This is a genomic window from Corynebacterium sp. HMSC062A03, from assembly GCF_001811145.1.
GTDB classification, from domain to species: Bacteria; Actinomycetota; Actinomycetes; order Mycobacteriales; family Mycobacteriaceae; genus Corynebacterium; species Corynebacterium aurimucosum.
Genome location: NZ_KV803651.1, coordinates 1 through 55986 on the forward strand (window position 1 = coordinate 1; position 55986 = coordinate 55986).

At 61.2% G+C, this 55986-nt stretch carries 54 protein-coding genes and 1 tRNA gene; 17 read left to right on the forward strand and 38 right to left on the reverse strand.

All coding sequences use genetic code 11. The features are described from left to right. A partial coding sequence (locus tag HMPREF2781_RS02330; RefSeq protein WP_141750564.1) for an IS1249 family transposase occupies window positions 1–744 on the forward strand: 744 nt, incomplete at its 5' end. 152 nt (window positions 745–896) lie between these two features. Here the strand turns inward: HMPREF2781_RS02330 and HMPREF2781_RS02335 are convergent. Together HMPREF2781_RS02335 and HMPREF2781_RS02340 are read right to left on the reverse strand one after the other, a co-directional pair. Then, window positions 897–973 (reverse strand) — tRNA-Met (locus HMPREF2781_RS02335). Window positions 974–1128: 155 nt separating this feature from the next. Beyond that, on the reverse strand, window positions 1129–4107 hold the full coding sequence (locus HMPREF2781_RS02340; RefSeq protein WP_070644453.1) for a UPF0182 family protein: 2979 nt from the start codon (window positions 4105–4107) through the stop codon (window positions 1129–1131). A 123-nt stretch (window positions 4108–4230) separates the two neighbouring features. On the opposite strand from HMPREF2781_RS02340, the gene HMPREF2781_RS02345 reads away from it, so the two are divergent. After that, window positions 4231–4821, forward strand: a complete 591-nt coding sequence (locus tag HMPREF2781_RS02345; RefSeq protein ID WP_070644067.1) for a PPA1309 family protein — start codon at window positions 4231–4233, stop codon at window positions 4819–4821. Window positions 4822–4898: 77 nt separating this feature from the next. Then, complete coding sequence (locus HMPREF2781_RS02350) at window positions 4899–5579, forward strand: beta-N-acetylglucosaminidase (protein ID WP_070644070.1); 681 nt, start codon at window positions 4899–4901, stop codon at window positions 5577–5579. 4 nt (window positions 5580–5583) lie between these two features. Here the strand turns inward: HMPREF2781_RS02350 and HMPREF2781_RS02355 are convergent, their stop codons facing one another. After that, a complete protein-coding gene (locus HMPREF2781_RS02355) occupies window positions 5584–6660 on the reverse strand; it encodes a YlbL family protein (RefSeq protein ID WP_070644071.1) in 1077 nt (358 codons plus the stop codon). A gap of 93 nt (window positions 6661–6753) precedes the next feature. Here HMPREF2781_RS02355 and HMPREF2781_RS02360 point away from each other — a divergent pair, with 93 nt between their 5' ends. Further along, on the forward strand, window positions 6754–8160 hold the full coding sequence (locus tag HMPREF2781_RS02360; RefSeq protein ID WP_070644074.1) for a zinc-dependent metalloprotease: 1407 nt from the start codon (window positions 6754–6756) through the stop codon (window positions 8158–8160). On the opposite strand, the gene HMPREF2781_RS02365 is transcribed toward HMPREF2781_RS02360, so the two are convergent. Continuing rightward, a complete protein-coding gene (locus HMPREF2781_RS02365; RefSeq protein WP_070644078.1) occupies window positions 8157–8654 on the reverse strand; it encodes a M48 metallopeptidase family protein in 498 nt (165 codons plus the stop codon). The two genes, HMPREF2781_RS02360 and HMPREF2781_RS02365, sit on opposite strands and share 4 nt — an antisense overlap. Window positions 8655–8726: 72 nt before the next feature. On the opposite strand from HMPREF2781_RS02365, the gene HMPREF2781_RS02370 reads away from it, so the two are divergent. Further along, window positions 8727–9557 carry a hypothetical protein gene (locus HMPREF2781_RS02370; RefSeq protein WP_070644080.1) on the forward strand — a complete coding sequence of 277 codons (831 nt, stop codon included), beginning with the start codon at window positions 8727–8729 and terminating at the stop codon, window positions 9555–9557. 6 nt (window positions 9558–9563) lie between these two features. On the opposite strand, the gene HMPREF2781_RS02375 is transcribed toward HMPREF2781_RS02370, so the two are convergent. From HMPREF2781_RS02375 to HMPREF2781_RS02410, 8 genes are read right to left on the reverse strand one after another with little or no spacing between them, the layout of a single operon-like run. Then, the gene (locus tag HMPREF2781_RS02375; protein ID WP_210385993.1) at window positions 9564–11615 is read right to left on the reverse strand and encodes an ATP-dependent DNA helicase UvrD2; all 2052 of its coding nucleotides are present in this window, start codon (window positions 11613–11615) and stop codon (window positions 9564–9566) included. Continuing rightward, window positions 11587–12321 (reverse strand): NAD(+) diphosphatase, encoded by a 735-nt coding sequence (locus HMPREF2781_RS02380; RefSeq protein ID WP_070644086.1) that lies wholly within the window; start codon window positions 12319–12321, stop codon window positions 11587–11589. Before HMPREF2781_RS02380 ends, HMPREF2781_RS02375 begins: the two co-directional genes overlap by 29 nt. Continuing rightward, a complete protein-coding gene (locus HMPREF2781_RS02385; RefSeq protein WP_070446120.1) occupies window positions 12321–13433 on the reverse strand; it encodes a potassium channel family protein in 1113 nt (370 codons plus the stop codon). Before HMPREF2781_RS02385 ends, HMPREF2781_RS02380 begins: the two co-directional genes overlap by 1 nt. 42 nt (window positions 13434–13475) lie before the next feature. Further along, window positions 13476–16688 carry an ATP-dependent helicase gene (locus tag HMPREF2781_RS02390; RefSeq protein ID WP_070644089.1) on the reverse strand — a complete coding sequence of 1071 codons (3213 nt, stop codon included), beginning with the start codon at window positions 16686–16688 and terminating at the stop codon, window positions 13476–13478. Next, entirely contained in the window at window positions 16681–19857 is a 3177-nt protein-coding gene (locus HMPREF2781_RS02395; protein ID WP_256375083.1) for an ATP-dependent helicase, read from the reverse strand. The genes HMPREF2781_RS02390 and HMPREF2781_RS02395 overlap by 8 nt, the downstream gene beginning before the upstream one ends. Before the next feature lie 3 nt (window positions 19858–19860). Then, entirely contained in the window at window positions 19861–20634 is a 774-nt protein-coding gene (locus HMPREF2781_RS02400) for a hypothetical protein (protein WP_070644095.1), read from the reverse strand. Between the two features lie 29 nt (window positions 20635–20663). Next, window positions 20664–21605: a DUF3152 domain-containing protein gene (locus HMPREF2781_RS02405; RefSeq protein WP_070644098.1), complete on the reverse strand. Its 942-nt coding sequence runs from the start codon at window positions 21603–21605 to the stop codon at window positions 20664–20666. A gap of 32 nt (window positions 21606–21637) precedes the next feature. Beyond that, on the reverse strand, window positions 21638–21859 hold the full coding sequence (locus HMPREF2781_RS02410) for a DUF3107 domain-containing protein (protein ID WP_012714903.1): 222 nt from the start codon (window positions 21857–21859) through the stop codon (window positions 21638–21640). Window positions 21860–21961: 102 nt separating this feature from the next. Here HMPREF2781_RS02410 and HMPREF2781_RS02415 point away from each other — a divergent pair, with 102 nt between their 5' ends. Next, window positions 21962–23350, forward strand: a complete 1389-nt coding sequence (locus HMPREF2781_RS02415) for a DEAD/DEAH box helicase (protein WP_070644101.1) — start codon at window positions 21962–21964, stop codon at window positions 23348–23350. Beyond that, window positions 23347–24633, forward strand: coding sequence for an Rv3212 family protein (locus HMPREF2781_RS02420; RefSeq protein WP_070644103.1), 1287 nt, complete (start codon window positions 23347–23349; stop codon window positions 24631–24633). Before HMPREF2781_RS02415 ends, HMPREF2781_RS02420 begins: the two co-directional genes overlap by 4 nt. 28 nt (window positions 24634–24661) lie before the next feature. Here HMPREF2781_RS02420 and HMPREF2781_RS02425 read toward each other — a convergent pair whose 3' ends face one another. Beyond that, a complete protein-coding gene (locus tag HMPREF2781_RS02425; protein ID WP_070644105.1) occupies window positions 24662–25120 on the reverse strand; it encodes a hypothetical protein in 459 nt (152 codons plus the stop codon). 574 nt (window positions 25121–25694) lie between these two features. Between HMPREF2781_RS02425 and HMPREF2781_RS02430 the strand changes: the two genes are divergently transcribed. Together HMPREF2781_RS02430 and HMPREF2781_RS12790 are read left to right on the forward strand one after the other, a co-directional pair. Then, window positions 25695–25952: a WhiB family transcriptional regulator gene (locus HMPREF2781_RS02430; protein ID WP_042529827.1), complete on the forward strand. Its 258-nt coding sequence runs from the start codon at window positions 25695–25697 to the stop codon at window positions 25950–25952. A 95-nt stretch (window positions 25953–26047) separates the two neighbouring features. After that, window positions 26048–26122 (forward strand): 50S ribosomal protein bL37, encoded by a 75-nt coding sequence (locus tag HMPREF2781_RS12790; protein ID WP_371325741.1) that lies wholly within the window; start codon window positions 26048–26050, stop codon window positions 26120–26122. Window positions 26123–26217: 95 nt separating this feature from the next. Here the strand turns inward: HMPREF2781_RS12790 and rsrA are convergent, their stop codons facing one another. Beyond that, complete coding sequence (rsrA, locus tag HMPREF2781_RS02435; RefSeq protein ID WP_070446136.1) at window positions 26218–26490, reverse strand: mycothiol system anti-sigma-R factor; 273 nt, start codon at window positions 26488–26490, stop codon at window positions 26218–26220. Next, entirely contained in the window at window positions 26490–27095 is a 606-nt protein-coding gene (locus tag HMPREF2781_RS02440; RefSeq protein ID WP_049156090.1) for a sigma-70 family RNA polymerase sigma factor, read from the reverse strand. Before HMPREF2781_RS02440 ends, rsrA begins: the two co-directional genes overlap by 1 nt. Before the next feature lie 37 nt (window positions 27096–27132). Between HMPREF2781_RS02440 and ybaK the strand changes: the two genes are divergently transcribed. Beyond that, the gene (gene ybaK, locus HMPREF2781_RS02445; RefSeq protein WP_070644108.1) at window positions 27133–27636 is read left to right on the forward strand and encodes a Cys-tRNA(Pro) deacylase; all 504 of its coding nucleotides are present in this window, start codon (window positions 27133–27135) and stop codon (window positions 27634–27636) included. An 11-nt stretch (window positions 27637–27647) separates the two neighbouring features. On the opposite strand, the gene HMPREF2781_RS02450 is transcribed toward ybaK, so the two are convergent. Next, entirely contained in the window at window positions 27648–28310 is a 663-nt protein-coding gene (locus HMPREF2781_RS02450; protein WP_070644111.1) for an SOS response-associated peptidase, read from the reverse strand. Here HMPREF2781_RS02450 and aroA point away from each other — a divergent pair. Together aroA and rsgA are read left to right on the forward strand one after the other, a co-directional pair. Then, a complete protein-coding gene (gene aroA, locus HMPREF2781_RS02455; RefSeq protein ID WP_070644114.1) occupies window positions 28309–29613 on the forward strand; it encodes a 3-phosphoshikimate 1-carboxyvinyltransferase in 1305 nt (434 codons plus the stop codon). The genes HMPREF2781_RS02450 and aroA overlap by 2 nt on opposite strands. Further along, window positions 29606–30628: a ribosome small subunit-dependent GTPase A gene (gene rsgA / locus HMPREF2781_RS02460; protein WP_070644116.1), complete on the forward strand. Its 1023-nt coding sequence runs from the start codon at window positions 29606–29608 to the stop codon at window positions 30626–30628. Before aroA ends, rsgA begins: the two co-directional genes overlap by 8 nt. A gap of 60 nt (window positions 30629–30688) precedes the next feature. On the opposite strand, the gene HMPREF2781_RS02465 is transcribed toward rsgA, so the two are convergent. From HMPREF2781_RS02465 to HMPREF2781_RS02480, 4 genes are all read right to left on the reverse strand, one after another. Continuing rightward, window positions 30689–31294, reverse strand: a complete 606-nt coding sequence (locus tag HMPREF2781_RS02465) for a hypothetical protein (protein ID WP_070644119.1) — start codon at window positions 31292–31294, stop codon at window positions 30689–30691. 54 nt (window positions 31295–31348) lie between these two features. Then, on the reverse strand, window positions 31349–31660 hold the full coding sequence (locus HMPREF2781_RS02470; RefSeq protein ID WP_070446152.1) for a hypothetical protein: 312 nt from the start codon (window positions 31658–31660) through the stop codon (window positions 31349–31351). An 85-nt stretch (window positions 31661–31745) separates the two neighbouring features. Beyond that, window positions 31746–32252: a DUF6912 family protein gene (locus HMPREF2781_RS02475; protein WP_201829629.1), complete on the reverse strand. Its 507-nt coding sequence runs from the start codon at window positions 32250–32252 to the stop codon at window positions 31746–31748. A 12-nt stretch (window positions 32253–32264) separates the two neighbouring features. Beyond that, window positions 32265–32675: an HAD-IA family hydrolase gene (locus HMPREF2781_RS02480; RefSeq protein ID WP_010189184.1), complete on the reverse strand. Its 411-nt coding sequence runs from the start codon at window positions 32673–32675 to the stop codon at window positions 32265–32267. A gap of 220 nt (window positions 32676–32895) precedes the next feature. Here HMPREF2781_RS02480 and HMPREF2781_RS12125 point away from each other — a divergent pair, with 220 nt between their 5' ends. Beyond that, window positions 32896–33300: a hypothetical protein gene (locus tag HMPREF2781_RS12125; RefSeq protein ID WP_083276453.1), complete on the forward strand. Its 405-nt coding sequence runs from the start codon at window positions 32896–32898 to the stop codon at window positions 33298–33300. Window positions 33301–33381: 81 nt separating this feature from the next. On the opposite strand, the gene HMPREF2781_RS02485 is transcribed toward HMPREF2781_RS12125, so the two are convergent. The 9 genes from HMPREF2781_RS02485 to HMPREF2781_RS02525 form a co-directional block, all read right to left on the reverse strand. After that, window positions 33382–33741 (reverse strand): hypothetical protein, encoded by a 360-nt coding sequence (locus HMPREF2781_RS02485; protein WP_070446156.1) that lies wholly within the window; start codon window positions 33739–33741, stop codon window positions 33382–33384. A gap of 133 nt (window positions 33742–33874) precedes the next feature. Next, window positions 33875–36427, reverse strand: a complete 2553-nt coding sequence (secA, locus tag HMPREF2781_RS02490; RefSeq protein WP_070644121.1) for a preprotein translocase subunit SecA — start codon at window positions 36425–36427, stop codon at window positions 33875–33877. A gap of 272 nt (window positions 36428–36699) precedes the next feature. After that, window positions 36700–37344: a ribosome hibernation-promoting factor, HPF/YfiA family gene (hpf, locus tag HMPREF2781_RS02495; protein ID WP_010189188.1), complete on the reverse strand. Its 645-nt coding sequence runs from the start codon at window positions 37342–37344 to the stop codon at window positions 36700–36702. Between the two features lie 170 nt (window positions 37345–37514). Further along, on the reverse strand, window positions 37515–38195 hold the full coding sequence (locus HMPREF2781_RS02500; protein WP_070446159.1) for a ComF family protein: 681 nt from the start codon (window positions 38193–38195) through the stop codon (window positions 37515–37517). A 21-nt stretch (window positions 38196–38216) separates the two neighbouring features. Continuing rightward, window positions 38217–39926 carry an MtrAB system accessory lipoprotein LpqB gene (gene lpqB / locus HMPREF2781_RS02505; RefSeq protein WP_070446161.1) on the reverse strand — a complete coding sequence of 570 codons (1710 nt, stop codon included), beginning with the start codon at window positions 39924–39926 and terminating at the stop codon, window positions 38217–38219. Next, window positions 39923–41596, reverse strand: coding sequence for an MtrAB system histidine kinase MtrB (gene mtrB / locus HMPREF2781_RS02510; RefSeq protein WP_305764403.1), 1674 nt, complete (start codon window positions 41594–41596; stop codon window positions 39923–39925). Before mtrB ends, lpqB begins: the two co-directional genes overlap by 4 nt. A 69-nt stretch (window positions 41597–41665) precedes the next feature. Continuing rightward, entirely contained in the window at window positions 41666–42352 is a 687-nt protein-coding gene (mtrA, locus tag HMPREF2781_RS02515; protein ID WP_070446165.1) for an MtrAB system response regulator MtrA, read from the reverse strand. Window position 42353: 1 nt separating this feature from the next. Further along, complete coding sequence (locus HMPREF2781_RS02520) at window positions 42354–42974, reverse strand: dTMP kinase (protein ID WP_070644122.1); 621 nt, start codon at window positions 42972–42974, stop codon at window positions 42354–42356. 44 nt (window positions 42975–43018) lie between these two features. Then, entirely contained in the window at window positions 43019–43372 is a 354-nt protein-coding gene (locus HMPREF2781_RS02525; RefSeq protein WP_070446169.1) for a DUF4259 domain-containing protein, read from the reverse strand. Window positions 43373–43744: 372 nt separating this feature from the next. Between HMPREF2781_RS02525 and HMPREF2781_RS02535 the strand changes: the two genes are divergently transcribed. Further along, window positions 43745–44659, forward strand: coding sequence for a DNA-directed RNA polymerase II (locus HMPREF2781_RS02535; RefSeq protein WP_070644126.1), 915 nt, complete (start codon window positions 43745–43747; stop codon window positions 44657–44659). A gap of 92 nt (window positions 44660–44751) precedes the next feature. Here HMPREF2781_RS02535 and manA read toward each other — a convergent pair whose 3' ends face one another. Both manA and HMPREF2781_RS02545 read right to left on the reverse strand, forming a co-directional pair. Continuing rightward, window positions 44752–45981 carry a mannose-6-phosphate isomerase, class I gene (gene manA / locus HMPREF2781_RS02540; RefSeq protein WP_070446176.1) on the reverse strand — a complete coding sequence of 410 codons (1230 nt, stop codon included), beginning with the start codon at window positions 45979–45981 and terminating at the stop codon, window positions 44752–44754. Window positions 45982–45990: 9 nt separating this feature from the next. After that, on the reverse strand, window positions 45991–46944 hold the full coding sequence (locus HMPREF2781_RS02545; protein WP_246821757.1) for an exopolyphosphatase: 954 nt from the start codon (window positions 46942–46944) through the stop codon (window positions 45991–45993). 29 nt (window positions 46945–46973) lie between these two features. On the opposite strand from HMPREF2781_RS02545, the gene cobA reads away from it, so the two are divergent. Beyond that, window positions 46974–47702: a uroporphyrinogen-III C-methyltransferase gene (gene cobA, locus HMPREF2781_RS02550; protein ID WP_070446179.1), complete on the forward strand. Its 729-nt coding sequence runs from the start codon at window positions 46974–46976 to the stop codon at window positions 47700–47702. 9 nt (window positions 47703–47711) lie between these two features. Here the strand turns inward: cobA and HMPREF2781_RS02555 are convergent, their stop codons facing one another. From HMPREF2781_RS02555 to HMPREF2781_RS02570, 4 genes are read right to left on the reverse strand one after another with little or no spacing between them, the layout of a single operon-like run. Then, window positions 47712–48707 carry a sulfite exporter TauE/SafE family protein gene (locus HMPREF2781_RS02555; RefSeq protein WP_070644132.1) on the reverse strand — a complete coding sequence of 332 codons (996 nt, stop codon included), beginning with the start codon at window positions 48705–48707 and terminating at the stop codon, window positions 47712–47714. Beyond that, on the reverse strand, window positions 48700–49392 hold the full coding sequence (locus HMPREF2781_RS02560) for a sirohydrochlorin chelatase (protein WP_070644134.1): 693 nt from the start codon (window positions 49390–49392) through the stop codon (window positions 48700–48702). The genes HMPREF2781_RS02555 and HMPREF2781_RS02560 overlap by 8 nt, the downstream gene beginning before the upstream one ends. An 11-nt stretch (window positions 49393–49403) precedes the next feature. Continuing rightward, complete coding sequence (locus HMPREF2781_RS02565; protein ID WP_070644136.1) at window positions 49404–49658, reverse strand: hypothetical protein; 255 nt, start codon at window positions 49656–49658, stop codon at window positions 49404–49406. Beyond that, window positions 49655–51325: a nitrite/sulfite reductase gene (locus tag HMPREF2781_RS02570; protein ID WP_070644137.1), complete on the reverse strand. Its 1671-nt coding sequence runs from the start codon at window positions 51323–51325 to the stop codon at window positions 49655–49657. Before HMPREF2781_RS02570 ends, HMPREF2781_RS02565 begins: the two co-directional genes overlap by 4 nt. A gap of 229 nt (window positions 51326–51554) precedes the next feature. Between HMPREF2781_RS02570 and HMPREF2781_RS02575 the strand changes: the two genes are divergently transcribed. Beyond that, a complete protein-coding gene (locus HMPREF2781_RS02575; RefSeq protein WP_070644138.1) occupies window positions 51555–52907 on the forward strand; it encodes an FAD-dependent oxidoreductase in 1353 nt (450 codons plus the stop codon). Between the two features lie 139 nt (window positions 52908–53046). Here the strand turns inward: HMPREF2781_RS02575 and HMPREF2781_RS02580 are convergent, their stop codons facing one another. Continuing rightward, window positions 53047–54414: a phosphomannomutase/phosphoglucomutase gene (locus tag HMPREF2781_RS02580; RefSeq protein ID WP_070644141.1), complete on the reverse strand. Its 1368-nt coding sequence runs from the start codon at window positions 54412–54414 to the stop codon at window positions 53047–53049. A 67-nt stretch (window positions 54415–54481) separates the two neighbouring features. Continuing rightward, entirely contained in the window at window positions 54482–54925 is a 444-nt protein-coding gene (locus HMPREF2781_RS02585; RefSeq protein ID WP_083308507.1) for a DUF3499 domain-containing protein, read from the reverse strand. A 93-nt stretch (window positions 54926–55018) separates the two neighbouring features. Between HMPREF2781_RS02585 and HMPREF2781_RS02590 the strand changes: the two genes are divergently transcribed. Next, window positions 55019–55489 (forward strand): metallopeptidase family protein, encoded by a 471-nt coding sequence (locus tag HMPREF2781_RS02590; RefSeq protein WP_070644146.1) that lies wholly within the window; start codon window positions 55019–55021, stop codon window positions 55487–55489. Between the two features lie 83 nt (window positions 55490–55572). Here HMPREF2781_RS02590 and HMPREF2781_RS02595 read toward each other — a convergent pair whose 3' ends face one another. Further along, on the reverse strand, window positions 55573–55821 hold the full coding sequence (locus tag HMPREF2781_RS02595) for a WhiB family transcriptional regulator (RefSeq protein WP_005528147.1): 249 nt from the start codon (window positions 55819–55821) through the stop codon (window positions 55573–55575). Window positions 55822–55986 lie beyond the last annotated feature (165 nt).

Below are 55986 nucleotides of genomic sequence, written 5' to 3' on the forward strand. Positions count from 1 at the left end.
CCGACGTGTCTACTTTCCGGGGGCCAGGCCCGTGCCCAATCAGCCATCCACCACTGCTGGCCAACAACACGCATCCAACGCTGCCTCGTCCACGCCCAACGAACAGTCCGCCGCCACACCACCAGCAACCCCCGCACCGATGCCGGCAAAACCCTCTACCGCCTAGCCCTGAAACTCACTCGCATCACCGACATTGACCAAGCATCCACATGGGTCGCCCACCTGCACGAATTCGACCACACCTACCGGGAATGGATGAACGAGAAAACCACCATCAAAGACCCCGTTACCGGCGCCTACACCAAGGTCTACACCCACCAACGCGTCCGAGCGGCCTATCAATCATTGCTATCTCTGCACCGCAGAGACCTGCTGTTTACCTACCTGCAACCCCCACCAACAACCATCGACCCCGACAACCTTGCAGCAACAACAAACAGCCTCGAAGGTGGCATCAACGCCCCCATAAAAGAACTAGCCCGCAGACACCGCGGACTATCACTACCGCATCAACGCACAGTGATGGATTGGTGGCTGTATCTACATACAGAAGTCCCTGACGATCCGGTCAAGATCGCCAGGGACCAACGATGGGGTCAAGACGCACTTTCCACAGCAACAGACATGATCACCCACGACACCACAGCCACTACCAATGACATCGGTGCACCAGCAGAATACGACACCGCCATCGACACCAGCTACCAACACAACCTCGGCATCCAAAAAGGCTGGATCAAATAACCGCAACACGCCCGGAAAAGACACACTTTTCTTTACTTAACCCTACTTAACCCGATTTTGAGCCCAGTGCACCATCTAGTGCACCAAGTGGCGATTTCAGTACAAAATGAAGAAGACCCCTACCAGGATATTCCCTGGTAGGGGTCGGAAGTTGGTAGCGGGGGCAGGATTCGAACCTACGACCTCTGGGTTATGAGCCCAGCGAGCTACCGAGCTGCTCCACCCCGCGTCGAGATGTACTTCCAAACATCAAGCGCTCTGCACACTGTCCCGTGTGCTGGCGACGGATGTAACTATACAGACACCTTGGCGCCTACCCAAATCCCCTGGGCAGGCGCCATTTCATAGGTGAGGCGCCGAGTTTTCGCCGGCACCTATCCGGACTTACTGAGACTGCAGGGAGCGGTAGTCCTCCACTGCCTTATCGAGCTCGTCCAGGGCCTTGCCGTACTCCTCAAAGGAGCCGTTCTTGGCCTTGTCTACACCATCGAGAGCCTTGTTGATGGCGTCGATAGCCTCGCCCTCGTCAGATGCCTTCGGAGCGGAGGCCGGTGCGGAAGACTCAGAGTCCTTCTCTTCGTCCTTCTTATCGGCGGCATTGGCCTCCTCGTCATCCTTCTCCGTCTGCTTACCGGAGTCACCCTCAATTTCGGTGATGTCCTGGGCGGCCTTCGGGTCGATGCCGACCTGCTCTAGGGCCTCACCAATCGTCGGCGCATAGCCCACGCGCCCCTTGTAGGACACCAGCACGCGCAGCAGCTTCGGGAACGCAGACTCCTGGCCCTTGCGCTGCGAGTAGATCGGCTCCAAGTAGAGGATCTCTCCCCCACCCACTGGCAGGGCCAGCAGGTTACCGTTCTTCAGGTCATTCGAGCCCTGCCACAGTGTGCGGTCACGAGCCACCTGATCAGAAGACATCATGGCGTCCTGCGCCTGCTTAGGGCCTTGGGTCTGGGTATTCGTCGGCAGCACGCGCACGGTGATATCACCGTAGGTCTCCGGATCAGAAGACACCGCCATGTGTGCAGAGAGGAACTGACGGTTCAGACCGCGGTAGGAGGTGATGAGTTGGAAGCTCGGCTTGTTGGTCTCCGGGTCGGAAGCCAGCACGTAGTACGGCGGCTGGTTCAGCCCCTGGGATTCACCGGCAGTCGGATCCTCCGGCACGGACCAGAAGGCGTCGTTGTTGAAGAAGACGCCCGGGTCATCTACGTGGTACTTGGCCAGCAGGTTGCGCTGCACCTTGAACATGTCCTCCGGGTAGCGCATGTGCTGACGCAGCTCGTCGGAGATCTCCGACTCGGGCTTGACGACGCCCGGGAAGACACCCTCCCATGCCTTAAGCACGGGGTCTTCGGTGTCGAACTCATAGAGATCGACGGTGCCATCGTAAGCGTCGACAGTCGCCTTCACCGAGTTACGGATATAGCCCACCTGATCGTTGACCAAGCGCTGCGTCGTGCCCGTCGGGTTCTGTGCGTCCTGGGTGGTCTCCGTCAGGGAGGTGCGCTGCGAATACGGCAGGGAATCCAAGGTGGTGTAGCCATCGACAATCCACTTGATGCGGCCGTCGATGACCGCCGGGTAGGTGGAGGAATCCGTCGTCAGCCAGGGAGCAACCTTCTCCACGCGCTCGCGCGGGTCGCGGTCATAGAGCAGCTTGGACTCCGGCCCCACGCGGTCCGAGAGCAGGAAGTTGAGTTCCTGGTACTTCAGCGCAAAGGCAGTGCGGTCAACAATGTTGCCGATGTCGACGCCACCCTTGCCGTCATAGGTGTAGGTGGAGGTATCGGTGTCGTATTCGACGGACTCATCACCCGTCTTGCCCACGATGGCGTAGTCCATCCCATCCTGGGCGCTAGCGATCACCGGGCCGAAGTAGGTTCGCGGCTGGTCCACCTTGATACCGAGGGATTCTTCAGCATTCTGGGTTTCGCCCTCACCCTCGGCGTCCTTGCCCGCCTGGGTCTGCAGGTCCGCCACCGTGAAGATGGGGAAACCACCACGGGCCGAACCGGCATCACGAGCTACCTCATCGACTGTGTTGGCCTGCGCCGCAATGAAACCATTGCCGTGGGTATACACGGTGTGGCGGTTAATCCAGTTCTGCTGGTTCTCCTGCAGCTCGTTCGGGTCCAGCTCGCGGGCTGCGACCACGAAGTCACGGAGTTCGCCATCGATTTCATAGCGATCCATCGCCAGCGTCTCTGGGAAGCCGTAGAAGTTCTTCAGCTGCTGCATCTGAGTAAACGTCGGCGCCAAGATGTCCGGGTCCAGCAGGCGCAGGTTGGAGATGGTGGAGTCATCCGAGGCAACCTTGTCATCGGCGACGTCCTCCGCGCCCCAGTTCTCCTCGTAGGTCACCTTGTCGTCTGTGAGGCCATAGGCAAAGCGAGTGGACTCGATGTTGCGGGAGATCGACTCCGCCTCTTTAGCCTGGCGGTTCGGGTTCACGGAGAAGCGTTCCATGATGAGCGGCCAGCCTTGGCCAATGACCAAGGAGGACAGCACCATGAGCACCACGGCCAAGCCAGGGATGCGCAGGTCCTTAATGACCACTGCAGAAAAGATCGCCACGGCCACGAACACGCCGATGATCATGAGGATGATCTTTGCCGGCAGGTAGGCATTGATGTCCGTGTAGGAACCACCCGTAAACAGCGAGTGCTGGTTGTACAGCAACTCGTAGCGCCCCAGCCAGTAGCCAGCCACCTGGAGCAGCATCCAAATGCCACCGGTGACGGCGAGCTGCGTGCGCGCTGCTTTCGACAGCGAACCACGCACGCCGGCGGCGCGATTGCCCAAGCGAATGCCGCCAAGAATGTAGTGCCCCACAAGTGCGATGAGGAAGCACACTGCGACCAGCATGGAAGCAGCGCTGACCAGCATTGACCACACCGGCAAACGGAAGGCGTAGAAGCCAAGGTCGTGGTTGAACTGCGGGTCGGCCACCCCAAAGTCATGAGAATTGAGGAAGAGCATGACGGTCCGCCAGTTGGCTTGCCCCAACAGGCCGGAAACGACGCCGACGAGGACTGGGATGACCTTGAGGAAGACACTCATCGTGCTCTCAATGGATTTGCGGTACTGATAAACGGGGGAATTGAAGTCCGCCATGTCCATCGAGTCACCGCGTCCCCGCCACACAATCAGGCCCGCAACGTACGTCACAGCCGCTGCTACGAGGCCGAAGAGGATGAAGAGGACGATGCGCGTCACCAGGGTCTTGGTGAAGACCCCACGGTACTCAATCGCGCCGAACCACTTCCAATCCGTGTAGAAGCCCACCAACATGGGGCCAATGAACAAGAGGACCGCGATGATGGCGACAACCCACGAGAGAAATTTGGGCGGACGTTTCATCGGGGCGGCGGGTCGGTTGAGTCCGGAAGCCAACTCCAGCTCCAATCAAGTGTCGTGCGAATATAGAGGTATCAAGCTTCTAGTCTAGAGAAGCACTATGACCGTCAACGAACAAGGACGCTTATGAGTTCCCAACCTTCCTCCCAGCCCGCTGTACACCGCGCGCTCAACAAGGCGATGCGCGAAGCCGTGGATTTCATCCACGCCGAAGGCTGGGATGCGCCTCCTACCCTTTTTGCTCTCGTCCCTACTGAGCTGGTGGCCACCCAGCTTGGGGACGTCGATGACTCCTCTCCCCTCACCCTCGTGGTGCAAGAATTGCCGGAAGGCATCGAACCGGGATCGGAGCACCTCGCGGACTACGTCTCGCGGCTAGCATGGCCGCGGGAGATCGCCGGCGTCATCCTGGCCCAGGAGATCATGTTTAAGGACACCTCGGACGCCGCGCTTGGCGACGCCCGCCCCGCCCGCCTCTTCTCCGGAGTCCTGCGGGCTACCGCCCTGGACGGAAGCTCCACAGCCGATGCAGAGAGTGTCGACAACGATGGCGCGGAGCTCACCCTGCTGCAATTGCGTCCGACCGAGGAGGAACTAGCGGAGGCCGGCCCCTTCGCAGAAGACGATATCCAATTGCGTGGCGGACCGAATGTGGCACCGGGGGTCATCGCTGCGCTGCGCTACGGGTTGGAGCAAGATCCGGAGGAAATGCTCTAATCGACTAAACTCAGAATGCAGTGGCCATTAGTGCTCAGCTCTCGGGGCTGGGCACGCAATTGATAGAGGAGTCTCTCGTGCGCTTGACATCCCGCTTCACCGCCGCAGCTTCGGCCGTGCTTGCCACCGGCTGCCTGCTCTCCGCATGTGGGAAGGACGATGCCCCCTCCCCTGACCCAGCGCCTGCGAGCGAAGCAACCACCGTCGCCGCGGAGAAGACCAGCGCGCCGGCCCCAGCCACGTCCGCCGAGGAATCCGAGACGACCTCTCCTGCCGCCTCTGAGTCTGAGACCAGCTCAGACGCGAAGGATGAATCCTCAGCCCGCAGCTCCGCCGACCGCAAAGACAAAGACAAGGACGCCAGCGAGTCCGCGGAGCCCAGCGGGGCGTTTAATGCTTCCGTGGAGCAAGCTTATGAAATCTTCGGTGGGCTCGTACCGGAGGGGATCTTCGCGCAATTCGACCGCTGCGATCCCAATGGCGTGACGGATTCTTTCAACTGCTCTGGCTCGGAGGTAGGCCAGTTCCAGTTCTTCAAGTCCAAGACCAAGGCTTCCCAAACCACCCAGGTGCTCACCGAGCTGCGCAGCTCCCGCGTCATCGAGGACAGCGGCAACCGCGTCGTGGGCTGGTCCATGCTGGGCAACACGGCCATCCTCACCGTCGTTGACAACGATGAGGGCCTTATCATGCAGCAGATGATCTCCACGGACCAGGACGATCCGGAAGAGCGCCTCAAGGAGCTAGGCCTGGTTTAGCGGGCTAGCCTTCACAGGTCTCGACGGGCCTGCCCTCCGCAAAATCCTGCATGGCCTCGATGGCATCATCCAGCGTGTGGACCTTAGCCACCACCATGTCTCCGGTATCGCGGCTGACTGCCTCCGCGCAGTTGTCGGCTGGGGCGAGGAAAAGCTCAGCGCCCGCTTCCTGAGCCGCGTGAACCTTGTGGACGATACCGCCGATGGGGCCGACCTTGCCGTCCTCACCTATAGTGCCGGTGCCGGCGACAAACCGGCCGCCGGTGAGATCTTCGCTAGAGAGCTTGTCAATCACCGCCAAGGTAAACATCATGCCGGCCGAGGGGCCGCCGACGTCCTGCAGGTTGTAATCCACCGTGATGTCCTCGGTGGGAACCGAGGTCATAAGGATGCCTAGCAGGGCCACGTCCTCCTGCTCGGGGTGGGAGCCGAGGGTGACCCCGACAGTCTTTTCCTTGCCCTTGCGAACAATGCCTAGCTCCACCTCATCGCCAGGCTGAAGAGCGCGAATCTTCTCTTGCACTTGGCCAGGCTCCGTGACCTTGTCACCGTTGACGGTGGTGATAATGTCGGCGTCGTCAAGCGCGCCTGCTGCGGGGCCGTCATCGAGTACTTGTGCCACCTCGATTCTCACCGGTTTGTCCAGATAGTCCATGGCGGCGACCGTGGCCGCCGACTCGGACTGGGTAAAGGCCTGCTGATTGGCCTCCTGGACCTCCTTATCTGTCTTGCCCTGCGGGATGACATTTTCGATGGGGACGATGGTGTCATCCGTAAACAACCACCGCCCCAGGGCCTGGGCCAGCGTCATGTTGGTGCGCACGGAGACCGTCGTCATGTTGAGCTGCCCCTCCGGCTGGAACGTGTCCGGAGCTTCGACGTTGACGACGGGTTCCCCATCCACCTCGCCCAGGGTATCCACGGTAGGACCTGGCCCCTCGGCGGCATAAGGCACCGACAAGGTGATATCGGTGCCGGGAATGTGGTCGATGCTGAGCAGGGCTCCCGTCAGCACCACCGGGATGGCTCCCCACGTCAAAGTGGACAAGCGGCGGGTTCGGGGGTTCTGCGGAGTTTTCACGGAGGATCAGCCTACAGCCTTGTGGAGCTTGTTCGCTCTCAGCGTTGCCGTGGTCCTAGAATCCGCGCTAGGAAACCTAGTAGATTGGGGTCCATGAGCAACGGATTCGGTTTTTCCTTCCCCAATAACGACGATGACGATGATAACGATCGTCGCGACCAGAACCCGTTCGGCGCCTTCGGCTTCAGCGCAGGCAACGGTGGCCTAGGAGACCTGTTGAATCAGTTCGGCCAGATGCTCTCCGGCATGGGTTCCTCCATGAACTCCCCGGAGGGTTCCGGCCCGGTCAACTATGACTTGGCCAAGCGCATCGCGCACCAGCAAATCTCCCGCGACAAAGAGGTCAGCGAGCAAGACCGCACCGCCGTGCAGGAAGCCGTGAGGCTAGCGGAACTGTGGCTAGATGATGCCACGATCCTGCCCACCGCATCCGGCACCGTCACCGCGTGGAATTCCGCGCAGTGGCTGGATGAGACGCTGCCGATGTGGCAGCGCATGGTCACCCCGGTTGCGGAGCACATGAACTCCGCGCAGCTGGAATCCCTGCCGGAGGAAGCCCGCGAGATGATGGGCCCGATGACCTCGATGATGAACTCGATGTCCGGCATGAACTTCGGCATGAAGCTGGGCCACGCGCTGGGTGATCTGGCTGCGCAGGCATTGACCGGTTCTGACTTCGGCTTGCCTGTCTCCCCCGCAGGCACCACTGCACTCCTGCCGCACAATATCCAGGCCATTGCGCGCGATCTCAACGTTCCGGGCCAAGAAGTGCTGGTCTATATCGGTGCCCGTGAAGCCGCCCGCCAGCGCCTGTTCAAGCATGTGCCGTGGTTGGTCGAGCGCCTCGTCTCCTCCGTTGAGGAATACGCCATGGGCTTGGTTATCGATACCTCCCATATCGAGGAAGCTACCCGCGAGCTCAACCTGGAATCCGGTGACCCTGAGGCCATCCAGGACGCGATGAGCAAGCTACAGGGCATGGACTTATCCCCGCGGATCACCTCCCGCAACGCAGTCGCGGCTTCTCGTCTGGAGACCCTCTTAGCACTCGTCGAGGGATGGGTTGAACACGTGGTGACCGAGGCCCTGGGAGAGCGCATCCCGTCCACGAAGGCAATGACCGAGGCGTGGGCGCACCGCCGCTCCACTGGCGGCTCCGCAGAGAAGGCCTTCTCCCAGGTCGTCGGCATCGAGCTCAATGCCCCGAAGGTGGAGGCGGCCGCTGAACTCTGGCGCCGCGCCACCGTCGCGGTGGGCGCCGACAAACGTGACTCCGCCTGGGACCACCCGGATCTTCTGCCCACGGCCGAGCACCTGGAGAACCCTGCGTCCTTCATCGACGGTTTGCTCGATGACACCCCTGATGAGGGCTTTGAAGAAGAATTCTCCAAGCTGGAGGAGATGCTCCGCCAGCAGGACGCCGGTGATACTGCTGGCAAGGAGAAGGACGCCGACGAGGATAAGGAAAACAAAAAGGACAAGCCGGAAGACGAGAACTAACGGAAGCGCTGGTAGGCCTCGAGATATCCTTTCGCGCGCTCGGCTTTGGGGGCTCGATCGGCCCACTCCCAGAAGTCCGGACCATGACCCGGGATGAAGGTGTGCGTTAACTCGTGGATGATGACCGCGTCGAGGACGTAGTCGGGAACATCCTGCAGCCGGTCAGAAATCCGAATATCTCCCGTTGAGGTAGTGCAGCTACCCCAGCGGGATTTTTGGTTACTCACCCACCGGATAGAACCCACCGTGGCGCGGCCCTCCAAAAAGCGGGCATTCAGTGTGCGGGCGCGGTCGGCCAGGGAATCGTCGGAAAGCTGCGAAGAGGTGTGCTTTTTGCGCACCTTCGCCACGATGCCATCCACCGCTTCGCGCTCTTCCGCCGCTGACATCCACGCGGGAATGCGCACCTCCAGAACACCGTCGACCACGCGGGCTTGGACGGTGCGACGGCGCCGTGCCGAACGGATGACACGTACCTCGGGATTGCTCGACATGACAGGGCATTCTACCTGTGGTGCAATGGTGTCTAAACACACCTGGGGTGGGGCAAAACGGGGAGGACAGTCTTGAGTGCACAGACGTACATGCTGGCGCCGGAAACCACCATTCTTGAGCGCGAACCCGGAATGCTCCAGTGTGGGATGGATGCCACGCGAGTCGGGGTTTTCGAAGCCCACCCGCAGCTGGCGGGCTTGCTCAACAGACTGCGCACGCCGCTGACCCGACAAACCATTGAAAAATCCATTGAGAATACGGGCATGAGCCCCTCAGCTGCCCGCAGCTTAGTGGAGGATCTGATTAGCTACCGTGTTTTGTGGCCGGCGCCCCGGCCGCAACGTGTGGCTGTGCTGGGGACCTCCGCCCTGGCCAATGAGCTGCGCGACGTCCTGCTTGGTGATTCCTTCCAACCACGCTCTCCTCTCCACAGCGAAAGTCCCGCCGAGTACATCGCAAACGTAGCCGGGCACCTGCCTATCGTGGCTGTCGACATGCTGGATGGTGCCACGGAGTGGGCACAGGCACTGCGCAATTCCCCAGCCACCTGGTTACCGGTATCTATGATCGATGCCCGCGGCATCATCGGACCAGTTCGCATCGACGGGTCTGGCCCCTGCCCACTGTGCGCGCATCTGCACCGCATCGAATCAGACGAGCTATGGCACGAGGTGGCCCACCGCGCCGCGACAGTGGAAGCACCGGGCGACCCCATCGTGCGTACTGCGATAGTGATGCATGCAGTGGTGATTATTCGCCGGCTCTTGGGAAGGCCGGCCCCGCCAGGAGCGCCCGGCGGCAAGCCGCTCGCCGGCGAACTCACGGAGATAGACCTCTACGGCCTAGAGCAGCGGAGGCTTCTCATGGAACATCCTCGATGCACGTACTGCGCTGCTTCTTAGCTCCTCTTAGCCGCGGGAAGAAGCAATGATCTGCAGCACCTCCGCACCATAGCGCTCCAGCTTCGAGGGGCCCACCCCGGAGATATCCAGCAGCTCCGCCTCGTTGGCTGGAAGAGCCTCCGAAATCGCTTGCAGAGTCGCATCAGAAAAGACGACGTAGGCAGGAACCTGAGAACCCTTCGCCACAGACGCCCGCCACGCGCGCAGCGCGTTGAAGACATCCTCATCACCCTCATACTCGCACCACTCGTGGCGGCCGAGGACCTTCTCCGCCGGGCTGCTGAGCTGCCCCGAGCACACTCGGCAGCGGCGCGGGCGATAGCGACGGTTCGATGACTGGCTTTCCTCGATTCCCGGGACCACGCCGTCCAGGAAACGAGTTCGCTCACGCGAGGCCCGCGAACCCGTGGTCTTAGCCAGCGCCCACGACAAAGCTAGGTGCTCGCGGGCACGGGTAATGCCGACATAAAACAGCCGGCGCTCCTCCTCCACGTGTTCATCGCCGGCCTTGATGGCGTGGTTAATGGGCAGGAGTTTTTCGGTGAGGCCTACGAGGAACACCGCATCCCACTCCAGGCCCTTGGCAGCGTGAATGGTAGCGAGGGTCACGCCCTCCATCGTGGGGTTGTGCTTGTTTTCAGAACGACGGTGCAGCTCACCCAATACACCAGGAAGGTCTATCCCCTCGTGGTCCTCCACGATCTGCGCGATGAGGTCCACCAACGCCGTGAGCGACTGCCAGCGCTCGCGGGCCTGCGCACCCTGCGGTTCCGTGGCGGATAGTCCCAACTCTACGAAGGCCGCACGTGCCACAGCCACCGGATCATTCGGCAAATCATCGCGGCGCGTGGCAGCGATGAGCACGCGGATGGCCTCCAAAATCTCTGGGCGGCGGAAGAAGCCTTCGCCACCGCGGACTTGGTAAACCACTCCAGCGTCAGCAAGCGCCTGCTCGAACTGCTCCGACTGCGCGTTGATGCGGTAAAGAATTGCGATTTCGGAAGCCTTCACTCCCTGGTTCAGCAGGGTCAGAACCTGGCCTGCGACCTCCTTGGCCTCGATCTCCTCAGACTCATAGGCCTTAAACGAGGGCTCGGGTCCAGGCTCGCGCATGCCCTGCAACTCCAAACGGGTCCCCGCCGCGCGGCCCGTGGCCTTCGAGATGACCTCGTTAGCCAGGTCCGTCACTTGCGGGGTGGAGCGGTAGTCTCGCTGCAGCTTGACCACGGTGGCCTGCGGGTAGGTGCGGGAAAAATTCAGAAGGTAGTCCGGCGAAGCACCGTTGAAGGAATAGATGGTCTGGTTGGCATCGCCCACGACCGTCAGGTCATCGCGCTCCCCCAACCAGGCCTCCAGTACTCGCTGCTGCAGCGGTGTGACGTCTTGATACTCGTCCACCACAAAGGTTCGGTACTGCTCACGGAAGACCTCCGCCACCGCAGGCACGTTCTCGATGGCGCCGGCGATGTGCATGAGCAAGTCATCAAAATCGAGGTACATGAGATCCGGGGTGGCCTTCATGTCCTCATAGCGGCGGAAGACCTCCGCCACCTTGGCCGGATCCCCCGGCGCCTCGCGGTCCGTGGATTCGATGACACCGGGATAGCCCTCGGGGCTAATCAGTGAAGACTTTGCCCATTCGATTTCCCCCAGGAAATCACGAATGGTGTCCTTGTTGTTGTCCAGGCCAAGCGAGCGGACCGCGCGGCCGACCAGGCTGAACTTGTTGTCAATGAGCTGCCAGGGCAGATCCCCAGCAACCTGCGGCCAAAAGTACTTCAACTGGCGGCGCGCTGCGGCGTGAAAGGTTTGGGCTTGTACTCCCCCAACGCCCATCTGGTTGAGCCGCTCGCGCATTTCACTCGCGGCGCGAGAGGTGAAGGTGACGGCCAGAACGCGCTGCGGGTTGACGAAACCCTGGTCCACCATGTGAGCGATGCGATAGGTAATCGTGCGGGTCTTACCCGTTCCGGCACCCGCCAGGATGCAGACTGGGCCGCGCGGCGCCGTGGCTGCGGCTCGCTGGTCTTCATCGAGCAAGGACAGATCCGGTCTCATCACCGTGGAACCACTCCATAATCATCGTGTGTGCAATTGAACCCTTGCGGGCAATGGTCAGTTCTGGCAGCTCAGCGCGGGACACCCACCGCACTTCTGCGAGCTCTTCGTCAGTATCGCACACGGGCTGGACATCCTCCGTGACCGCGGAAAAGCCCACCATCAAAGAGCCACTAGGCGGCCAGGGCTGCGAGCCCCAATAGGAAACTGACTCAACGCGACGACCGGTTTCCTCCAGTGCCTCGCGGATCATCGCTTCTTCAAGGGTCTCGCCGGGATCGACATAGCCGGCGATGAGTGAAAAGAATCCTGGACGGTGACGGTTGCGAGCCAGCAGGATACGGTCCGACTCCGCGTGGTGAATGATGCCGATGACGGCGGGATCCAAGCGGGGAAAGACGAGGCGTTCGCCATCATGTCCCACGCCCCCTGGCGCAGGGTAGGACAGCTCCCGCCCAGTGCGTGGATCAAAGCGCGCTTCCCGACGGTTACGGATCAGATGCAGGGCTTTGAGAATGTCGCGCTGACCGTTAAAGAAGGTGGCATCGCGCAGTGTACCGAGCCGCTCGGCGGCCTCGGACTCCACCAGGAAAGCGTGAATATCCCCGGCCGCAACCACGATCTCCCCCGTCGGCTTAGCCAGAAAGACCGGCTGGCCTTGTGGCGATACCGGGACAAGGCCAGTCTCGGTGACGGGCAGGAACATTAGTTGCCTTCATCCTCGTCTTCATCGGTATCTTCCGCAGCCTGCTGCATCTCATGCTTGATATAGAGCAGGCGGTCACCAGGCTTGAGTGCATACGCGTCTGCCGTATCGACACGGTGTAGCTCGTTGTTGCGCAGAACCGCCAGAACAATGTCGGCGAGGTGACGTGGATTGGAGCCCACTTCGAATTCGCGCACCGCACGCTCGGCCACGGAAAAGCCCTCGTTCGGCGAGAGGAGGTCCTCCATCATCTCCACCACCGTCGGTGTCACGGTGGCTAGGCCCAGGAGACGTCCGGCGGTCTCTGCGGAGGTGACCACCGAATCGGCACCGGATTGGAGGAGTAGGTGGCGGTTCTCGGATTCACGCACGGAAGCGACCACCTTGGCCTTGGGGTTGAGCTCGCGCACGGACAAGGTACACAGCACCGCGGTATCGTCCGTGGACGGAGTCACCACCACCGACGAGGCGTGCTGCGCGCCGGCGATGCGCAGCACGTCTTGCTTGGTTCCGGAGCCGTAAATGGTGACGAGGCCGTGGTGCTCGGCGCTGGCTAGGGCCGCGCGGTTGTTGTCAACAACCACGATTTGGGAGGCGGGAACGTCATCGGCGATGAGGGCGGCGACCGCACCAGCGCCCTTAGTGCCATAGCCGATGACAACGGTGTGGTTACGCAATTGCTTTCTCCAATTCTGGATTTCAAAGGTGCGGCGGGCTCGATCCGTCAGAACCGACAAGGTAGCACCGACCAACAAAACAAGGAAGAGCAGGCGGGCCGGGGTAACGATAATGAGGTTGATGAAGCGCGCGGTGGGGGTGACGGGAACGATATCGCCATAGCCCACAGTGGTCAACGACACCGCTGAATAGTAGGCGGCATCGAGGAAGGACAGGTCTTCGCTGTAGCCATCACCGTCGAAAAAGACGATGATGGTGACAAAGACCATCAGCCCCATAGCCCAGATAACTCGGCGCGCCAGTTGCTTCCACGGGCTGGTGCTCGCGGTACGCGGAATCGTGATGACGTCAAGCAGCGCATGGTCAGGCTGCGAGGTCAGCTCTACCTGCGACAAGAAACGCGACGTAATGCGTTTGCCTAAGTGCTTGGGCACGAAGCGCCAACCTCCCTAGATGATGCGGATTTCCTCGTGAGACTACCTTAGACTCAACCCTGGTGACGTGGAAACTGCAGAGCTTAAAAGCTCAGCCAACCGTGGCCCGGTGGGCAAGTCCTCCGGCTCCAAAAGATAGTTCTCATGCACGTAGTAGAAAGCCGCGCGGACAGTCTCCACGCCATGGATGCGCCGCCATGCCTCCGCATAGACGGCGAGCTGAATCTGCGCCGAGTACAGAGCAGCACCCTGGGGGCGGCGGCCAGTCTTCCAGTCCACGATGAGCCACGAGCCATCCGGCTGTTGGAATACCGCATCCATGCGGCCGCGGACGACGGAATCCCCAATGGTGATCTCGAAAGGGGCCTCTACGAAAGCCGGCGTGCGCTGTGCCCACTCCGAGGCTAGGAAGGACTCCTTGAGAGACTCCAAGTCGTGGTCCGGTTCATCATGAGAACCGGGCAGCTCATCCTCCCCCAGCAAGGCAGGCGCGCCGAAACGATCCTCCAGCCACGCGTGGAAAGCAGTGCCGCGCTTGGCGTAGGAATTAGGTTTGAAGGGGATGGGGCGGCGCTGGCGGCGTGCGAATTGGGTGGGGTCTGCCGACATGGCCACCATGTCAGAAGCCGTCAGCTCGCCGGGTAGTTCTACATCGACCACCGGGGCCTGCAGCGCTTTGTGCTCTTCAATGAGCGCGCTCGCCTCTTGTTCCCAGAGACCGAAGACTTCGCCATCGCGCAGCGGAGGGAGGTTCTCCATTGCCGCGCGTACCGCCTCTGCTGCCTGCAGCGCTTCCGACTGCGGGTTCAAAGAAGGGAAAGAGGCCTCAACTGCACCTCCTTCCTCCTCTTCCACAGGGATGTCGGGGATATCCCAATGGACAATCAGCTCCGGATGCTTATCTGCTAATAACTGCAGGTAGGAATAGGGGCCCTTCTTGCTCTTTCCCTTGAGTCTATTCGTGCCGGAACCAGTCACCGTCAGCGTGGACTCGGTGCGGGTCATGGCCACGTAGAAAAGACGTGCCGCTTCCTCTGCTTGGAACTCGCGGTTCTGTTCTTTGAAAGCCGTGCACGCCTTATCAAAGTCAGAGCGCGTCACCGCATCCTCGGGCACATCGATGACGTCCTCGTCACCTGGGGCCTTTTCGATCTTGGTCAGGAAGGTCTCCGCCTGCGCCTTATAGCTCGAGGAATCCGCATGCGCCACGCAGACGTGTTCCCATTCCAAGCCCTTGGCCTTGTGCACCGTCATGATCTGCACGCGGTTGCGCACAAGCGGGACCTCTCCCAGCTCGAGCCCGTCTTCCTTCTCCTTAGCCAACTCAAGATAGTCCAAAAGGCCAGCCAAGCCATCACCGTGGAAGCCCGCGACAAAGTCGGCGAAGGCGTCGAGGTGCGTTGCCCCGCCCGGCTTACCTGAGGCGAGGACTTCGGTGCGCAAGCCGAAGAGAAGCTCAATATCGGCCACGATGTCGTTGAGAGTCTTGCCCAAAGAATAGGTACGGAGGTAGCGCAGCTTAGAGGAGACCTCCTCCATGCGCTCCAAGCCTTCGGTGCTGTAGCGATCGCGTTCGCCGAGGTCTGCGAGGGCGTCGGCAAGCCCCAGCACCTGGTCCGGCCCCTCCGCGGTAATCTCCTCAACCTGGGCGGCTAGGTGCGCCAGGGGATCACCGCCTTCCCACCGCGTGCGGCCTTCGGTGGCGCCGGCGAGATTACGCTGACGCGAATGCAGCGCCTGGATATCGGCGATGCCCAGACCGCACATCGGTCCGGTCAGCACACGCAGCGCCGCGGCGGTGTCTTGTGGACGCACCAAAAGCGTGGCTACCGCCACAAGATCTTGGATCTCCGGCTGCCAGAGAAGTCCACCGAGGCCGAAGATCTCGTTGGGCACACCGACCTCATCCAAGGCAGCGGCGATCAACGGCGATTGCTTATTGGTGCGCACGAGTACGGCGGCATTGAAATCCTCGCCTTCCGGCGTGGACTCATAAAGCTGGCGGAGATGCTCAGCGATGAAAGCGCGCTCCTCGTCCTCAGAAGCGAAATAGCCCAGCTCTACCTTGCCGGCCGGCGCCGTGGGCTTGGGCGACAGCTCATCTACTGGGCGCTCGCCGGGGCTTGAGGAGAAGAGCTTCGACGCCACGTCATTAGCCAAGCTGAGTACCGTCGAGGGATTACGCCAGGAGGTGGTGAGTTGGTCCTTCGGGGCCGGGGTGCCGTCCGGCTGCGGAAAGTCTGTGACAAAAGCTTCCAGGTTTTCCGCCGTCGCGCCACGCCAGCCATAGATGGACTGCATGGGGTCACCCACCGCGGTAACTGATAGACCCTCACGCTCGCCACCGAAGAGCGAGCGCAGCAAGATGCGCTGCGCATGGGAGGTGTCTTGGTACTCATCCAACATGATGACGCGGTAACGCGCGCTTTGTTGCTCACCTAAGAGCGGGAAGTTCTTGGCCAGCGTGGCGGCGATGGACATCTGCTCACCGAAGGTGATGACCCCGCGCTCCGCTTGTTCCTTCTTGAGAGCTTCCACCAAGGGCAGGTACTCCAGGCGCAGGCGTTGGGTATCCAGGTATTTCTGCAAGTCCTTGCCGAACTCGCCTTTGGTCCTCTTGCTCTTTTCTAGGTCCTCAGCGGTCTTGCGGAAGATGTCCTCGTGCTCATAGAGATCCTGCGGATTCTTAAGCTCTCCGTCCATCGTTTCCGCGAGCTTGAGCAAGGTAGCGGTGACCGTGGACACCGCATTATCTGTGCTGAGCGAACCCGAGTAATTGCTGACCACCTCGTGGGCGATGGCATAGCGTTCCGCCTCGGTGATGATTCGGGCATTCGGCTCGACCGGCATGAGCAGGCCATACTCGCGGACAAGATCACCCGCATAAGAGTCATAGGTGGACACGTTTGGCGCGATATTTTCCACTGCTTCTGCCGCTGGGCTGCCCGGGGCAAGGATTCCAGAGGAACGCAGGGTTAGCAGCTGGCGGCGGATGCGCTGCTCTAGTTGCTGGGCTGCCTTGCGGGTAAAGGTTAGGCCAAGGACTTGCTCAGGCCGCACGAGCCCATTGGCCACGAGCGATACAACACGCGAGGCCATCGTCTCCGTCTTACCAGCGCCTGCGCCGGCCACGACGAGCTTCGGTCCAAGCGGGCCATCAATAACGGCGGCCTGTTCCGGGGTGGGCGGAAAGGGCTTGCCCAGCGCGGCAGCCAGCTCCTCAGGGCTGAAGTGTTGAGCGGGATTCTTAGGCATCGGTCACCAGACCTCCTTCATTCATCACAGGGCAGATAGAGCGGATCCGGCAGCGATCACAATCAGCGTTTTCACGTGCGGTCAGGTCCGGACCACGCAGCTCAGCCACGAGTGCGGGCAGCGACTGCGCAAATTCTTCGAGCTCTTCAGGAGGCTTGGTGGCTTGCTCCCGGGTGGACACGGCGGCAGTACTGGAGCGCGGATACACCAGAACACCTCCGCCACGCGGCAGGCCATCACCGGTCCGGATAGACACAGCCTGCGACTCGCCGCCAGGTTCCGCGGGTGCTGTAACAAGCGCGCCGTGTGCTAGCGCCAACTGATATGTCATGAGCTGGGTATTGTCTTGGGCGCGGGCCGCCGACGGGACTTTTGTCCCCGTCTTGAGATCCACCACGACATAGTCTTCCCCGGCCTTCGCCAACCGGTCAATGAACCCGCGAATGGTGACATCGGAGCCGATGTCCACGTTGACGGGGACCTCAACGCCAACGGGTTCAAGTGATGTAGAGCTCGAGAGCACCCAACTATGAGTGCGGTCGATAAGGCGCTCAAAGTCCACACGCTCAGCCTCGCGATGCCACGCTGGCCCCTCCACAAGCGCATCGAAGGCATCGAGCACAAGCCGCTTCGCAGGCTCGGCGGCAGCACCGCGCCCCAGCGCTTCCAAAAAAGCATGCGCCAAATTACCACGTAGCAGGTTGATGTTCGCAGAATCATCCTCCACGAGCTGCCCGAGCACCGCGTTGAGCGGACACGTGAGCAAGGCATCGACCCGGGATGGCGACACCGTGCTCGAACCACGCAGCGGCAATTCCGAAGCCACGCCGCGCGCGGCCCACCACTGATCCGGATGCGCCCCAGGGACCCCAGCCTCCGCCAAACGGGCCAACTGCCGGACCGCCTGGGAACGTTCCGCCTCATTGGTCTCCGGATCAGTTGCACAACGGCGCAGTTGCGCCACGAACGCGGGCACCGAGAGTACGGAGACATCGAGAGGATCGAGCTCTTCCTCCCCACTAGCAGCACTGGGCAGCGTCACCGGATTCGGCTCCGGCACCTCGAGGCCCAACTCACGTGGCCAGGCCTGGCGTGCGAGGCGCTTACCCGCCTCCCGGCGCGCTTGTGCGCCGGGAACATCAACGCCGCGAGCGGAAAGGAACTCGTCGATGAAACGCGAGGGTTCTTCCACGACATCGCTCTCCGGTGAGTCCACCGCCACGATGAGCAGCCGTTGCCGGTGACGGGTAGTGGCCACGTGGAAGAGACGGCGCTCCTCCGCCAAGCGCCCCGACACGTGGCTGACTGGGGTGCCGGGAGTGATGCCGCGATCCAGCACATCGATGAGATCTTCTTGCCCAAAAAGAGAGCCGGTCTCCCCTACCGAGGGCCATGTTCCTTCCTGAACGCCCGCCACGATGACGGTGTCCCACTCGCGCCCCACTGCGCCGTGCGCGGTGAGGATTTCTACTGCATTGGGCAAGGCCGAGCGGCGATCCCGCACGCCGGTGGGCAGTTCTTGCTCCGTGATGTGCAGAATGAAGGACTCCAACGACGCCGCCGGACGACGCTCGGCGTAATCGCCGGCGGCGTCGAACAAGGCCATCATCGCGTCCAAGTCACGGTCCGCCTGCGAACCCGCGGCACCGCCGCGCAGGGCTGCTGCCTGTAGGCGTGTATCCAAACCGGTGGCTTGCCACACTTCCCACAGGACTTCCTCAACAGCAGCGCCTTGCTGCAAGGCCGCGCGCCCGGCAGACAGCACCCCGCGAATACGCGCCAAAATCGCTTCCTCGCGCTCGGTGAGGAGGTTATTGAAGTCCGGCAACTCACCGTCCAGCAACTCCCGCAGTGTATTCATTCCGCGCTGCTCCGGCTTCCAACGGCGCAGGCCGCGGATGAGCCTCCGCAGAGTCACCGGATCAGCGCCGCCCACGGGACCTGTAATCAGGTCCTCGAGCTCCACGGGCTCAAGCTCATTTTCCAGAGCACGCAAAGCCAGAAGTACTGCTTTGACCAAGCGCTGCTCAGCGAGTACCACGTCCGTGGGGTTGATGTGCACCGGCACGCCAGCAGAAAGCAGCGTGCGACGGGCCGATCCAATATCCCCGGTAGAGCGCACGATCACTGCGATATCACGCCAGTCCACGCCGTCTTCTAAGTGCCGGCGGCGAACCGTATTGGCCAGGACATCACGCAAGGTGCCGCGGGAATCCACGACGCTCACGCACGCCGGGGACGGCCTGCGGTACGTAGAACTCAGGCGAAGTTCGTTCTCTGCTTTCCAGGTGGTGAGGAATTCCGAATTAGCACCACGGAAGGCGAAAACCGCTTGGTCGGGGTCACCGCCGATCACGGTGAGGCGTGCAGTTTTCGCCAGCTCCGCGATCAGCTGGCCGGAGGTCGGGTCCAGCAACTGCGCGTCATCGACCACGATGGTGTGCCACGGGTGCTCGCGCAACATCTCTGGGCGCAAAAGCACTTGGCTGACCAGCTCCGCAGCGGAATAGGAATGCGAACCCGCCAGCGCCTGAGTGCGCTCATACTCGCGCAGGAAGTCTCCGGCAGCACCCCACATGGGCCGGCCGTAGCGTTGTCCCAGCTCCTCCAAGTCCGTCGGTCCGAGCCCCCGTTCGATGGCACGCAGCAACAAATCACGCAATTGGCGCGCAAAGCCCACATACTCTAGGGCCGGGCGCATCTCCTCTGGCCACGCGCCCCGGCGATCGGCCGCATGGCCCTGCAACAGCTCACGGATCACTGCATCCTGTTCCGCACCAGTGATGAGACGCAGCTCCTCCTCGCTGCTGTGGCGCAGAAGCGCAAAAGCCAATGAGTGCACCGAGCGCACCATCGAAGTCTGTGCGGCGTAGTCATCGAGGTTTTCTGCTAACTCCCGGCGCAGCAACGAGCCGGATTCCTTGGAGGGGGCGACGACGAGGATGCCGGAGGCATCGGCTCCAGCATTGAGTTGGGCCAAGACAACGTCGATCAGCAGGCTCGACACCCCTGATCCCGCCGCACCAAGCACCCGCCAGGTACCTTGCTGTGGCAAAGGAACATCCCACTCGCGCGACGTGGCGCGGCGGCTTCGGGGAATGAGGCGGACTTCCGGCGAGGGAGGAAGCGTGACGCCGGTACGTATGGGGGATTCGCTGCTGTACTTCACGCCCTATAGTGTGTCAGATGCTGCGGACACGAGGGCCTCTTCGACCCTTTCAATATTCGAACGCACGGTTGCTTTGGAGCGCGGGTGCAGGGTATTGACGTAACGGCGATACGCCACTGCGCGCAAGAGCAGCTGCTGTATGCCGGGAACCGACGCAAAGCGGGCAGAAATATCATCATCCACTGCGCCTGCGATGAGGCCATCCACCATGACCAGCGCGGCGGACCAGCCAACCGGGCGCGGTGCCGCGGAAGGTACGATATCGGTCAGCGCTGGCGGGTTCGCCCCAGAGAAAACCGTGGTACCCAGCACGTCCATGTGGGCGGTGACAAGTGGGAGCTGCGCAAGCTCAGCATCGGAATAGGCCTCGCCGCTCTCCTCCCACGCTGCCCGTTCTGCCCGTGCGAACACATCATCGCGCCGGTCCACCGTCGGCAACGGCGCCAACTCGAGCGCTTCATCAAGGCGCAGTGCCATCTGCGCAGTCTCATCGATGCGCCCCCGCAACTGCCCCTCCACGAACTGCGTGGCTTTCCACCCGGCAGCAGTGTAGCGCCCATCCGCCGTCAGCACCGGCCGGGCAATACGTGCTCCCGGCAGGCTGAGCTTCTCGCGGACCTTGGCGGACCAGCCAGTCCACGGCCGAGCCTCGGCGAAGACAATATCGCCCACGCGGATCCCGTTATCCCACGCAGGGCCCACAAGCTCACCCTGTGTTCGGCGCGGGTGAAACTCGGCGTTGAAAGCGGCAAGAACGGGCTCAGGTGGCAATGGCATGGGAAAACAATCCTTAGGTTTGGGGCGACCTACTCGGGCTTAGCGTGATCAGAATTAGCCGGGTTCGGGTAGGGCCACGGGTTCGGCTCGCACGTGACATTCTCGTCCGGATAAACCTCGTTGGGTTCCTTCTCAAAAAGCTTGGCGTTGTTCAAGCTCAGCGTTTGCTGCATCATGACCGGCGCGAGTTTACCGTCCCCGCCGCAGGGTTGATGGGCCGCAAAACCGATAGCGTGGCCAAACTCATGGTTGATCAGGTACTGGCGGTAGTTGCCCAAGTCTCCTTCAAAGGGCGTCGCGCCACGCACCCACCGAGACTCGTTGAGGTTGACCGCGGATTCCCCCGTAATGGTCGTGTGACAGGAGGTTTCTGATTCCAACTGCGCGCCGCACAACTTCGCCGTGGTTCCCAATGACGTCAGACGGATGTGCGTATCAGGGTTGTCATCGGCTTTGACGTGGATGAATTCAAAGTCACCGTTGGCCGTCCACCCGCGAGGGTCGGCCAGAGTGGCGTCAACAAGCGCAACGACAGCACCGTCCCCACCATATGCGGAGGTGTCGATGCCGTTTTCAATCTCAACGGAAAAGCGGATGGTTTGCTTGCCGCCCTGGCCCGCGTGCATGGTAGACGGCCCTGCATCGCGGTAGGTTTCCTCACCTTGCTCGGTGAAGTCACCGCCGGCGGGCAAACCATCCTTGGCGGCGGCCACCGCGCTGGCATTGGCGGGATCCGGCCCCTTACGCGAGGAGGCGGATGCGGCAGTGCTGCTTGCCGACGTCTCCCCTGCCGCCGTCACCTCCGCTTCCTGGGACGGGGAGCGGAAAACATCAACCAGCACCCACACAGTGATGACGACCATGACGGGGATCGCCACCACGCGCCACCAGCCGTACTCGCGCGCGAAGCGCTCCACCGCCGAAAGGCGCTGCGGGTGCTGCTTAAAATCCGCGGGATTCTCCATGGCCATTTAGGCTACCCGCTGAGCCAGCGCGCGCGTACTTAGCCCGCAAATCCGACGGTATGTGCGCGCGCAGTGCCGATTTCTACGTAAACAACTCGCTCAGTGCGCACGATGTAGGAGCGGCCCTTGGTGTCCTTCAATTCGAGGGTGGAGTTGTCTGCCAAGGCGTTGTTGATGGTCTGGGTCAGTTCTTCGCGCTCACCTTCCGCGTGAATAACCAGCTCACGGGCGGTATCGGCAAAACCAAACTTGATATCCATGTGGTGTGTCTCCCTTAAATCGTGTTCTTTAATCGGTGCCGTGAGAACTGCGCCCCGGCGCTCTAATGGCCCCACTATAGCCACGTCCTCTACTATCAAGGTGTGCTTGCCCCGAAATCATCCCGCGAATCCCACGAATCCCCTACCTTTGCCGAACTCGGCGTCGCTGTAGAGATCTGCGATGCCCTCGCTGACAACGGGATTACGCACACCTTTGCCATCCAGGAGCTCACCCTGCCCATCGCTTTGAATGGCCAGGACCTCATCGGCCAAGCGCGCACCGGCATGGGTAAGACCTATGGCTTCGGTGTCCCGCTGCTGGATCGCGTGTTCGATGACGCCGACATCCCGGAACTCGACGGCACTCCCCGCGCACTGGTCATTGCACCGACGCGCGAGCTGGCCATCCAGGTCAGCGGGGACCTGGAGCTCGCCGCCGCAAACCTTCCGCTCAGAGTGGTCACTCTGTGTGGCGGGCGCCCCTATGAAGAACAGATCAAGGAGATTGAGTCTGGTGCGGACGTCGTCGTCGGCACCCCAGGCCGTCTGCTCGATCTCTGCCAGAAGAAGCATCTCTCTTTCGACCACGTCAGCGTTTTAGTTCTGGATGAAGCCGACGAGATGCTGGACTTGGGCTTCTTGCCGGATATCGAGAAGATCCTCTCGCTCCTGCACGGCAACCCACACCAGACCATGCTCTTTTCCGCCACCATGCCTGGGCCCATCGTGACCTTGGCACGTACCTTCCTGGAAAAGCCGGTCCATATCCGCGCCGAGTCTGGTGACGCCCGGCAGACGCATGCCTCCACGCGCAAGGTCACCTTCCAGGCACACCGTATGGATAAGATCGCGGTCTTGGGAAAGGTCCTGCAGGCAGAAGGCCGCGGACGCACCATCATCTTCACGCGTACGAAACGCTCGGCCGCCGCCGTCGCGGACGAGCTGGCACAGCGCGGCTTTCGCGTGGGCGCGGTCCACGGCGATTTGGATCAAAAAGCACGCGAACGCTCGCTCGATGCCTTCCGGAAAGGCACCGTGGAGATTCTCGTGGCCACAGACGTCGCCGCTCGCGGCATCGACATTGACGATGTCACCCACGTCATCAACTACCAGGTGCCCGATGACCCGATGACATTTGTCCACCGCATCGGACGCACTGGTCGCGCGGGGCACACGGGCACGGCCATCACTCTCGTCGGCTACGACGAGCTGGGCAAATGGCAAGTCATCAACGATGAGCTCGATTTGGGCCAGCCAGAGCCACCGCAGTGGTTCAGCACCTCCCCGGAGCTTGCGGAAGCCCTCGATATCCCAAAGACGGTTGCTGACACCGTCGGCCCACCCACGAAAGTGCTGGGTGCACCGCGGCGCTCTCACTCACGTGGGGAGTCGCCGCGTGGAGGCTCACCACGTTCCTCCACAGCATCTGCCCGTGCCTCCCGCCGCACCCGTTCCCGCACGCGCAAGCCCCGCCAAGGAGGACGCCGATGAGCACCGAGCAGGGCCCGGAGTCCGCGAAGAAGCCAAGCTCTGCGAAGAAGGCTCCCATCTTGCGTTCCACCAAGGCAGACTGGCTTGCAGTGGGCGCGATCAGCGCGGTCTGTGCCATTGCTATTGGCGGCGCGGTGATTACGGCACCGATCCACAAGTCGGAGCTCACTCCCGCTGTCGATGCCGCGTCTGATGCCAAGACTCAGACTCTCGATACCGTCCCCAACTCCCTCACTGAAACCTTCAGCCTCCCCAACACTGTGGTGCCGGGACAGTCCCGCGCGATATCCACGAAGGAGATGCTGATAACCCATGACGGCGATACCCTCCGCGCTTCGGATACCTCCGGCGATACGGTCTGGACTTACCAGCGCCGCGATGCCGACCTCTGTTCGCTCGGCACGGCGTGGAACAAAGTCGTTGCCACCTATGACGCGGGAAATGGCTGCGGCGATGTGGTAGCCATCGATGCGGTGTCCGGCCAGTACTCAGATACCCGCAGCGCCCGTAATTCCGAGCAGGTGGTCCCCATTATGTCGAATGACCGCGTGGGGACCGTTTCCGCCGAGCGCGTAGAACTATGGCGCTCTGACCTGGTGCGCACTGTTGAATATGGCGATGTCGAAGCCAAGCAAGAACCGAACCTCCAGCCCCACGAAGACTGCGCCATCTCCTCAGCACTGACCCGCACCGAAACGATGGCCGTCACCGAATCCTGTCCGGATTCTCCAGACTCCACGTGGCTGCGCATCCAAAACGCCACACCAGAGGATGCGCGTTCGCCTGAAATCTCCAAGGATATCGAGATTGATAACCCAGGCGCGCGTCTCATTGCCTATGGTCAGGAGGCCGCTGCGGTCTTTCTGCCGGGCGATGCGCCACGTATCGTCTCCTATAACTTTGAGGGCGAAACGCTCTCCTCCACGGACGTGGAGCCATCGAAGGCCATCACGAATTCCGCTTCCCCCTTCGCCCCTGCGGTCGCTGATCTGCCCCACCACATGACGTGGTTCGACGGCGAACGTCTTTATCTCTTTACCCCAACCGAGCTCAAAGTGGACCATGTTCTGGAGCAGGCAGTTGGCACCGGCATCGCCGTCGGCGAGCGGTTACTGGTGCCCACGGAGGAAGGGATCGACGTGGTGGACTGGGCTACCGGAAAGACCGAGCACAGCATTCCCGTCGACCGTGACGGCTATAACGGTCCAATTTCGCTGACTCTTGCGGGCACTGTCATCATCGAGCAGCGTGGAAACACCGCCGTGGCGCTCACTGCCTCTTAACTTCTTAGTTGTTTAAGAAACAGCTTGCCTAGAAGTGGCTTTCAGCCCATTGCGCTGCCTCAGGGCGCACCATGAGCAGGTAGAGCACCAACGCTGCGCTGGCCAGCGTCACGGCGCCGAGCGCTGCTGAGCCTCCGCTGAACATCTGGAAGGCGATGGCACCCAAAATAAACTCCACGAGCACGATAGCTCCGCGGCCCCAGCGCTTGCCCTTAACAAAGGCCCACGAGGCGACGATGACAAAGCCGAAGACGATAAAAATGAAGATGGCCGTCCCTAGGCCGACGAAGCCCGTCGCCCCAGAATCGGACACCATGGAGTCGTTCTCAGCACCGGTTAGCTCACGGACGATGAGGAAGATTCCGAAGATAATTACCGCGATGGACTGGAGCACGGCGATGCCGGCAGCCGCTACCACCGTTCCCGGGGGACGGCCTCCCTCAGTTTGGGCAGGCGTGGTCGAGGACTGTTTCTGCTTCTTATTCACGGAGATTTAGTTTACTTCTCAGCCCTGTACTTAGGACGACTCCACGCCATTACCCCGCGCGCACCCACATGCTTCAGCCTAATCCTCCTCCGCCGCGGTGTTCCTCGGCTTCCTCCATCCGTAATTTCGGGGGCAGAGGGATGAACCCGGATTTGACGCGATCCAGGTCACCACACTCACCACCTTACCCTCATCACCGCAGGTGGAAGCATTTCTGACAGGGTTCTTACAGGGGCCAACCCATAACAATCATATGAATTGACGGAATTTATTTAGTGACTTTGGACACTTTTCGGCCTCTACCCCTAGCGGGGAATGAGTAAACGTGTCATTATTCTCAGGTAGCAAAAACAACGAGCTGTTAAATCAGTTCTTAACTCGGAGAAAACTCCAAGTTAACCAAAAGTGAACCATGGCGGCGGCGACGCTGGCCCCAACTCAAGACAGGGCCCCACTGACCGCAGACCAGTTCACTTAAACCCCGTAGCACTCGGAACAGTTCACTGCCGTGAACTGCCCTTGGTGCGCCTGCTTTCATCTACTGCTGTCAAAAATTTGTTAGGAGATTTCAATCATGGATTGGCGCCACGAAGCTGTTTGCCGCGACGAAGACCCGGAGCTCTTCTTCCCTGTCGGTAATTCCGGCCCTGCACTCACCCAGATCGCTAAGGCCAAGCTGGTCTGCAACCGCTGCCCGGTCGCTTCCTCTTGCCTCAAGTGGGCCCTCGAGTCCGGCCAGGATGCCGGCGTGTGGGGCGGCCTCTCTGAGGAGGAGCGCCGCGCTATCAAGCGCCGTAACCGCAGCCGCGCTCGCGCCCGCGTTTCCGCTTAAGAAACCCACAGTAGGCGCACCCCCGATTAACACCTCGGCATACCCTGCCGCTACAGTTGAATGAGTTCATTTCCCTTTAACAGAAGGAGCATACGATGAGCAAGCGTGGCCGCAAGCGCAAGGATCGCCGTAAGAAGCCCGCTAACCACGGCAAGCGTCCTGGCGCATAACGTCAGTAATTTAGGGCTCGTTTCTTCCCCTCACGAATCGAGGGAGGGAACGAGCCCTTTTGCATATCCTGAGCCGGTTTTAGGCGCTCGAGGCCCTATCCCCAGGTAATCTCAGTCCGCGTAATCTGCACGCTAATGCGCTGGCGCAGTGACTGAGGTGCGACCTGTCCCCCACAGCATTTGCGCACGAGTGCGCGGACTACTTCTTCGCTCTCGACGCGCTGCTGACAGGTATCGCACTGCGCGAGGTGCTCGCGGATTTCCAGTGCTCGCGCATAGCTCGTTGATTCATCGAATAGCTCCCGAAAGAGCGCTTCAACCTCCGGAGAGTTACACGCACCGCAATTGCGTCCTGTTGCGCGTTCCATTACTTCTCCTCCATCTCTGGGTGGTTGCGACCAATGCCTTTTTCTCGTGCTACGTCCTTCAACGCCGCACGAAGCAATTTTCTTCCGCGGTGGAGGCGGCTCATGACCGTCCCCAACGGAGTGCCCATCACTTCTGCGATTTCCTTATAGGCCAAACCCACCACATCCGAGTAGTACACCACCATGCGGTAATCCTCCGGCAGGTCATTCATGGCCTCGGAAATCTCCGAATCCGGCATCTGCTTGAGCGCTTCGACCTCCGCTGATTCCAAACCCGTGGAGTCATGTCCGGACGTGGTATACAGCTGAAAGTCACTAAGCTCATCCGCTGAGGATTCCACTGGGCGGCGCTTGGCCTTCCGGTAGGAGTTGATGTAGGTATTCGTCATGATGCGGTACAGCCACGCCTTCAAGTTCGTCCCCTGTTTGAAGGAATCGAAGTTGCTAAAGGCCTTGAGGTAGGTCTCTTGGATCAAATCCTCCGCGTCTTGCGGGTTGCGCGTCAGACGCATCGCTCCGCCGTAAAGCTGGTCCAGCAAGGGCAAGGCTTGCTCCTCAAACAACCGCTGTTTCTGAAGCGTCTCGCTCGTCGTTTCTGTGGCCATACCGACCATCCTAGCGCTCAGGACTAGGGTGGTTTATATGTCCAAGAAGACCCCGCGTGCCGCTACCCCCGCTCTCAAACTCCTCGAAGAGGCAGGTATTGACCACCACGTCTCCGCCTTTGATGGCGGTCGCGAAAACTTCGGCGAGGCAGCCGCTGCGGCCCTCGACGTTACTCCTGAGCGTATCTTCAAAACCCTCGTCATTGATCTGAGCGCCGGCAAAGGCCCCAAACGCCAACTCGCCGTCTGCGTCCTTCCGGTCACACACCAGCTCAGTCTCAAGAAGGCCGCCGCAGCTTTCGGTGCGTCCAAGGCCACAATGGCCGCGCCTGCCGACGCCTCCAAGTCCTCCGGCTACATCCCCGGCGGCATCTCCCCGTTAGGGCACAAACACGTCCTGCCCACTGTCGTTGACGCGACCGCGCTGCTCTTCGATACCATCTTCTTCTCCGGCGGCAAGCGTGGCCTCGACATTGAGATGAATCCGAAAGATCTCCCCCGCGTGCTGGAGCTCTCCTTCGCCGACGTGCTCGCCGACTAGCCTCTCGTGCACTAGAACAAGGCAGTGGCCGGTGGTTCGTCGATAAGCTCTGCGTAGTCGTTGCGCACGTTGCCCACCGCGGGGTCGGCCGGGCGTGCCTGAAAGCCGCGCACAGAGCTCGGCTCCAGCAGCGCCTCCCCCGCCAGCCAGGGCGCGATTTCATCTGCAGTTAGAAACTTGGGCAAGCGGTGGTGCAGCCACGCCATCTCTTCCGTGGCATCCGTGGTCACCATCGTGGCCGAGAGCCTCTCCAACCCCGTGGCCCACAAACCAGCCGCCCACAGCAGGCCATCGGGCCCGGTCACATAAAAGGGCTGCTTCTTGGCCTTCTTATCCCCACCGGCTTTCCACTCGTAGTAACCATCCAGCGGGATAACGCAGCGCTGTGCTTTGAAGGCATCCCGGAAGGAAGGTTTCTGCGCCACAGTCTCCGCGCGGGCATTAAACAGCGGTGGGCCGTCGAGGTCCTTCTTCCAGTGCGGGATAAGCCCCCAGCGCGCTGGCTCCACGCGAACGGTCTCCTCCGCAACCCGCACGATGGCGATGGGCTGGGTCGGAGCAATGTTATAGCGTGCCGGCGGCAGGCCTTCCGGCGCATGAACTTCCGTAATGGATTCCCACGCTCCGACTTCCTCCAGTAGGGACTCGGTGAACAGAACAAATCTTCCGCACATGCCCTTTATTATGGACTACATGTCTGCTTTCTGGTGTGCTCCCCAACCCGCCGGCCCGTTGTCCTGGACTCAGGAAGTTCCCGGGTCAAAGTCGATGACCAACCGCGCCCTCATCCTCGCTGCGTTGGCCGACTCACCTTCTATCATCTACAACCCGCTGGTCTCCCGCGATACTGACCTGATGAAAGAAGCTTTGAAGGCCATGGGCGTAGGTATCTCCGAGTGGGGACCGCACCTGCGCGTGACGCCGGGCCAGCTCCACGGCGCGACCGTCGATTGTGGCCTGGCTGGCACGATCATGCGCTTCTTGCCTCCGGTGGCAGCGCTGGCCGATGGGCCCGTTGTCATCGACGGTGACCCTTATGCCCGCAAGCGCCCCATGTCCACGATGACCATGGCCTTGCGTGAGTTGGGCGTCGACATCGAAGGCGATAGCCTGCCACTTAGCATCACGCCCCATGGCATTCCGGAGGGCGCCGAAGTCACCATTGATGCCTCCGCTTCTTCCCAGTTCGTCTCCGGCTTGCTCCTGGCCGGGGCGCGCTACCGCAACGGCATCAGCGTGCGCCACGAAGGCGGCACGGTCCCTTCCCAGCCCCACATCCTGATGACCATCGGCATGTTGCGTGATGCCGGCGTGCATGTGGTCGCGGGCGAGGATAATTGGGTCGTGCGTCCTGGAAAGATTGACGGCCGCGAGTGGTACATCGAACCGGACCTGTCCAACGCCACACCGTTTTTGGCTGCCGCGGCCGTCGCCGGCGGCAGCGTGAACATTCTGAATTGGCCGGAGGAAACGACCCAACCAGGTGATGCTTTCCGCGGCATCCTGGAGCACATGGGGGCACAGGTTGAGTACGTCCCGCAGGCACCTCACCGAGATCCCTACCTGCAGGTCACTGGCCCGCAGGAGGGTCTAGCAGGCCTGCGCGGCATCGATCTCGATATGGGAGATATCGGCGAGCTCACCCCGACCGTAGCCGCGCTGTGCGCGCTGGCCTCAACGCCGTCAACCCTGACCGGCATCGCGCACCTGCGCGGCCATGAGACGGACCGTCTGGCGGCCCTCGCTACAGAGATTAACGGCTTGGGCGGCAACGTCACTGAGCTTGACGACGGCCTCCGCATCACCCCTGCCCCACTCCACGGCGGCCAGTGGCACTCCTACGCCGACCACCGCATGGCCACCGCTGGCGCCATCATTGGCCTGGCAGTCGACGGTGTCGAGGTCGAAGACATCGACACCACCTCCAAGACTCTGCCCGGCTTCGCCAAGATGTGGGAGGCCATGATCCATGGCTAGGCGCGCGAGCAGCTACGACGAATCTGATGTCCGTATCCGGCCGGGCAAAGGGTCGCGCCCCCGCACGAAGGACCGTCCGAAGCACAAGGATGCCAAGTTCGGCATGGTCATCACCAAGGACCGCGGGCGCTGGGGAGTTGCCCTTGATAATGATGGCCCAGTCGTCACCGCTATGCGCGCCCGCGAGATGGGCCGCACACCCGTCGAGGTCGGTGATCGGGTCGGCGTCGTGGGCGATACTTCTGGTAAGAAGGACACCCTCGCGCGCATCGTGAAGCTAGAGGAGCGCACTTCCGTCCTTCGGCGCACCGCGGATGACACAGACCCTTATGAGCGCATCGTGGTGGCGAATGCAGACCGCCTGCTGATCGTGAGTGCTGTGGCGGATCCACCGCCGCGCTCCGGATTCGTGGAGCGTGCTCTCATCGCGGCCTTCGCCGGCAATATCCAGCCGGTCCTGTGCCTGACGAAGACCGACCTCACCGACCCCACTCCGTTCGCCCAAGAGTTTGCGGACTTGGATGTCACCGTGGTGGAAGCTGGCGTGGACGATGGACTGGAGCAGGTCTGTGCCGCAATTGATGGACATGTCACGGCCCTCATCGGCCACTCCGGTGTGGGTAAATCAACCTTGGTCAACCGGCTCGTCCCGGATGCCAACCGCGAAACCGGCGAAGTCTCCGCCGTGGGCAAAGGCCGCCATACATCGACGCAGTCGGTGGCGCTGCGACTGCCGGCGGAAGGAAGCACCCCGCATGGCGGGTGGATCATTGATACCCCAGGCATCCGCTCCTTCGGCCTAGCCCACATTGATGCGGAAAACGTCATTGAGGTCTTCGATGATCTTGCCGAAGCGATTGAGGATTGCCCGCGTGGCTGCACGCATTCCGGGCCACCCGCGGACCCCGAATGCGGGTTGGACCTCAGCATAGAGGAAGGGACAGCTTCTGCACGCCGCCGTGATGCGGTTCGCAACCTGCTGGCTTCCCTGCGCACCAACGTCGATTGGGCCTAAGGCCTAAGGGCCTTACTCCTAGCGCAGGAAAGGCCTTAGGCGCCCTAACGGGGCCTAGTTTTAAAGCGGAAGCATTGCTGCCAGCTGCGGCGGCAGGACGGTCTTAAGGAAGGGGCCAGCCGCGCGGAGGACCATCAGGATCACGGCTAAGCCGCCGGTAACACCGAGGATAACGGCTCCGCCGGTATCGATATTGGAGGAAGTGTTGGCACCGCTCGCCTCCCTCTTATTGAACTCTTCCTTCTTCGCACAGGCGTTGAGCGCCTTGATGTACTCCGGTGCGATGACACGGAAGGTGTCTACCACTGCAATGTTGTTCTTGGCGCGCTTGACGGCGTTCTCATCACCGAACTCGACCTCCGCCTCGTAACCTGCCAGTGCACGGAAGAGCTCTTCCGACTGGTCCTCTACGGCGCGAGCACGCTTCTCCGCGTCCTTGGGCGAAATCTTAAGGCCATTCTTTAGCAAGCTGCTGTCGACATCATTGGCCTTCGACTCCGCATTCTTCAGGTCGCTGGCTTCCTCCTCGCTCAAGGTGATGGTGCACTTCTCATCCTTGATGGTGGTGCTTACCGCGCCCGCCGTGGGGGCTGCGACACCACCGGCAAGAACCGCAACCGACAAGCTGGAAGCAGCAACTACGCGGCGAAGGCGAGAGGAAGACATACTGAGGAAACCTTTCGATCGAGCTAAAGTTTTACCCCCGCAGATTATCAATAATTAGCCCAACTTGGGCAGGTAATCACCAAACTCCTTGTAGGCGGCGAAGCCAATGCTGATGATGCCGAAGAGGACGGAGATAATGACGGCCGCTGGACCCTGGGATGAACCTTCCAGGATGCGCAGCCACGGGGTCGTGGGCTTCACGGCCATATCAGGGTCTGGGTTCCCAGGTTCCGGCTTGCTGCGATCCGCGTGCACCTGCGCGATCGGTGCTGCAGGCTCCTCTGCGCCGGCAACTGGTGCGGCGACAAGCGCAGCGGTGCTCAGGGCAGCGGCGGTGACAAGGCTAGCAAGACGGGATCTCTTCATGGTGGTGCTCCTTCTAAAGCGATGGCGTTAGAGGCTTAGACTAGCACCACGCGTGAGGCACCGGTGATTATTTCCCAGTAGATCCTTAGAGAAGCTCCACGAGGATGGGTAGTTCGGTGGGGTCATAAAATGCCATGAAATTGTCCAAAGCATCACCCACTGCGAGCTCAGCGTCCTCATCTCCGAGGTCAGCGTTGTCGATAGCGTCTATAGCCTTGGCCGTAGCGGCTTCGGATTCCTCGATATCCACGTGGATAGCCTGCAGGTTAGCCTTCGTGATCGTGGCAGGGTTGAGGGCCACGACGGGCTCACCCATGTCTGGCTTCGGAGTCACCACGGACTCATCCACGTCGACGGAGATGACCACGCGTCGGTGGGGAAACTTTTCTTCGTCCCCGATAGCCAGCAGGCGCAATGAAGCCATGGAAGCTTCAAGGAAGGCAGAGTACTCAATTTCTTCCTCGTCGCCTTCGGTATAGAACTCACGCAACGCGGGTGTTAGCGCAAAACCCCAACCACTGCGTGCGGCGAGCTGGCCGGTCTCCTCAAGCTCAGCCAGCATGCCGAAGGTAGCCGGCAGGAAGACGCGCACATCCTTCGACACTTAGAACTCACCTTCAATGTCGAAGACTGCCTGAACCTCAACGCTCGTGCGGTCGAAGACCGTGTAGAGCATGCCCACCATGCCGTTCTCCACAGCAGCGCGCACGTTAACGATGGAATCATCCACCATGACGCAATCATTAATCGGCAGGTCAATAGCATCTGCCGCGGCTTGGAAGGCAGCACGGTCCGGCTTCTCAGCGCCAACCTCGCCAGAAAGCACCACGGCATCCACGATGCCGCGGTATTCCCACTCTCGAATGTGCTCCGCACCTGGGCCGCCCGGATCGTTGGAAAGGATAGCGGTGGCAACTCCGTTGGATTTCGCGGCGGCGAATAGTTCCCGCCAGCGCTTGACGTCCTCTTCGGTGCCGTCAAGCACGCCTACAAAATCGACGATGAGTCCACGCATATTATCTACCCTTCGCATTGAACTGTGTTTATCGTCCGAAAGTATAGCGAACATACCGCCCGCCTGCTCTCACCGGCCAATGCGCTGCAAAGCTCTAGCCGCAGACGGGGCTGCCATGGCACAATGAACGTACATCCAGCTTCCTTCTCTGTGCCATCCCCCGATCCTTGCTTCAGCGCTTTCCTCCGTACCGCGCACTGCGGAAGAGGACGCTATTCACATGTACACCCCCATCCCCGGCATGAGCCACCTACAACTGTATGTTGCCCCGCAACGTATCCGCTATGAGCGCGAGCCCACAGCTCGCGACCTGGCCACGCGGGAAGAGATCCGTGGTCTCGTTGTCATAGTTCTCGAAGTCGCCGCCGCCTTGCGGCCTTTGAGTCATCTCAATAACCCACGCTTCGCCCCAGAAATCACTAAGCATGTGCGCGCCTGGAGGAAAGCCCAGGCAGCTGCAGAATCGCACGGAGGAATGACGCTGCGCAGCTTGCACGCGCGCTCAAATGGTGAGTTCTTCGGTTCGGTGCTCTTAGGCTCAACACGGCGCGCTTTTACCGGCGCTGCAACCGGCCGACACCTGCGGTCTTTCCGCTTACTTTCGGGCGGCCTGCAAACCCACTGACACAAGAGACAGAGGTTCTGAAAAGATGAGTTTGCGGCCTTGAGGAGCCCTAGAAATCACGCCTATGACTTAGCGCTGGTCTTAAAACATCGATCCCAGCTTGATCAGGATGGGTGTCCAATCGATTCCGGCGAAGGCTGCAGAAGCGCTCACCAAAGCTAGGCTGATGCCGCCAAACATGGTGGCCCCCACCACGGGAAGCTTCGCAGTAGCTTCATCAAGACTTTCCGGTTCAGACACCGCGCCACACTGAGTGGAGACAACATCCTGCGAGCTGAGTGCAGCGCCCTTCAGGGAGTCATCGCTTTGAGAGCCCAATACGGAGGCCAGCTGGCACTGCTCTTCTGGGGCTAGTTCCACAGCCGAAGCAGCTGCGCCGCCACCCAGCAGGGTGGCAGATGCGAACACGGATAGACCTACTCGCAGAGACAAGCGGCGCATACTGACTCAACCTCCGAAGAACAATAATTAATGTTCTGACAGTATATACCTAACTACTTCCAATAAAAAGACGCCGTGGGGAATGATTCCCACGGCGTCCTGCGTTGACTAGCGCTGGCGCATCAAGGTTGCCCTAGGCTTCCGCTTCATCCACTGCGTTTGCCTCTTCCTGCGCCTTGAACTGCTTGCGCAGCATAAACAGCTGGCGCACGGTTTCTTCCTTGACCGCGTCGTTCATGGCATTGAACATGTCGCCGCCTTCCTTCTGGTACTCCACCAGAGGATCTCGCTGCGCCATGGCACGCAGACCGATGCCTTCCTTGAGGTAATCCATCTCATAGAGGTGCTCGCGCCACTTCTGGTCAATAACCGGCAGGATGATCATGCGCTCGGTATTGCGCATCTGGCTCTCACCACCGATAGCGCTCACAGCTTCTTCGAGTTGGTCATACTCGGAATTCGCATCAGCCAACAGTGCATCGCGCAGCTGCTCCGCAGAAATCTCGCCGGCGGAGCCGTACTCGGTACCGGCGACAAGCTCCTCGTGCGTCATGGTCGGCCCGTAGAGGGATTCCAGCGCATTCCACAGCTCGTCTAGGTTCCAGTCCTCCACGTAGCCGGTAGCCGTCGCACCCGCCACGTAGGCAGACACGGTGTCGTTGATCATCTCGCGGATGTTGTCCTTGATGTCACTGGCCTCGAGGATGTCGTGGCGGGTGGCGTATACCACCTTGCGCTGCTCATTGAGTACCTCATCGTACTTGAGCACGTTCTTACGCATCTCAAAGTTCTGGTTTTCCACCTGTGCCTGTGCACCCTTGATGGAGTTAGAGACCATCTTGGCCTCGATCGGCACATCATCTGGCACGTTGAGGCGGTTCATCATATTCTCCATGGACTGGCCCACGAAGCGCACCATGAGCTCATCACGCATGGACAGGTAGAAACGGGTCTCACCCGGGTCACCCTGACGGCCGGAACGGCCGCGCAGCTGGTTGTCAATACGGCGCGACTCGTGGCGCTCGGTGCCCAATACGTACAGGCCGCCGGCCTCGCGGACCTCGTCGCCCAGGCGCTTGGAGCGTTCCCTCTCCTGATCGATTTCGGCGTCCCAGGCCTCCTGGTACTTCTCTTCATCCTCAAAGGGATCGAGGCCGCGCTCGCGCAGCTTCTCATCCAGGATGACCTCGGGGTTACCGCCGAGCACGATATCGGTACCGCGGCCGGCCATGTTGGTGGCGACGGTTACGGCGCCCGGGCGGCCGGCACGGGCGACGATCTGTCCCTCTTCCTCATGGTGCTTCGCATTGAGTACCGAGTGCTTGATTCCGCGCTTGCTCAACAGTTGCGAGAGGTACTCGGAGCGCTCCACGGAGGTGGTACCCACCAACACCGGCTGGCGGTCGGCAACGTGTTCCTCGATGTCATCCACCACCGCAGCGAACTTGGCTTCCTGGGTCTTGTAGATGCGGTCGGAGTGATCGGTACGCTGGTTCGGCTTATTCGTCGGAATCGGCACCACATCTAGCCCATAGATGGAGTGCAACTCAGCAGCCTCGGTTTCTGCGGTACCGGTCATGCCGGAAATCTTGTCGTAGAGGCGGAAATAGTTCTGGAGCGTAACGGTGGCGAGAGTCTGGTTCTCGTTCTTGATCTCCACCTCTTCCTTTGCCTCAATAGCCTGGTGCATACCTTCGTTGTAGCGGCGGCCAGCCAGAACACGGCCGGTGAAGCTATCCACGATCAGCACTTCGCCATTGCGGACAATGTAGTCCTTATCGCGGGTGAAGAGCTCCTTCGCCTTCAAGGCATTGTTGAGGTAGGACACCAACTGGGAGTGCTCTGGGGCGTAGAGGTTTTCAATGCCCAGCTGATCCTCGACGAATTCGACGCCCTCCTCCAGCACACCAATGGTGCGCTTCTTGTGGTCCACCTCGTAGTGGATGCCCTCGCGCATCTTCGGCGCTAGCTTGGAGAAAACGCCGTAGAACTGGGAGGAGCCGTCGACCGGTCCGGAAATAATGAGCGGGGTACGGGCCTCGTCGATCAGGATGGAGTCAACCTCATCCACGATGCAGTAATTGTGGCCACGCTGGACCGTGTCATTGAGCGAGCGGACCATGTTGTCGCGCAGGTAGTCAAAGCCCAGCTCATTGTTGGTGCCGTACGTGATGTCGCAAGCATACGCTTCCTTGCGCTCCGCAGGGCGCATTTCGGAGAGGATGACGCCAACGGTGAGGCCCAGCCAGCGGTGGACACGGCCCATCATCTCGGCGTCACGCTTGGCCAAGTAATCGTTGACCGTCACGATGTGTACGCCCTTGCCCTCCAGCGCATTGAGGTAGGCCGGCAGCAGCGAGGTCAGGGTCTTGCCCTCACCGGTGCGCATCTCAGCGACGTTGCCGAAGTGCAGGGCGGCACCGCCCATAACCTGCACCTTGTAGTGCTTCTGGTCAAGCACGCGCCAGGCAGCCTCACGCACGGTGGCGAAGGCTTCGAGAAGGATGTCATTCATCTTTTCGCCATCCGCCAGACGCTTCTTAAACTCGTCAGTCTTAGCCTTGAGCTCGTCGTCCGACAGCGCCGCGAATTTATCTTCTAAGGCAATAACATCATCTGCAATTTTGGCCAGGCGCTTGACGGTGCGCCCCTCACCGGCACGGAGCAGCTTGGAAAGTCCAAACACGTCTAGATAGTCCTTCTTGTCGCGACAAATAAGTTAACTCGTCGCCATTGTACTCACTAGCTTTTCTCTCACGATTCGCCACCCAACCCAAAGCGCAATTCTGTCCCCACCCCGACGTTTGCAGGACGCTCCCCTCGGCCGTCACGAAAAAAGATGATCGAAGATTAACAATGCCTAATAGGGACATAAGAAGGCTCCCTGTCTCGCTGCGCGTGTGCGCTGCGGGGCAGGGAGCCTGTGTGTTAGGCCCTACGGCCTTTAAGGCTCAGGCCTTAAGCATCAGCATCCGTCAGGGAAATAAGACCGTAGTCGAATGCGTGGCGGCGGTAAACCACAGAAGGCTTGTTGTTCTCCTCGTTGATAAAGAGGTAGAAGTCGTGGCCGACCAGCTCCATCTCGCTGAGCGCATCATCAACAGACATCGGGGTTGCTGGGTGCTCCTTGAAGCGGACAACCTGGCCCGGGCGAACATCCTCGACAGTCTCGGCGTAGGGATCGATGTAGCGCTCTTCCTTAGCGGGCTTAGCTGCCTCAGCTTCAGCGACCAGCTCAGCGGCGATCTGACCAGTACCCTTCTGGGCGCGGTGGCCGGACTTCACGTTCTCACGGCGCACCTTAACCTTGCGCAGGGAGCGTTCCATCTTGCCCAGGGCGGTCTCGAGTGCCGCATAGAAAGAATCTTCCTTCGCCTCGGCGCGAGCGATGTGCCCCTTACCGGTAGCGGTGATCTGCAGACGCTCTGCCTCGGACTCGCGGCGCGGGTTCGGCTCGTGCTGCAGCTCCACGTGGAAGAAGGTCAGGGTCGGATCAAGGCGCTCGATCTTGGCTAGTTTTTCAGTGACACGTTCCTGGAAGTGCTCCGGAACCTCCACGTTACGGCCGGTGATGGTGACCTGAGCGTTGGTCTGCTGGGACATGAAATGCCTCCCTATACTCGTGGGGACTGAATGACTGCACATTCTGCGGACTTCTACAAGCCTGTGATAAGGAGCCGGAAGCCCGCTTCCCTGTGACACCCCTCATGTTACCACTGGTCATAACCTACACGATGACTGGCCCCTACACTCATGCATGATGATGGCCCGCCCTACGCATCTGCCAGCACAATTGCGCCCGCGACGTCACCCCCGATAGCCCATACACGCGCGGCGCTAGCACGCAGAGTTGCGCCGGTGGTGATGACGTCGTCGACAAGCATCACGTTCTTCCCCACTAGTTCGCGGGCGGCGGGACGCAACAGCACGGCTGTCCGCATGTTATCGGCGCGCTCCACGGCGCTGAGCTCTGATTGATCCGCACTGCTTTCAGCCGTGCTCAGGGCATTAACCACAGCCCAGCCTGGAAGCCTGGCAGCCGCTGCCTGGCACAGCGCGGCAACAGGATCGCCACCGCGGCGACGAGCCGAGGACACGCGCGTCGGCGCCGGCACGAGCAACCCAGTCTCCGGGATATCACCGCGGGCGCGCAAGTAATCGATGCCGGCAGCGAACACCGCCCCGAGGTGAGCACGCACTGCGTGGTGCCCGTGTTCCTTCATGGCGATGATGACACCACGGCGAGTATCGGAATAGGGACCAAGAGCCCATGCCGGAAACCCCAGGGGCCGCGGCCGTTCCACCCGGCGTGGAACCTGCCGCAAGTGTTCCTGGCAGGAAGCGCACAACACCCCGCCCGCAGCTGTTTCTCCCCCGCACCCAGCGCAGGGGCGTGGCAAGAAAAGCTCCACGAGAGCGGCCGTGACCTCCCCTATCCCCCGATTCTTCGGCATGCGCCCCACTTTAGCGCGACTCTAGCGCGCGATGATGGGTGAGGATCGCACTCCCTGCAGGCCTTCGACTTCACGCCAATACGAGCGTTCAGATCCGCCTGCGGGAAGCTGCAGTAGAGCATGCGCATCGGTGACGTAGTGCGTCGACGGTGAGGAAGCCACCGCCACCACCGGCGCGGTGATATTTCCGGTAGGTAAGGTGGTAGCAGAGGAACCGTCTTGCTCAATACGCCACACGGGCGAATTCGACGCCGAGGTACCCACGAGCAAAGAACCATCCGTCTGCCACTCCACGGACAAGGCCGAGCCGGTCAGCTCAGGACCAACTTGGTGGATGTTGACGATACGCCGCTCGCCCGAGGTCGCGCGGGCCACCACGCCGGTGTAAATGCTGCCGTCGATGATCATGGCGATACGGGCTCCCGTGAGGGACAGTCGAATGACCGAGATCTCTCCCTCCATGTTCTCCAGTGCAGAGGTGTCCACCTCTGCGGTGCTCAGTTCGCCAGTCGCCGGCGAACGCGTCACACGGACTACATGTTTGCCGTCAACAACGGTCCACGCCACCTGGCCGCCCACCTCAAAGGTGGGGCGGGCTAGGGTTTCGCCCTTGACCGAGCCCTTGAGTCCGTGGCCGAGCTCGCCCATCGCCAGCTGCGATTCCTTCTCAGAACGCTTACGCACCGCGGCCACCATCCCCTCATCCGAGATATCGGCGGACTGGATGTCATGGATCTGGCCAGCCATGCCCTGTACCTCGGTGCTACCTTCGCCCTTGACTTCCAGCAGGGAGCCGTCGTTGACGGCGTAGAGCTTGGGCACGGATTGGGCAGCTACCTCTGGGTTAAACTCGGCGAAATCATCGATGGTCATCTCCTCCATGTTGTCAACCAAGGGGCTGCCATCGATGGTGGCGCGAACTGAATTAGTGATCTCCGCATTGTTGAGAGTCCAGACCAACTGGGAGGCAAATTTAAGGCGCTCCTCCTGGCTCATTGCTGACATCCCACTGAATTCATACACACCATCGTTGATGCCTAAGAAAGTGGCATCCTTCGGGATCAAGGTGGAGGTCGCCGGAGCGATATCGGAAGACGGCCCTTGTAGCAGGAGGGTGACCAACTCTGAAGCGATCGAGTCCTTTCCCGAGTAGAGCCACCGACGGTCCGCCACCAGTAGGCGCTGGGTTGTACCGAAGAAGTACAGCGACTGCGGGCGGTAGCGGTTGCGCAGTTCCGTGCGCTCGATCACCGCGCCAGTAGGCAGGTCGGTAATGCGCCATTGCCCATTGAACTGGCGCAGGCGGACAGTCGCCTCAAGACGCGAGTTATCCGGGACATAGGCCCCACCATTCGCCAGACGGCCGATGATGTTGCCGCGCACCGAATACTCGAGGGCACCGTCTTCCATGTTTGAGGTCACAAGGTCGATGGAATCCACGACGAGCACGGTATCCGTGGGATCCCAGGAATTAGCGATTTCGGAGGCAAGGAAGGTGCGGGCAGCAGCGTAGTTGCCAGTGGGAATCGCCACGGCCGAATAGAAGTCACGGACTAAGAGGTCCGGTTCGCTATCGGTGCGGGGCTCCACGACGGCATCGTCTGCCCGCTCATGAGGTTCAAAGGTGCCGATCACCTGGGGATCAGTGTTATGCGGCAAAGTCGAGCACCCGACGAGGGTAGTAAGCGCGACGCAGCTGAGCACTGCGAGTGAGCGGCGGGCCGGAATCATCGCTGGGCCTCCTCGTCGAAATCGGGGACGATGTCTTGATTGAACGGCGCTTCCGCGCCACGCGCTTCGCGCTCCGAGGGCCACACTATCCCGTTATCCGGCTCTGCCTTTACTGCAGGGGCTCCTAGTTCAGTGCTCACGTCGAGCGCGGACTGTTCCTCCGCTTCGACGGGCTTCGGAGCGCCCGGGACCTCGAGGGCAATGGGCTCAGATTCCACCGCTTCCCCCGGGGTGCGTGGCAGGACTAGACGGAAGCGCGAGCCGATGCCGAAGTAGCCGATGGCATCCAGAGTGCCTCCATGGAGCACGGCATCCTCGCGAGCGATGGCCAAGCCTAAGCCGGTTCCGCCTGAGTGGCGCTTGCGCGAGGAATCCGCGCGCCAGAAGCGGTTGAACACCAGCTCCTCCTGACCTTCCTTGAGTCCCACGCCAGAATCGGTGACGGCGATGCCAACGGCATCCTCAGTCGCGCCGATATCCACGGTAACGGGGTTGCCTTCAGAGTGATCAATGGCGTTCGCGAGCAGGTTACGCAAGATGCGCTCGACGCGGCGCGAATCGCATTCCACAGCCACGGGTTCCTCTGGGGCATGAACGATAACCTCCACCCCCAACTCGTCGGCGAGGTGTTCCACCTGGCTCAGTGCGGAGTCCAAACAGGAGCGAATATCAAGGGAGGCCGTGGACAAATCAGCCACGCCTGCATCGTGGCGAGAGATCTCCAAAAGGTCCGCGAGCAAGTCCTCGAAACGGTCCAGCTCCTTGATGAGCAACTCCGCCGAACGTTTGGTGTAGGGGTTGAACTCTTCTGCGTCTTCCGCGATGACATCCGCCGCCATGCGCACCGTCGTCAGCGGCGTGCGCAACTCGTGAGAGACATCGGAAGTGAACTGCCGCTGGAGGTCGCCATATTCCTCCAGCTGGGTAATCTGCTTTGACAGCTTGTCTGCCATGTCATTGAAAGAGGAAGCAAGGCGGCCCATCTCATCATCCGAGTTGACCACCATGCGCTCGCGCAGGTGGCCGGCGGCAAATCGTTGTGCAATGCGGGATGCGGAGCGAATCGGGACGATCACCTGCTGGGTGGCCAGCCAGGCAATACCTACGAGGAGGACCACGACCACCACTCCGGCGGCCGAGAGCAGACCACGCATAAGCGCCATCGTGGATTCCTCGGACTCCATGGACAATACGAGGTAGACCTGGGTATTCGGGATATCACTTTCAATGGGTGTGCCCACCATCAACGCGTTATAGGTCGCCCCCGACTGCTGGTCCACCGTGGCATATTGCTGGACAACCTGACCGCGGCTGACGAGCTCGCGCATCCCATCGGGAATACGGTAGCCCTCCGGCGAGGTCGTGGCCGTGCCGTCTGAGTTTTCCACGACGATGACCGGCTCATACACGGCCTGGGCATCGGGCTGTTGCGCCGACATTTGGCCCAAGGCGGCGCGCGCAGAGTTGATGCGCACCTGCGTTGAATTTGCTGTGCCGGTGGCATCGATCTGCTGCTCCACGGCCACACGAGCGCGGTCGAGCTCCTGCAGTGCGGTGTCTTCCTTCTGGCTCACGAGCTGTTGTGTCAACACCGACACCAGTGCATACGCCAGGATGATCATGACCACCGTGGAGGCGACCAGCATCATGCCCAAGACACGTGTCTGCAGGGACGTGCGCCAGCGCTCGACGACGCCATCCCGGGCTCGCCTTAACCAACCAAAAATAGCGGTAGTCCTTTACTCGGCGATTTTTCCAGTCTTGTATCCCACACCGCGCACCGTGAGCACGATGTGTGGATCTTCTGGGTCGTGCTCGATCTTTGCGCGCAGGCGCTGAACATGCACGTTGACCAAGCGAGTATCGGAAGCGTGGCGGTAACCCCAGACGGATTCGAGCAACGCCTCGCGGGTGTGCACCTGTCCGGGCTTTCGAGCCATCTCCAGCAGGAGGTCGAACTCTAGCGGGGTCAGCGAGATCTCCTCGCCGCCCTTACGGGTGACGGTGTGCTCGGGGACGTCGATAAGCAGGTCCCCTACCTCAATTATTTCGCTCGTACCCCCGTCAATCCGGCGCAGGCGCGCACGGATACGGGCGATGAGCTCTTTCGGCTTGAAGGGTTTGGTGATGTAGTCATCCGCCCCCGATTCGAGGCCAAGGACCACATCGACGGTATCGGTCTTTGCGGTGAGCATCACGATAGGCACCGAGGACTCGGTACGGATGGCACGGCAGATATCAACGCCGTTCATACCCGGAAGCATGAGATCCAACAGGATCAGATCGGGGTCATGCTCGCGGAAGGCCGGGATGGCCTCATTACCATCGTTGACGGCAATAGGTTCCAGCCCTTCCGCCTCGAGCACGATGGTAAGCATTTCGGCAATCGCCGGATCATCATCCACGACCAAGATTTTCGGTGCCACGTTATTGTTCTCCTACAAGCTCCTTGACAGCTTGGATAATCATATCGGCATCCGCGGTGGCGATCCACCGCCCTGCCCACTGCTGCTCCGCCAACCGACGGTAGGCAGCCGCCGTGCGTGACTGCAGCGCGGCATCGCGTTCATAGCGGTCGCGGTTGCGTCCCTCATCCTCTGCTGCACGGGCCACGGCACGCTGGCCGGCAAGGGCTACGTCGGTATCCAAAAAGACCTGCAGTTGCGGCACCGGCAGGCCGAAGCGCTCGAATTCGAGCTCATAAATCCAATCAACAATGAGCTCCCCTCCCACCCGCGCGGAAGAGTACGCGGCGTTGGAGGCCACATAGCGGTCCAGAATGAGCAGAGAGTCCGAGGACGCAGCGGCGGTGAGGAGCTGTTCCTTGGCGCCCCGCCGATCCAGCGCAAAGAGCGTGGCCATCCCGTAGATCGAATCGGTGAGGTCACCCATACGCCCGTAGAGCGCCTCCTGCGCGAGCTGGGCATGGATGGAGTCTTCGTAGCGCGGGAAGCTTAAGACTTCGACATCGCAGGCTAGTTCTTCCCGCAAGCGCTGGGTGATGGTGTTCTTACCCGCGCCGTCAATTCCTTCAATACTGATCAGCATGCTTGGTGTATCTGGTGCTCGAGCTGTTTCTAGGAAAGCTGGCTCTACGACAGAGCCTCAATGAAGGGCTCAAGGTCATAGTCCTCTTCCACACCTTCGATCAGCTCGAGCGCGTTTTCGTTCAGGTTCTCGCTGCCGGAGCCGGCGAGATCCCGGATGAAGGGGTAGTCCTCAACGACCTCCCCGGCACTGAACGGAGCACCTGCCCAGATGGCAGCAATCGTGGCCGCCGCTAGGGCGTTGCGCTGCTCCTCTTCAGTCTGCGCCTCACCTGAAGCCGCAAGCGCGCAGGCATCATCGACCGCAGCAACGATCTCTTCATCCTCTAGATCAGCCAGTTCATCCAAGAAGTCGACGTTGGCCTCGTCAGCGAAGATGTCTTCATCCCATGAGCTCATTGTTTTCTCCTTTATGCTCTGGTGAATTAGGGGTCTGTGTTCTTATATCCACGGTGGGCCGGTGCGGATTCGCAGGCGGGGCACGCCGCGCAGCCGCTATCTAATCCAAGTTCTACCATTCTTTAGGCGCACGTATGCAAGGCTTGCTCCCGCGGGCCCGTTTTATTACGGCACTAGCTATCTACCTTTCCTTCCTCTTTCACATTTCTCTCTCCTTCTACAGCGCACCGAAGACCGGCTCACATAAGAAGCGCGTGGGGATTATTGCCCAGCCCATTTACTATCCTCAGTTTCGTGTTATCGTTGTTACCGTCTTGTGACATTTGAGCAGGCTTTTGCGCAGCAATTTAAGTAGGAAGGAGAGCGCCCCGCATGACGAGCACCCCTCGCCGCATTGTGGCTTTCGTCGTGGCAGGCCTCCTATGCGCCGTCGCCGTTGGCATCGCAGTTTGGCGCATGAGCGCGCCGGATTCCGTGGTATCCAAGCCCTCCGCCGCCACCGCTGCCTCAAGCGCTCCGGCCACGTCATCTTCGGCAACGCACTCCTACACCACCACGGCCTCCCCGACCTCGACGCGCTCCAAGCAGTCCCAGACTCAGGTTGCCGCACCCGCGGAGGATCCGTACTTGGCACCGAATGCCGTAGTGAACCGCACGGAACCGGCTGCGCCCACGGCTGTCTACCGCCCTGATAATGTCTCCTCGCTGCAGAACCAGCAGCCGCAGGTAACGCCGAACACGCAGTACCCGCAGGCGCCGCTCAGCACGGCGCCCACTGCGCCGCCATCTGAAGGTTCCGCTACGACGGCCCCTGGGTCGCCAGTACCGGGCTCTCCTCAGCCGAGCTCAGAACCGACGCAGCCGCCGACCACACCGGAGTCACCGACGATCGTTCCACAAGAGAGCCCAACGGAGGACCACCACGCTGGCCCGCAGTCCTCCGGGCAGCCACAGCCTGAAGAACCTTCTGACTCCCCTGAGTCCTTCAATCCGCGGCCAGCTGGGTTCACCCACGAAGCTCCCGCACCTGATGCTGAGACCCCCGCAGAACCCCGCGAAGCAGGCAAGAAACCGTGGGAAGGAACCGCCCCACTAGTCGGCGATGGCGCGAAAACTCCGGGGCGCGACGCCGAGACTCATCGAAGCAACGAGGCTCCCACCCCAGCGGCACCGACGGATGATACCCCCGTCGCCGAGGAACCTTCTGCAGCAACCCCCACCGCCACTGCTCCAGCTGAAAGCTCCCCCGAGCCAACTCCCGGACCGGCGATCACAGAGTCGGCTTAAATTCTCTCACACTTAAATCCCCTCACAGCTGCCCAGGCGCACACAAAGCCTGGGCAGCTGCGCAGTTTTAAGGCTGGCCGCACGCCATGGGCTTAGACGCGGGCGATGAATACCTCAGCACCCTCGGCGCCGGCAGCGCGGACGGTAGCAACAGGGTCGTTGGCAGGGAGCCACGCAGCGTGGCCCGCGCTTAAGTTGAGGCTCTCTGCCTCCGCGTTGCTCAACGCAGCTGCGCCGGAGGTACACAGCAGAATCATCGGGCCATCGCTGTCGACATCGACGCTCTCCTCGCCGGAAAGCTCTACACGGTCCAGCAGGAATTCCTCAATCGGTACCGGATAGGACCATGCCTTCGCGCCCTTCACGTTTCCGGTTTCGGAGGCATCCACTAACTCCACTCGCGGGTCTTCAGCCGCCTCGTAGGTGAGGACCTTGACCAGTTCAGGAACGTCAACGAACTTCGGGGTCAATCCGCCGCGTAGCACGTTATCGGAGTTGGCCATGATCTCTACGCCTAAGCCGGAGACATAGGCATGCAACTGCCCGGCGTCGAGGTAAATCGCCTCCCCCGGCTGCAGGACAATGTGGTTGAGCAGAAGCGCTCCCAGAACGCCGATATCACCTGGGTACTGTTCATTGAGCTTGGCCACGGTACCCATCACGGTGGTCATCCACGGCTCACTTGCCTGGGTGCTGCGCAGTCGCTCACCAGCAGCCACCACCGCATTGATCAGTTCCTTGCGCTTGGGGCCAGGGATCGTAATCCAGGTGGTAAACAGCGCGCGGAGACTATCGCCTTCGGCGGCTGGATCCGCATCAAGCATGCCTTCATAGTGCGCTAGTTCTTCGCATTCCAAAGCCGCGAAGAGGCTGCGGGTCTGCGCAAGGGGGCGGAATCCCGCCATGGCGTAAAACTCGGTGAGCGCCACGATGAGTTCCGGCTTGTGGTTGTCATCCTTGTAGTTGCGATTAGCTGCCGTGAGATCGATTCCCGCCGCGTTCTCGCGGGCAAAGCCTTCTTCGGCCTGCTGTTTCGAAGGATGCGCCTGCAGCGATAGCGGTTCGGCGGCTGCCAGAATTTTCAGCAAGAAGGGCAGGCCGGCACCATACTTGTCAGCCACCCGCTGTCCCAGCTGTCCTTGGGGGTCGGCCGCGATGATCTCATCCAGCTTCTCCTCCCCAATCGTTGAAGGGTCAGCCGGATGCGCACCGAACCACAGCTCTGCTACCGGGCTGTGGGCTTCCGGCTCGCCGAGCAGCGTCGGGATAAGCGTGCGCGAACCCCACGAATAATTGCGGGCAGCGCTGGTGAGCAACTTCATTGAAATCCTTTATTTCACGTCGTAGGCGGTCGCGGCATAACTGCGCGTAATCAACTGCAGCGAGCGGGCCAATTCCCCACAGGAGGTGTCGGCGCTCGCTGCTGCAAAAGAGTGGGGAAGGTTCGCCTCTTCCTGTCCCCATAAAACAATTTTCAAGGGTACCAAAGGCTCTTCCGCTTCAAACGGGTCGTAGAAGATGTCAGTCGGGTCTGTCTGCAGAATCGGCCCTAAGCCTTCCGCATCAACAACGGTCCCTCCCAGCCCGTGGGCTGCCCACAGCGCACCAGCCATACGGGCAACAAGCGCGTCAAGGTGCACGCGCGTGCGCTCCTCCGACAGCGCATAAAGATCGGGCCCACAGCTGTGGATGACTCGCCCGCCCTCTACGAATTCACGCAACGCGCGCCCAGGGTTCGTCGTGGAGTCACGTTGCGGGGATAGTGCTTCCAGCTCACGGTCCACTGCATCGGCGACGTCCTCCACACGGCGGGAAACGAGAACTGGGTCTTCGCTCAGCACCGCGTACACCGCATGCACAGCTGTAATCACGCGCACCGGGGAGATCCCTTCGGCGGTGGGTAGGTTGTCGATGACGATGGTGTCTTCGGGGGCGTCCTCGATCTCATTGAGAAGGACTGTCGTGGCACCCCGGCGCGCAGCAGTATGCAGCGCGCGCTCCGCCCACGGGCTATCCCCCGCCACCACCACGACATCGAGGGCACCAGTAAAGCGCGGTAGTGACTCGCTGACCATGATGGGGACTTCAGCGGGCTCAGCTAGGCCCACAGCAACGTGAGCGGCAGCGCGAGAAACTTGGTCGGCGGCAAGGATGACGACGCTGCGCGGGCGGAGTCCGCCCAGCACGCGAGCAAGCTCCGGCACGGATGCAGCCACCACGCGCGCCTGGGCGCCTTCGTGGGCAATGTCAAAGAAGCCCACGGTTTCGGGGTCATAGGAAGTCATAGGCCCGAGCATAGCTAGGATTAGTGGCCATGAGCATTCATCCGGTAGTCCTTGTCGGCGGCGGCCCTGGCGCGTGGGATCTCATCACCGTGCGTGGCATGCGGGCGCTGCAGGAGGCCGAGGTCATCGTGGCAGATCACCTCGGTCCTACCGCCCAGCTGGATAAGCTGTGCGATATAGGCACCAAGGAACTTATCGACGTCTCCAAGATCCCCTACCGCGCCCAGGTGGCCCAGGAGCGCATCAACGAGATTCTGGTTGACAACGCCCGCCAGGGGCGCCGCGTGGTCCGCCTCAAGGGTGGGGATCCTTATGTGTTTGGGCGTGGTTTCGAAGAACTCACTGCGCTTACGGAAGCGGGCATCCCGGTGGAAGTGATCCCCGGGGTGACCTCGGCGGTCGCGGTGCCCGCACTGGCGGGAACGCCGGTGACGCACCGTGGCGTCGTTCATGCCTTCACGGTGGTCTCCGGGCACCTGCCGCCAGGCCATCCCAAGTCTTTGGTGGATTGGGCAGCACTGGCACAATCTGGGGCTACGTTGTCCGTCATCATGGGTGTCAAAAACGCGGCCGCTATCGCTGCTGCGCTGATCGACGCCTCCCTGTCGCCCCACACCCCCGTGCGCATCATTCAGGAAGGCTCCCTCGATGGCGAGCGAGCATTCCAGTGCGAGTTGGCTGAGCTAGGGGCCACGATGGAAGAGAACTCGGTGGCTCCCCCGGCGGTCATCGTCATCGGTGAGGTTGCCGGGCTCTAGCGCCAAGTTCTACTCAACTCCGACGCGCTCGTCCTCCGAATCCGCGGAGCTTCCTGCATGGGCGCCCTCGCGGCCGGTCGGCTCCGCTGTTTCAATGACGCGGCTGCCGGTGCGCTGCTGCGAAGCGCTATCCCCCTCCGCGCCCTGCGCGGAACGAGCCCGGCGTTGATTCGCCCAGACCGTGAGAGCAACTCCGAGGACCAGCGCAGCGACCTGCAAAAGAAGGATCTGCTGATGCGCCAGCGCCCACCCTAGTGCTCTAGGAATGTTGAGCGTCACGATAGCCGTGCCCACGAAGCCCCCAAGGAGCGTGGGGTTGATGCGCGAGATGAGCCAGGCTGCAATCGGTGCGGTAATCACCCCGCCGATAAGCAACGCTACAACCGCGGCAGCGTTAGCCACAATCTCCTCCCAGAGGCCAACGATGAAGCCCGCCGTGGCACCAAAAGTAACGAGGAATTCTGCGGTGTTGACCGTGCCGACGATGCGCCGCGGCTGCTCCCGGCCGACCGTCATGAGCGTCGAGGTGGAAATCGGGCCCCAGCCACCGCCGCCTGAAGCATCGACAAAGCCTCCCACCACGCCGAGCCCCGCGAGAAGAGGAGTGGAGTGCTGTCGAGTTTCCTGCGATGTGCGGCTCCGTGGGCGCGAGAAGCGCCAGACGAGGTTGATGCCTAGGACCACGAGAATCGCAGACGTTACGGGCGCGGCAGCTTCGAGAGAAAGGTTAGACAGAACCGTCGCTCCGATGAAGGCTGACAGGCCTCCCGGCACACCGAGCTTGAGCACCGTAGGCCAATGCACGTTGCCAAAACGCCAGTGGCTAATTCCGGAGACCAAGGTGGTACCCAGCTCCGAGGCGTGCACCACGGCGGAGGCTGTCGCGGGCCCCAAGCCAGCTAGCAACAGGATGGTGGTGGAGGTGACGCCGAAGCCCATGCCGATGCCACCGTCGACAAGCTGCGCGGCGGCACCCGCAACCGCGATGAGAATGAGGCTACGCATGGGCCACCTCCGCATAACGGTGGGAAACAATGCCGGCGAGTGCCTCACCCAGCGGAGGGAGAATCTGCCGAGTCTCCCCATCGCTGCGCCCTGCATCCTCGTCGAGGCGATCTAAAAGCAGGCCAGGGCTCACAAAGAGTGGCACGACGACCTCCTGTTCTCCGCCCGAGTCAACGGGATGGCGCTCACCGCGCGTGGCATAGGCAACCTTCGCTGTGCAACCGGCGAGCTCACCGACACGACGCGCTAGATCAGCAACGGCGGCGTTGGCACGCTCATCGGAGGAGCCGACAGAATAGAGCACAACGGTATCTGTTCCCTCTGGAACTCGCTCTACCAGTAGACGCGCCATGTCCTCACCGGTACCGAGTCCACGGGCTTGGTGAAGGCGCACTCCAGATGCCGCAGAAGCCTGGGCCACAGCTTCAGGAACGTCGATGCGCTGGTGGTAGCCCTCGGTAAAGAGCAATGGCACAACGACCGCCTCGCGTATTCCTTGCGCTGCTAGGCAGCGCGCCGCCTCATCGAGTGGCGGGTTATTGAATTCTAAGTGTGCGGCGGTGGCCGGCACACCGGCCAATTCGCCAGCGGCGTGGGTCAGGGCCATAACGTTCGCTGCAGCCTCAGGGTGGCGTGAGCCGTGTGACAAGGTTAGTAATGCCGTGGTAGCGGTCGGGGCGGTCATGGTGGGTTTCCTTAATTCTGAGTTTTCGCGGTGGAATGGCCGCGGCGAGCGAGAGAGCGCTGCAGCGCCTCCGCGGAGGAGACCGCCGGCGCGGGCGCTACGGGGGCATCGTCTTGGCCGTGGAAGCGTACAGAAAAGATGCGGAGGCACTCTTCGCACTTCCAGGCAAAATCATCTTCCTCATCTGGGAAAAGGTTTGTCCCAGCGCAATAAGGGCAAAAGGCTGGGTGATTGCGGTTGGGGTTAGGTTGACGGCGAAAATTCACTGCAGGTCCTCCTCGTCCGCGCGCAAGACCCAGTGGCGGAACTGTTCGCCGTCTTCGCGCTGTTCCTTGTACTTGTTGACCAAGCGAATGACATAGTCCGGAACCTCATCCGCCACCACCTTGTGCCCACGCAGCTTTCTGCCCCAGTCCGGAGATAGCCCGAGGGCGCCGCCAAGGTGGACCTGGAAACCTTCAACGCGGTTGCCATCGGCATCCGTCACGATCTGTCCCTTGAGCCCGATATCCGCTACCTGCGAACGCGCACAGGCGTTGGGGCAGCCGTTGAGGGCAACAGACAGCGGGACGTCGAGGTCACCGAGGGCATCTTCCAAGATGTCGACGAGCTCGATGGCGCGGGCCTTGGTGGTCACGTGCGCGAGCTTACAAAACTCCAGGCCGGTGCAGGAGATGACGCCGCGGCGGAACTCCGAGGGCTGGGAGTATAGGCCCGTCTCATCCAATGCACGTGACAGCGCGGGAATGTCCTCTTCTTCCACGTCGAGGAAAAGCAGCTCCTTCATCGGTGTCGTGCGAATGCGGCTGATGCCGAATTTCTCGGCCACGTCGGCGATGGCAATGAGCTGCTCGCCAGTGGCATGCCCCACGGTGGGTTTCACGCCGACGTAGAACTTGCCGTCCTGCTGGCGGTGCACGCCCACGTGATCGCGGTTGCCGGGGGCGACGGGGAGCGGGAGGCCATCGAGAAGCGGCGCGTCGAGGTATTCCTCCTCCAGTACCTTGCGGAACTTCTCAATGCCCCACTGCGCCACCAGGAACTTCAGACGCGCGCGGTTGCGGTTGCGACGGAAGCCATAGTCGCGGAAGATGCGCGCCACACCGGCCCACACCTCCGGCACGCGCTCGAGCGGAATCCACGCGCCGAGGGATTGCGAGAGCATCGGGTTCGTGGACAGTCCTCCGCCCACGAAGCAATCGAAGCCCGGGCCGTACTCCGGATGCTGCGTACCCACAAAGGCAACGTCCTGGATCTCGTGGGTCACGTCCTGACGAACGTTGCCGGAGATGGCGGACTTGAATTTACGCGGAAGGTTATGGAATTCATCGCGCAGGAGGTAGTCATTCTTAATCTCCTCGATGGCTGGGGTGGCGTCGATAATTTCGTCGGCAGCCACCCCCGCTACCGGTGAGCCAAGAATGACGCGGGGCACGTCGCCGCAGCCCAACAAGGTATCCAGCCCCACAGAGCGCAGTTTCTCCCAGATGGCGGGGACATCTTCAATCTGAATCCAATGCAGCTGGATGTTCTGGCGGTCCGTAAAGTCCGCGGTGGAGCGCGCATAATCGCGCGAAATCTCTCCCACCGCCCGCAGCTTGGCGGGATCCGCGCGGCCGCCGTCGAAGCGCACGCGCATCATGAAGTACTCGTCCTGTAGCTCGGCGTTGCTGAGCTTGGATGTCATCTCCCCGCCTAGGTTCTGGTTGCGCTGGGTATATAGACCCAACCACTTGAAACGTGGGGCAAGGTCCTCTGCGGGAATCGAGGAAAATCCTTGCTTGGAGTAGATATCGATAACGCGCTGACGCACTGCTAGGGCGTCGTCGGCCTGCTTGATTTCCTCGTCGGAGTTCAGCGGCGCGGTGCCGTCAATCTTCCACTGGCCTTCCGGTTTCTTCGCACGTGGCTTTCGCTGTGTGGCGGTGGTCATAATTTGCTGCCTTTCGTCGGATACTGAAAACCTACCGGTCTAGCCAAAACAGACAAAGCGGTCTTTTTTATTTTCTCCCGAATATGCAAAGCACGCTGGGTTTATGCCACAATGTTCTCCGAATGTAATTAGGCCCAGTTGCCCTACAGCAGACAAGCCGGTTCAATGAAACCCACGCTTGTTAAGACCTAAGCTTTCGTTAGTTACTACAACATTCCGAAAGGCCATCATGACCCAGCAGCCCCTGAAAGTAGCCGTCATCGGCGCCGGCCCAGCCGGCATCTACGCCTCCGACATCCTGGTGAAGAAAACCGGCGGCAACGTTCAGATCGATCTCATCGAGCAGATGCCCGCCCCCTTCGGGCTCATCCGCTACGGCGTGGCTCCGGACCACCCGCGCATTAAGGGAATCGTTAACTCCCTGCACCGAGTGCTCGACACCGAACAGATCCGCCTACTGTCCAACATCAACGTGGGCCGCGATGTCACCGTCTCCGAACTCGAGGAGTACTACGACGCCATCGTCTTCGCCACCGGCGCCGTCGGCGACTTGGGCATGCAGATCCCCGGCTCCGATCTCGAGGGCGTCCACGGCGCCGGCGAATTCGTTGGCTTCTACGACGGCAACCCACGCTTCGAGCGCTCCTGGGATCTCTCCGCTACCGACGTCGCCGTGATCGGCGTAGGCAACGTGGGCCTCGACGTCGCCCGCATCCTGGCCAAGACCGGCGATGAGCTCAAGGAATCCACCGAGATTCCCGACAACGTCTATGAGTCCCTGGCCAAGAACCAGGCCACCACCGTCCGCGTCTTCGGCCGCCGCGGCCCGGCGCAGGCCAAGTTCACCCCGCTGGAGCTCAAGGAGCTCGACCACTCCCCGACCATCAACGTGGTGGTGGACCCGGAGGATATCGACTACGACGAAGCCTCCCTCAAGGCCCGCGAAGAGGCCAAGTCCTGCGACCTGGTGTGCCAGACTCTGGAAGGCTACGCCATCCGTGAGCCGAAGGATGCCCCGCACACCCTACAGATCCACCTCTTCGAGCAGCCGGTGGAGTTCATCGGTGAAAACGGCAAGGTTACCGCTGTGAAGACCGAGCGCACCGCACTCAACGGCGATGGTTCTGTCTCCGGCACCGGCAAGTTCACCGAGTGGCCGGTACAGGCCGTGTACCTGGCCGTGGGCTACCGCTCCGATGCCATCGAGGGCGTTCCCTTCAATAAGCAGAAGAACGTCATCAACAACGACGGCGGCCACGTGGTTGACCTCGACGGCGATATCGTCCCGGGCCTCTACACCACCGGCTGGATCAAGCGCGGCCCGGTGGGGCTCATCGGCAACACCAAGTCCGATGCCACGGAGACCATCGGCATGCTGCTTGCCGACGCCGAAGCAGGCAACCTCTCCCACTCCCGTGACGAGGACATCGTCGAGCTCTTCAAGTCCAAGGGCCTGGAGCACCTGACCTGGGAGGGCTGGAAGAAGCTTGACGCCGCCGAGCGCGCCCTGGGTGAGGCCGAGGGTCGCGAGCGCAAGAAGTTTGTCGAGTGGGAAGAGATGGTCAACCACTCGCGCGACTAAGCCGGCTCGTCCCAATTAAAACTGCCCTATCTGACGAAGTTATCGCTCCCGCCGCAATGAACGCGGGGAAAACCGTCAGATAGGGCAGTTTTCGTCTCAAGGCTCGAGGCCTTCGTGTGAAGGCACGTGCCTTCACACGCTAGGCGCGGATGATGCCGAGGACCTCGTCGACGATGGCCTGCACCTCGTCTTCAGTCTTAGCCTCAACGTTGAGGCGCAGCAGCGGCTCGGTGTTGGAGGCGCGGACGTTGAACCAGGCCTCGGTGCCCTTCAACTGTACGGTCACGCCATCGAGCTCGTCGACGGACTCAATCTTGTCCGCCAGCTCATCCAGCACGCGCTGGGTCGTTGCCTTCTGATCCTCCACGGTGGAGTTAATCTCTCCCGAGGCTTCGTAGCGCGAATACTGGGCCATCAGCTCGCTCAGCGGCTTGTCCTGCTCACCCAGGGCTGCCAGCACGTGCATGGCCGCGAGCATGCCGGAGTCCGCATTCCAGAATTCCTGGAAGTAGTAGTGAGCGGAGTGCTCACCACCAAAGACCGCCTTCTCCTTGGCCATCTGGGCCTTAATGAAGGAGTGGCCCACGCGGGTGCGCACGGCCTTGCCGCCCTTCTCCGCGATGAGCTCCGGAACCGTCTTCGACGTAATCAGGTTGTGGATGACCGTGGAGCCTGGGAACTTGTCCAAGTAGCGCTCCGCCACCAGTGCACAAATAGCAGACGGCGGCACCGGCTGGCCCTTCTCATCCACCACGAAGCAGCGATCCGCATCGCCATCAAAAGCCAGGCCGATATCCGCCTTCTGCTCAACGGTGAACTTCTGCAGGTCCACCAGGTTCTTCGGATCTAGCGGGTTCGCCTCGTGGTTGGGGAAGGTGCCGTCCAGCTCGAAGTAGAGGTCACGCACGTCGAAAGGCAGCCCCTCAAAGACCGCCGGGACGGTGTGTCCACCCATGCCGTTCGCGGCGTCGACAGCCACGACCAGTGGGCGGGAGTTCTCCAGCGGCACCAAGCCGCGAAGAAATGCCGCGTAGTCCGGCAGAACCTCACGCTCAGTGACGGTGCCCGGCTCGCCGTCGAAGGCCGGGATGCCGTCGATCAGCATGTCCTTGATCTGCTCCAGACCTGTCTCCTGGCCCACCGGAACAGCACCCGCGCGGCACAGCTTGATGCCGTTGTACTTCGCCGGGTTGTGGGAGGCGGTAAACATAGCGCCCGCGCAGTTCAGGTGGCCGGCGGCAAAGTACAGCTCATCGGTAGACGTCAGACCGAGATGGATAACATCGAGGCCCTGCGCAGCAGCGCCCTCCGCGAAAGCAGCGGCCAGCTGCGGGGAGGAAGGACGCATGTCATGACCCACCGCCACGGTGCTCTCCCCTTCCCCACGGAGAATCGCGGCAAAGGCCGCACCAGTATCACGCACGAGGTTCTCATCGATGTCCTCGCCCACGACACCACGGACGTCATAGGCCTTGATCACTGCATTGAGCTGTTCACGAGTTCGCATAGCCCACAAGCATACCCCCGTCGGACGCGGTGATCTGCGTCCGACGGGCTAGAAAGCGCCCGAATGGCTACTCTGCGTCCGGCACCACAGTCAGGTGAGCGCGGCGGCGCTGGCGGGCATCGTACACTCGGCGGGTGCGGAACACAGGGTGGTTGGAGTTACGCGGATCGGCGCCGTCGAAGGTGGCGGAATAGTCAATGGGATCGGCACCGGAACCAGCAGTGGAATCATCCACCAAGCCTGTGGTCACGCGCCCGGCCTCGCGGACAGCTTCCGCGAGCGCGGTGAGGTCATCATCCTCATCGAGTTCGATGCGGTCAACGCGCACCATCTCCCAACCTTGCGGGGCGGTGATGCGGGCGCTGTGCTTTTCGCACAGGTCCCAGGCGTGGGGATCGGTTTCTTCAGACAGTGGGCCCACGACGGCGGTTTGCTGCGCGTAAGCATAGGTCAACGTCGCCACGGCGGGACGGCCGCAGCCGGGGCGGGAGCAATGGCGAGAGCTATTCACGGGCCCAAGTCTAAACCCTAACTTGAGATTTAGATAGTCCAGCGCGGCGCGTCTCGCCGCAAGCCCTGTTCCGGGCGGCTTAAACTAAGCCGCATGAGCACGCCCCGCCCGCATATTCGCCCGGCCCGCCACCGCCATGGCCGCGGTGCACGCGGCCCCCTGCTCCCCCACAACACACCGCGCTATCGCAGCAGCGCTGAGCGCTTCGACATGGCCGTGCTGGAGGCCTACGCACCCATCCACAATGCTTTCGCGGAACAGCTCACCGGGCTCGATCTCGCGGTCGATACCGTGCCCCGAATGCGCCTATCCGTGGATATGACCGTGATGCCGGATGAAATCATCGCCGATGGCCCGGTTCCGCTCGGACGCATTGTCCCCGCAGGGGTCGATTCCGATGGGCAGCCCACACGCGCACGGTTGGTCATCTTCCGCATGCCCGTGGAGGAGCGTGTGCATTCTGCCCAGGAGCGCGAAGAACTACTGTCCACAGTGCTCACCGCGCTGGTGGCACATTATCTCAATGTCGATCCAGGAGATATTGATCCGCGCTTTACCTGGTAAAACCACTATTCCCCCTTACTGTTGAACTCTAAGCCCAACAACAAAGGGGAAGTAAGGTTGTTCGCTCGCGGTTGCGCTACGCTCTAACCAATTTCACGCTTGAGGCGGCGACGCTCACGGTCTGACAGTCCACCCCAGATTCCGAAGCGCTCATCATGCTCCAGGGCATACTCGAGGCATTCATCACGCACCGCACAGGCCTGGCAGATACGCTTAGCCTCGCGGGTAGATCCTCCCTTTTCGGGAAAGAATGCTTCCGGGTCCGTTTGGGCGCACAGCGCCTGGTCTTGCCACTCCTGCTCGACGGCACCAAAGAGTTCATCGAGCGACATCTCTGCAGCAGCACCGCCACGGAGAATAGCGCCGTTATTCGTTGTATTGTCCACGCTGCTTCCTTTCTCCGAGGTCGTTTCTCTCTTAATTCGGTGGCACCGACCCTACACCGAAAAGATTTTTCGGTGCCGCGCCCGCCGTGCCGTTTATTACACTGATGTCAT

Bases quoted from the DNA above. Each gene is read 5' to 3' on its own strand.
- HMPREF2781_RS02340 (WP_070644453.1), bottom strand. From the start codon at position 4,107: ATGAAACGTCCGCCCAAATTTCTCTCGTGGGTTGTCGCCATCATCGCG.
- HMPREF2781_RS02345 (WP_070644067.1), top strand. From the start codon at position 4,231: ATGAGTTCCCAACCTTCCTCCCAGCCCGCTGTACACCGCGCGCTCAAC.
- HMPREF2781_RS02360 (WP_070644074.1), top strand. From the start codon at position 6,754: ATGAGCAACGGATTCGGTTTTTCCTTCCCCAATAACGACGATGACGAT.
- HMPREF2781_RS02365 (WP_070644078.1), bottom strand. From the start codon at position 8,654: ATGTCGAGCAATCCCGAGGTACGTGTCATCCGTTCGGCACGGCGCCGT.
- HMPREF2781_RS02375 (WP_210385993.1), bottom strand. From the start codon at position 11,615: ATGAGACCGGATCTGTCCTTGCTCGATGAAGACCAGCGAGCCGCAGCC.
- HMPREF2781_RS02380 (WP_070644086.1), bottom strand. From the start codon at position 12,321: ATGTTCCTGCCCGTCACCGAGACTGGCCTTGTCCCGGTATCGCCACAA.
- HMPREF2781_RS02390 (WP_070644089.1), bottom strand. From the start codon at position 16,688: ATGCCTAAGAATCCCGCTCAACACTTCAGCCCTGAGGAGCTGGCTGCC.
- HMPREF2781_RS02400 (WP_070644095.1), bottom strand. From the start codon at position 20,634: ATGCCATTGCCACCTGAGCCCGTTCTTGCCGCTTTCAACGCCGAGTTT.
- HMPREF2781_RS02405 (WP_070644098.1), bottom strand. From the start codon at position 21,605: ATGGCCATGGAGAATCCCGCGGATTTTAAGCAGCACCCGCAGCGCCTT.
- HMPREF2781_RS02410 (WP_012714903.1), bottom strand. From the start codon at position 21,859: ATGGATATCAAGTTTGGTTTTGCCGATACCGCCCGTGAGCTGGTTATT.
- HMPREF2781_RS02420 (WP_070644103.1), top strand. From the start codon at position 23,347: ATGAGCACCGAGCAGGGCCCGGAGTCCGCGAAGAAGCCAAGCTCTGCG.
- HMPREF2781_RS02430 (WP_042529827.1), top strand. From the start codon at position 25,695: ATGGATTGGCGCCACGAAGCTGTTTGCCGCGACGAAGACCCGGAGCTC.
- rsrA (WP_070446136.1), bottom strand. From the start codon at position 26,490: ATGGAACGCGCAACAGGACGCAATTGCGGTGCGTGTAACTCTCCGGAG.
- HMPREF2781_RS02440 (WP_049156090.1), bottom strand. From the start codon at position 27,095: ATGGCCACAGAAACGACGAGCGAGACGCTTCAGAAACAGCGGTTGTTT.
- ybaK (WP_070644108.1), top strand. From the start codon at position 27,133: ATGTCCAAGAAGACCCCGCGTGCCGCTACCCCCGCTCTCAAACTCCTC.
- aroA (WP_070644114.1), top strand. From the start codon at position 28,309: ATGCCCTTTATTATGGACTACATGTCTGCTTTCTGGTGTGCTCCCCAA.
- HMPREF2781_RS02450 (WP_070644111.1), bottom strand. From the start codon at position 28,310: ATGTGCGGAAGATTTGTTCTGTTCACCGAGTCCCTACTGGAGGAAGTC.
- rsgA (WP_070644116.1), top strand. From the start codon at position 29,606: ATGGCTAGGCGCGCGAGCAGCTACGACGAATCTGATGTCCGTATCCGG.
- HMPREF2781_RS02465 (WP_070644119.1), bottom strand. From the start codon at position 31,294: ATGTCTTCCTCTCGCCTTCGCCGCGTAGTTGCTGCTTCCAGCTTGTCG.
- HMPREF2781_RS02470 (WP_070446152.1), bottom strand. From the start codon at position 31,660: ATGAAGAGATCCCGTCTTGCTAGCCTTGTCACCGCCGCTGCCCTGAGC.
- HMPREF2781_RS02480 (WP_010189184.1), bottom strand. From the start codon at position 32,675: ATGCGTGGACTCATCGTCGATTTTGTAGGCGTGCTTGACGGCACCGAA.
- HMPREF2781_RS12125 (WP_083276453.1), top strand. From the start codon at position 32,896: ATGTACACCCCCATCCCCGGCATGAGCCACCTACAACTGTATGTTGCC.
- HMPREF2781_RS02485 (WP_070446156.1), bottom strand. From the start codon at position 33,741: ATGCGCCGCTTGTCTCTGCGAGTAGGTCTATCCGTGTTCGCATCTGCC.
- hpf (WP_010189188.1), bottom strand. From the start codon at position 37,344: ATGTCCCAGCAGACCAACGCTCAGGTCACCATCACCGGCCGTAACGTG.
- HMPREF2781_RS02500 (WP_070446159.1), bottom strand. From the start codon at position 38,195: ATGCCGAAGAATCGGGGGATAGGGGAGGTCACGGCCGCTCTCGTGGAG.
- lpqB (WP_070446161.1), bottom strand. From the start codon at position 39,926: ATGATTCCGGCCCGCCGCTCACTCGCAGTGCTCAGCTGCGTCGCGCTT.
- HMPREF2781_RS02520 (WP_070644122.1), bottom strand. From the start codon at position 42,974: ATGCTGATCAGTATTGAAGGAATTGACGGCGCGGGTAAGAACACCATC.
- HMPREF2781_RS02525 (WP_070446169.1), bottom strand. From the start codon at position 43,372: ATGAGCTCATGGGATGAAGACATCTTCGCTGACGAGGCCAACGTCGAC.
- HMPREF2781_RS02535 (WP_070644126.1), top strand. From the start codon at position 43,745: ATGACGAGCACCCCTCGCCGCATTGTGGCTTTCGTCGTGGCAGGCCTC.
- manA (WP_070446176.1), bottom strand. From the start codon at position 45,981: ATGAAGTTGCTCACCAGCGCTGCCCGCAATTATTCGTGGGGTTCGCGC.
- HMPREF2781_RS02545 (WP_246821757.1), bottom strand. From the start codon at position 46,944: ATGACTTCCTATGACCCCGAAACCGTGGGCTTCTTTGACATTGCCCAC.
- cobA (WP_070446179.1), top strand. From the start codon at position 46,974: ATGAGCATTCATCCGGTAGTCCTTGTCGGCGGCGGCCCTGGCGCGTGG.
- HMPREF2781_RS02555 (WP_070644132.1), bottom strand. From the start codon at position 48,707: ATGCGTAGCCTCATTCTCATCGCGGTTGCGGGTGCCGCCGCGCAGCTT.
- HMPREF2781_RS02560 (WP_070644134.1), bottom strand. From the start codon at position 49,392: ATGACCGCCCCGACCGCTACCACGGCATTACTAACCTTGTCACACGGC.
- HMPREF2781_RS02570 (WP_070644137.1), bottom strand. From the start codon at position 51,325: ATGACCACCGCCACACAGCGAAAGCCACGTGCGAAGAAACCGGAAGGC.
- HMPREF2781_RS02575 (WP_070644138.1), top strand. From the start codon at position 51,555: ATGACCCAGCAGCCCCTGAAAGTAGCCGTCATCGGCGCCGGCCCAGCC.
- HMPREF2781_RS02580 (WP_070644141.1), bottom strand. From the start codon at position 54,414: ATGCGAACTCGTGAACAGCTCAATGCAGTGATCAAGGCCTATGACGTC.
- HMPREF2781_RS02590 (WP_070644146.1), top strand. From the start codon at position 55,019: ATGAGCACGCCCCGCCCGCATATTCGCCCGGCCCGCCACCGCCATGGC.
- HMPREF2781_RS02595 (WP_005528147.1), bottom strand. From the start codon at position 55,821: ATGTCGCTCGATGAACTCTTTGGTGCCGTCGAGCAGGAGTGGCAAGAC.